Raw genomic sequence first — 46,047 nt, forward strand, 5'->3', positions numbered from 1 at the left:
ACCCTCTCGGGCTTTCCTCCGGGCGCTTCCCTTCGGTCTTGCGTTTCCGACTCTATCAGACCGTTTCACCGGCCGATTTCCTCGGGGTCTTGCTGATCTTACCTTTTCGCTTTCCGGCCTTTCAGCCTTCCTTCGGTGTTGACTCTATCAGATCCTTTCGGGCCTGATTCCCAGTCAACCGGGTTTGTCTTCCCGGCCGTTGGGCCGTTCCGACGTCCCAAACATTAGCGGATCCTCGCGGCAGTTCCTAATCGAGTCGATCAGGTCCTGCGCAACCCAATTTCGAATGGAATTCGGACACGCCGAAATCATTCCCGTTGGGAGATCGTGCTGGTGTGTGGGTGCCGCGTTCGCGGCGGAAGGTGCTGTCGCAGAACCGTTACGGCCCCGCGGCAACCCGGAGAACTTTACGGAGGGGGTAGGGGCGTGTCAACCCCCACCCGGTGAACACCCTGGCGGGTTCCGTGCGGGGCCTCAGTCCAGGTCGCTGAGGCGGCCGCCGGCGTCCGGCTGGGCGTGCTCGACGCGGCGGAGCAGGCGGGTGAGGACCTCGCCGAGGAGTCCGCGCTCCACAGAGGTGAGGTCCTGGAGGAGGTCCTCCTCGAAGACCGTGGCGAGGCGCATGGCCGCCAGCCACTTCTCGCGGCCCTCGGCCGTGAGCTCGACGATGACGCGCACGCGGTTGTTCTCGTCGCGGTCCCGGGTGACCAGGCCCTCCTGGACCATCCGGTCGATGCGGTGGGTCATCGCGGCGGGCGTGAGGCCGAGCCGCTTGGCGAGCTCGCCGGGGCCCATCCGGTACGGGGCGCCGGACAGGACTAGGGCCTTGAGGACCTCCCACTCGGCGTTGCTGATGCCGATCTCCGCGGTCTGCCGGCCGTACGCCACGTTCATGCGCCGGTTGAGCCTGCCGAGCGCCGAGACGATCTGCTCGACCTGGGGGTCGAGGTCCTGGAACTCGCGCTGGTACGCCGCGATCTGCTCGTCGAGGGTCGGCTCCGCTGTCGGTCCGTCGGGGTTGTCCGCCATGCCGCAAAGTATGGCACGGGGCCAGTTGGCGTTGAAGTCCTTGGAGGTGTACTGTTTAGCTTCTAACTTTAGGTTCGAAGTCTTCAGGGTGAAGGCTTCACGAAAGAGGCAGGTGAAAGTGACCAGGGCGATGGGCGCCACGATGCGGCGTGTACAGGTGGGTAGCGCGCTGAGTTCGTTCGGCGTGGGCTTCACGGTTCCGTTCCTCTATGTCTATGTGGCAGAGGTCCGGGAGCTGGGGGCCGGTGCGGCGGGCATCGTGCTGGCCGCGTTCGCGATGGCCGCCCTCGTCGTCCTGCCGTTCACCGGCCGCGCCATCGACCGGCGCGGCCCCATGCCCGTACTGCTCGTGGCGTCGGGTGTGGCGGCGGTTGGGGCCATCGGGCTCGGGCTCGCCGTCAGTGAGCCGGCGGCCATCGCGGCCGCCGCCGTGCTCGGCGCGGGTACGGCCGTGCTGCAGCCCGCGCTCGCCACGATGATCGTCTGGTGCTCCGCCCCGGAGACGCGGACGCGGTCCTTCGCCATGCAGTTCTTCCTGCAGAACCTGGGGCTCGGTATCGGTGGCCTGATCGGCGGCCAGATCGTCGACGTGAACCGGCCGGACAGCTTCCTGCTGCTCTTCGGCATCGAGGCCGTCATGTTCCTCGTGCTCGCGGGCATCGTGCTGACCGTGCGGATGCCGCAGGGGCAGCACCTTGGTGAGGCCGCGCCCAAGGGCGACTCCAAGGGCGGGCTGCGCACGCTGCTCGGGCACCGGGCGATGGTCCAGCTGTGCGTGCTGGGCTTCGTGCTGTTCTTCGCCTGCTACGGCCAGTTCGAGTCCGGGCTGAGCGCCTACGGGGTCGAGGCCGCCGGGATCTCCCCGTCCACCCTGGGCATCGCCCTCGCGGCGAACACGGCGATGATCGTGGTCGCCCAGTTCGCCGTCCTGAAGTTCGTGGAGCGCCGCAAGCGCTCGCGCGTGATCGCCGCGGTGGGCATCATCTGGGCCGTCGCGTGGGCGGCCGCCGGGTACGCGGGGCTCGGGCACGGCAGCCAGGCCATGGCCACCGCCGCGTTCATCTCGACGTACGCGCTGTTCGGGCTCGGTGAGGCGATGCTGTCGCCGACCGTGGCGCCGCTGGTCGCCGATCTGGCGCCGGAGGGCATGGTCGGGTCGTACAACTCGGCGTTCGCGCTGGTCAAGCAGCTCGCGCTGGCCGTCGGGCCGGCGGTGGGCGGGCCCATGGGTGCCGCGCTGCACGGTCCGTACATCGTGACGTTCATGCTGTTCTCGCTCGGCATCACCGTGCTCGGGCTGCGGCTCGGGAAGCGGCTGACGCCGGTGCAGGACCAGCCGTCGCTGGCCGGCAGCCGTGTCGTCATGAAGGGCACGCCCGAACCGGCGACCACGGTGTCGGCCGGCTGAAGCGCCTCTCAGCCCCTCTCAGCGCCTCTCAGGGGGTGCTGTCGGGGAGGACGAACTCGCACCAGACGGCCTTGCCGCCGCCTGGTGTGCGGCGTGATCCCCAGTTCGAGGCGATGGTCGCGACGATCGCGATGCCGCGGCCCGTCTCGTCCCCCGGTTCCGCGCGGCGGCGCCGGGGCAGATGGTCGTCGCCGTCGGTCACCTCGATGATCAGGCGGCGATCCGTACGGCGCAGACGCAGGCGCATGGGCGGGGTGCCGTGCTGGAGCGAGTTCGCGACGAGTTCGCTGGCCGCGAGGACGCCCAGGTCGTGCAGGTCCGTCGGGAAGCGCCAGCTGGTGAGGACGCCGGAGGCGAAGGCGCGGGCGCGGGGGGCCGCCTCGACGCCGCCGAGCAGTTCGAGCGCGGCGTTGCGGAAGAGTTCCCCGTCGGTGCCCTTGCGGGCCGGGTGCTGGAGGACCAGGACGGCGACGTCGTCGTCGTGGTCCGCGCTGACCCCGAGGGCGCGCAGCAGCCGGTCGCAGACGACCTGAGGGGTGCCGGTGGCACCGGCCAGCGCGCGCTCCAGGGCTGCGACGCCCTCGTCGATGTCCTCGTCCCTGCGCTCGACCAGGCCGTCCGTGTAGAGGACGGCGGTGGAGCCGGGGCCGAGCGGGACCGAGCCCGAGGCGTGCAGCCAGCCTCCGGTGCCGAGGGGCGGCCCGGTGGGTTCCTCGGCGCGGTGGATGGTGCCGGTCTCGTCGCGGACGAGGATCGGCAGGTGGCCCGCGGACGCGTAGACGAGGCGCCCCTCGTTGGGGTCGTGGACCGCGTAGACGCAGGTGGCGATCTGGTGCGGGTCGATCTCGGTGGCCAGGCCGTCGAGGAGCTGGAGCACCTCGTGCGGGGGCAGGTCGAGACGGGCGTAGGCGCGGACGGCGGTGCGCAGCTGGCCCATGACCGCGGCGGCGCGGACGCCGCGTCCCATGACGTCGCCGATGACGAGGGCGGTGCGGCCGCCGCCGAGGGTGATGACGTCGTACCAGTCGCCGCCGACCGCGGCCTCGGTGCCGCCCGGCTGGTAGGTGGCGGCGATGCGCAGGTCGTCGGGCTCTTCCAGTTCCTGCGGGAGCAGGGAGCGCTGGAGGGTGACGGCGGTCTCGCGCTGGCGGCGCTCGCTGGTGCGCAGTCGCTCGGCGGCCTCGGCGTGGTCGGTGACGTCGGCGGCGAAGATCAGGACGCCGGGGCCGCCGTCGGTCTCCAGCGGGGTGCAGGTGACGGTGTACGAGCGGCCGCCGGAGGTCTTGCGGGACTTGACCGTGCGGGGCTTGGAGCTGCGCAGCACCTGGTCGAGGAGGGGGAGCAGGCTCAGTTCGTCGAGCTCGGGGAGCGCGGTGCGGGCGGGTTCGCCGGCGGGGCGGTCGCCGAAGGCGGCGATGTAGGCGTCGTTGAGGTACGCGACGCGGTGCTCGGGGCCCTGGACTAGGGCGACGAGGCCGGGGATGCGGTCGAGGACGTCGCGGACGGGGAGGGTGTCGAGGCCGCCGTCGGGGCTCTCGTCGGGCCTGCGCTCGGCACGGGCGGCGGGGACGGCGCCCTCGCCTCGCTGGGGTGCTCCGTGGTCGGCTCGCGCTGCCGCGCGGCGCTGCGTTCCGGGGAGCCGGGCGCTCCAGCGGGTGAAGTTCACGGTGGGGAAAGCCTCGTGGGGTCGTGGTCGGGCGATGCGCCCGCCCATGGTCGGGGACCAGTCTGGCCGACCGTACTGACAAACGTCAGACGCCGGACCGCCTGCGGTAGTTCCGCGTTCCGTAGGTGGGGCCGTGTACGGGCCCGTGTGTGGGACCGCCGTCGGGCCGTGGGACGGGCGTCAACGGTGCGGTCAGGACGACCCTTTCGGGTCCGGGGAGGGATCGTCGGTGGGTCCGTTCGGCGGGTCGGCAGAAGGGTCCGCAGGAGGGACACCACCGGCCGCGAGTTCGAACTCGGCGCGCGGCCGCTCCAGAGAGCCCAGCGAGACGATCTCTCGCTTGAACAGGCCGGAGAGCGTCCATTCGGTCAGGACACGGGCCTTTCGGTTGACGGTCGGCACCCTGCTGAGGTGGTAGACGCGGTGCATGAACCAGGCAGGGTAGCCCTTCAGCTTGCGTCCGTAGACGTGTGCGACGCCTTTGTGGAGGCCGAGGGAGGCGACGGATCCCACGTACGCGTGGGCGTAGTCGGTGAGGGGCTCGCCGCGCAGGGAGGCCGCGATGTTGTCGCCGAGGGTCCTGGCCTGGCGGACGGCGTGCTGCGCGTTGGGCGCGCAGGTGCGGCCGGGCTCGTCGGCTGTGGTGTCGGGGACGGCGGCGGCGTCACCGGCGGCCCAGGCGTGCGGGGCGCCGTCGACGGCTAGGGCGGCGGTGCAGGTGAGGCGGCCGCGTTCGTCGCGGGGCAGGTCGGTGGCGGCGAGCAGCGGGCTGGGTTTGACTCCGGCGGTCCACACGACGGTGCGGGTGGGGAAGCGGGAGCCGTCGCTGAGGACGGCGACGCGGTTCTCGCAGGATTCGAGGCGGGTCTCGAGGCGTACGTCGATGTTGCGGCCGCGCAGTTCGCGGATCGTGTAGCGGCCCATCTCGGGGCCCACTTCGGGCAGGATCCGGTCGCTGGCCTCGACGAGGATCCACTTGAGGTCCTCGGGTTTGACGTTGTGGTAGTGCTTCGCGGCGAACCGGGCCATGTCCTCCAGCTCGCCGAGCGCCTCGACGCCCGCGTAGCCGCCGCCGACGAAGACGAAGGTGAGGGCGGCGTCGCGGATCGCGGGGTCGCGGGTGGAGGAGGCGATGTCGAGCTGCTCGATGACGTGGTTGCGCAGGCCGACGGCTTCCTCGACGGTCTTGAAGCCGATGCCGTGGTCGGCGAGTCCCGGCACGGGCAGGGTGCGGGAGACCGAACCGGGGGCGAGGACCAGTTCGTCGTAGGCGATCGAGGCGGGGCCCATGCCCTCGTCGGAGCTGGCGAGGGTGGTGTAGCGGGCGGTGCGCTTGGCGTGGTCGATGGACTCGACCTCGCCGACGATCACCTGGCAGTGCGGCAGGACGCGGCGCAGCGGGGCGACGACGTGGCGCGGCGAGATGGATCCGGCGGCGGCCTCGGGGAGGAACGGCTGGTACGTCATGTACGGGTCGGGGGTGATCACGACGATCTCCGCGTCCCCGTTCCGGAGCTCCCGTTTGAGCTTCTTCTGGAGGCGCAGGGCCGTGTACATCCCGACGTATCCGCCGCCGACGACGAGAATGCGCGCTGTGGGGGTCGTCCCCCGGTCGTTTGCTGCCCTCACCCTCCCATGACGCATCGGGCTCCTGCGTTTGTCCACAGCCCCGACAATTTGTGTGACGGAACGGAGTGCGCCGTACCGGTTGTGCCGGGGGGCGGGGTGCGCGGGAGGTGTGCAGGTCAGCGGGTGAGGGGGCGGGAGGTGGTGGGGGTGCATTCGGGGTGGAATCCCCGCGTACTCCGTTCGGGGGGCGCTCCGTGCGGAACCTGCCCCTTCTGAATTGACTCCCGGTCAACTATGTTCGTGTGCTGTCGGGGTGTCGGGGGACGCACTGACGGCGCCGCGGGGCGGCTGCCGGACTTCTCTGTCGGTTCCTCACGCTCCGGCTGACAAATGACGGGGAGTGTCTCCGGGGGGAGACGTCATTACCGGGGGAACACATATGCACATTCAGGATTCTCATTGGACCTCGGCGTCCACCGTGACGCCCACGAGTGTCCCCGGCGGGGCCAACGGGCGGGGAACGAGCGACAGTTCCCGCTCCGCTCCGCTGCGGGTGGACGCACAGCGCAACCTGGAGCACGTGCTGCGCGCGGCCCGGGAAGTCTTCGGCGAGCTGGGCTACGGCGCGCCCATGGAGGACGTGGCGCGCCGCGCTCGGGTCGGTGTGGGCACGGTCTACCGGCGCTTCCCCAGCAAGGACGTGCTGGTGCGGCGCATCGCCGAGGAGGAGACGGCCCGGCTGACCGACCAGGCGCGCACCGCCCTCGGCCAGGAGGACGAGCCGTGGTCGGCGCTGTCGCGCTTCCTGCGGACCTCGGTCGCCTCGGGCGCGGGCCGGCTGCTGCCGCCGCAGGTGCTGCGCGTGGGCGCGGCCGGGGCGCACGACGAGGCGCGGGTGCCGCAGCAGCGGGCCGCGGTCGACGGGGCCGAGCCGCGGCACGCGGACCAGCGGACGGCGCCGGCCGAGGTGCTCCCCGTGGACGACGCGGGGGCGGCCGCGCTGCTCGACGTCGTGGGCCGGCTCGTGGACCGGGCGCGGGAGGCGGGTGAGCTGCGCGTCGACGTGACCGTGGCGGACGTGCTCCTCGTGATCGCCACGGCTGCGCCCGCGCTGCCGGACGCCGCGCAGCAGGCCGCCGCGTCGGCCCGCCTGCTCGACATCCTCCTGGAGGGCCTGCGCTCGCGGCCTGCGTGAGCGGGGCGTTTGTTCGGCGGTGGGGCGCCTCTGAGCGGCTGTGTGTACCGGGGCGCCTCTGAGCACCTCTGAGCGGCTCTGTGTGGTGGGGCGCCTGCGAGTGGGCGGTGATTGGGCGGGGGCGGTTGGGAGCCTGTGAGCGGACCTGTGCGGCCGGGTGTCTCCGGTCGGGCGGGTGCGGTCGGGCGGGTGGTGCGGTTGGCCCCTCTGGTCGAACCCGCGTGGCCGGCCGCCTGCGATCGGGCAGGTGCGGCCGGGCGCTTGCGAGCGGCCCCGTGCCGTCGGGTGCCTGCGAGCAGTCGGGCGCCTCCGGTCAACCCCGCGCGGTCGGGCGTCTCCGATCGGGCCAATGTGGCCAGGCACCTGCGAGCGGCCCGTGCCATCGGACGCCTCCGGTCATTCCGCGGGCCGGCTGCCTGCGCGGGGCTTTCGTGGTCGGGCGCTTGCGAGCGGCCCGTGCCGTCGGACGCCTCCGATCAACCCCGCGCGGTCGGGTGTCTGCGGTTCACCGCGTGCGGGCGGGCGTCTGCGGGGGCTTTCGCGGTCGGGCACGGGTGTGCAGCCGTGCATATCAACTGCCTGTGACGGCCTGAACACCATGGGTCGATGTTCTCGGTCGTGACCGGCGCGTACGCGGGGTACGCGGTCAACTTGCTTTCTGCGTACGGCCGTTGAGTACTACCCCAACCGCCGAACACTAGTGCCCCGTGGCCGGAAAACTCCACGGATGAGTGGTTGCGGGGCAGTGACCGGCGCGGTGGGGCACGGGTGTGGCACTCTTTCCCGGTGGTTCGGGTCAGAGTGGGCGGTCGGGGGCTTCCGCGATGAGTGTTGACGGGCGGGACGAGCAGCAGCCCGACGGACAGGGAACGAGCGGCGAGGGCCGCTCCCCCAGCGATGCCGCACAACAGGTGCCGAGCCAGGGCGGACCGGGCCGGGCCCAGCCGCCCGTGCCTGCCGATCCCGAGGTGTCCGTACCGGCGCAGCGCGAGAGCCTCGGCCCGGACGTCGTGGGCGTTCCCGGAGCCGGCGGGGCCGACCTGCCGCCGTCCGACGCCGACCTCATCGCACAGATGCGCGCGGGCGACGACGGCGCCTATGAGCAGCTGTACCGCCGCCACGCGGCCGCCGTGCGCCGTTACGCCCGCACCTGCTGCCGCGACGGACACACCGCCGACGACCTCACCGCCGAGGTGTTCGCCCGCATGCTGCAGGCCGTACGCGGCGGCAGCGGGCCCGAGCACGCGGTGCGCGCGTACCTCCTGACCACGGTGCGCCGGGTCGCCGCGGGGTGGACGAAGTCCGCGAAGCGGGAGCAACTGGTCGACGACTTCGCCGTGTTCGCCCAGCAGTCCGCCCGCTCCAGCGAGGTCTCGGACGACGACACGCTCGAGCTCGGCGCCGACGTCCGCGCCATGCACGAGGCCGAGCAGTCGATGGCCATGCAGGCCTTCCGCTCGCTGCCCGAGCGCTGGCAGGCCGTCCTGTGGCACACCGAGGTGGAGGACGAGTCGCCCAGCGACGTCGCCACCCTCTTCGGCCTCGACGCCAACGGCACGCGCGTGCTCGCGAAGCGCGCCCGCGAGGGCCTCAAGGAGGCCTACCTCCAGGCGCACGTCTCGGCCACCCTCATCCAGTCCGAGGAGTGCTCCCGCTACGCGGACCGGCTCGGCGCCTACGCGCGCGGCAGTCTGCGCACACGCGCCGAGCGCGGGCTGCGCAAGCACCTGGACGAGTGCGCCAAGTGCCGTCTGGCCGCCGGCCAGATCAAGGAAGTCGCCGGCGGCATCCCGGGTGTCGTGCCGATCGCCGTCATCGGTTGGTTCGGTGCCGCCGGGTACGCGAAGGTCGCCGCGCTCGTCGGCGGCGGCGCCCTGGGTGCGGCGGGCGCCGGTGGTGCTGCCGCCGCGACCGGCGGGACCTCGGGCGGCGCGGCCGGTGGTGCCGCGTCCGAGGGGCTCGGCGCCCCGGCGAAGGCCGGTATCGCGGCCGGTGTCGTGGCGACCGGCATCGCCGTCGCCGTCGCCATGGCGCTCACCGGCGGCGACGTGAAGAAGCCCGAGCCGGAGGCCCGCCAGGAGAAGCCGCCGATCTCGCAGCCGATCGTGCCGCAGAAGCCGAAGCAGAACCCCAAGCCGCAGCCGGAGCCGCCCGCCGCGGCGCCGAAGCCGGCGCCGACTCCTCCGCCGTCCGAGAAGCCGAAGCCGACCCCCACGCCGACACCGACGCCAACACCCACGCCCACTCCCACCCCGAAGCCGACGCCCACCCCCACGCCGAAGCCGACTCCCACCCCGAAGCCGACGCCTCCTCCCCCGGCGCCCCCGGCCGTCTACCAGTGGAACCAGCTCTCGTACGGCGGCCTTGGTGACGGCACCGGGCCCGAGATGCGGTTCGGCAGCACCCCGGTCTGGCAGCGCACCGGTCTCTCGATCGCGGGGCAGCAGTACGCGCACGGCGTCTCGGTGGCGTCGACCTCCTCGGTCACCATCGACCTCAACCGCAGCTGCACCGCGTACGACGCGGTCGTCGGCGTCGACGACATGTCGCTCGGCATGGGCGCGGTCCGCTTCTCCGTCTACGTCGACGGGGCGCGGGCCTGGCAGTCGCCGGTCGTCCGGGGCAACCAGCCGGCGGTGCCCGTGCACGTCGGACTCTCCGGGGCCAAGGCGATCCGCCTCGTGGTCGAACCGCACGCCCCGTTCGGCGCCTCGGCGATCGCGGACTGGGCCAACTCCCGCTTCACCTGCTCCTAGACACTGCCTAGGGTCTTTCGGGTTCGAGCTCGGCGAGGATCTGGTCCGGGGTGAGGGACCGGCCCTGGGCGCGCAGCGTCTCGTGGCGCGCGGCGCCCAGCTCGTCGCGCGCCCGGGACTCGACGTCCTCGTACGCCTTCCGCTCCGGGTACGGGCGGGCCAGCTCGCCCCGCAGGGCGGCGGACGCGGCGAACAGACGCACCGCGCTCTCCAGGCCGCCCGCCCGCGCCTTCAGTTCGGCCCCGACGTCGATGAGGCCGCCCGTCACCGCCTCCGCACAGTGCTCCATCACCGCGTCCCGCAGCACCGGGACGAGGAGCGCCAGGGCCGCCTCCGGTCCCGACTCGGCCGCCGTGACGCGGGCGTCGAGCGCGCCCAGGACCGCGATGAACTGCGGCGGCGGAGTGCCGGCCTCCGCCAGGGCCCTGGCCTCGTCGCACTGCTCGCGCGCGGCGGCCACCTCGCCGTCCGCCAGCAGCAGCTGGCCCCGCAGCAGCCGCACGAACGCCGTCGTGTCCGTCACCCCGACCTGGGACGCCTCGGCATGCGCCACGTCGAGCGTCCGCCACGCCGACTCCTTGTCACCGGACCGGTACGACAGCTCCGCGAGCCGGGCCAGCAGGAACGGCGCCTCCGCGTACGCGCCGACCTCGTAGGCCAGCCGCAGCGACTCCTCGTACTCGGCGCGCGCCTCCTCCAGGAGGCCCCGCGCCATCGCCGCCTCGCCGGCCGCGCTGCATACCTGGGCCCGCATCCAGCGGTCGCCCACCCTGCGGCTGATGTCCCGCAGCTCGGCCAGGTCGCCGTCCACACCCCGCATGTTGCCCGGCATGTCGACCGCCACGTGGGTCCGGAACATCAGCGTCACGCCGATCTCCCAATCGCCGCCGTACCGGCGGCAGTTGGCGAGCGCCGCATCCAGACTCGCCCGTACGTCCCGGCGCTCCTCGTCCAGGAAGAACAGCGAGAACGGCCAGATGATCCCCGGGAAACGGGCGCCGCGCGGGTTGGGCGGCGCGAAGGCGGCCTGCACACGCGCGATGTACTCCCGGTCGGCGTCGTCGCGCACCGTCTCCTGCGGCTTGGTGTCCGCGAGGAGGAACAGGTCCAGCAGCCGCAGGTTCATCCGCGGCCAGTACAGCGGGTGCTCCGGGTCGTCCAGGGTGCGGCGGCCGGGCAGCAGCGCGGTGACGCGCTCCAGCCAGGCGACCGCCTCCGTACGGTAGTTGCGCAGCCACCAGAACCAGCCCATCAGCAGCGTCAGCGCGATCGCCGTCTCCTCGTCCGGGCCGTCAGGGAAGGTGGCACCGGACGAGGAGGCCGGCTGGGTCGCGCGGGCCAGGGCCGCCCTGATGTTGTCCAGCTCCGTCTCCAGGCGCTGGATCCACGGCAGTTGCTCCGCCGAACGGATCTTGGGGTCGGCCTCTTCGAGCAGTGCGCGCACCCACGCGGTGTGCCGGTGCCCGGCGTCCCGGCGCAGGCCGGGGAACTCGGCGGCGCGCTCCGTGGCGTACTCGTGGATCGTCTCCAGCATCCGGTAGCGCATCCCGGCCGTGGTGCCCGGCTGCGGAGTGGCGATGAGCAGGGACTTGTCGAGGAGGGAACCCAGGGCGTCCGCCGTCGTGGCGGGCGGCGCCGCGCAGACCGACTCGGCGGCCTCCAGGTCCCAGCCGCCGGCGAACACCGACAGCTCGCACAGCACCCTGCGCTCCTGCTCGTCCAGCAGGTCCCAGGACCAGTCGACGACCGCGCGCAGGGTCTGCTGGCGGGGCAGCACGGTGCGGCTCCCGCCGGTCAGGAGGCGGAAGCGGTCGTCGAGGCGGTCGGCGATCTGGCGCGGGGTGAGCAGCCGGAGCCGGGCCGCCGCCAGCTCGATGGCCAGCGGCAGACCGTCGAGGCGCCGGCAGATCTCCGCCACTGCCGCCCGATCCTGGGCTGGGTCGAAACCGGGGCGGACCGCGGCGGCCCGTTCGGCGAACAGGCGGGAGGCGGGGTCCGGCGGCAACGGCTCGACGGGGCGGACGGACTCCCCCGGGACTCCGAGGGGTTCGCGGCTGGTGGCGAGGATCGTCAGGGACGGGCAGTGCGTGAGCAGGGTCTCGGCGAGCTGGGCCGCCGCGTCGATCACATGCTCGCAGTTGTCAAGGATCAGGAGCAGGCCGCGCTGGGCGCAGTGCTCGATGAGGAGCCGTGTCGGGTCGTCCTGCGGCACGGTCGACATCTCGCTCGTCATCAGGACCGTCTCACGAAGGCCCAGAGCGCTGACGACCGCGCCGGGGACCGCCCTCGGGTCGTCCAGCGGCGCCAGCTCGACCAGCCAGGCCGGGGAGAAGGGCGTCGCTGCCTCTTCCGCCAGGCGGGTCTTGCCGGAGCCGCCCGGGCCCGTGAGCGTGACCAGGCGTGCACCTCGCAAGTCAGAACGGATGGCGTCCAGTTCGGGTTCCCGGCCCACGAAACTGTTGAGGCGGGGCCGGAGGTTGCCGCTCCTGACCGGGGTTCGCGGGGCGGGCGGCTCCACCGGTTCCGCTGTGTCGGCCCGTTCGGCCCGTTCGGCCGGGGCGGGGGCCGCCGAGAGGAGTTCCGCGTGGATGCGCCGGAGGTCAGGACCCGGGTCCGTGCCCAGGCCGTCGGCGAGGGTGCGGCGGGCCTGTTCGTACGCGGCGAGGGCGTCGGCGCCCCGGCCCGTGGCGCGCAGGGCCCGGATCAGCAGGGCGTGCAGCGGCTCGTCGTACGGGTGGGCCGTGGTCAGTTCCCGTAGCTCCGGTACGAGGTCGGCGGCGCGGCCCAGCAGCAGGTCGGCCTCGGCCCGGGCGCGGGTCGCCTCCAGACGCTGGGCCTCCAGACGGCGGGCCTCCGGACGGACGGCTCCGTCGGGGAGCGGAAGGTCGGTCAGGGCCGGACCGTGCCACAGGGCGAGGGCGTCGCGCAGGGTGCGGGCCGCGGTGTCCGGGGCGTTCTCGGCAAGGGCGCGGGTGCCGTCCCGGGTGAGGCGCGCGAAGACGTGGGCGTCGATGTCGTCACGCGCGGCGGCCAGGCGGTAGCCGCCGGTCTCCGAGGTGACGGCGTCCTTGCCGAGGGCTCTGCGCAGGCGGGCGACGAGGGCCTGGAGAGCGGCGGGGGCGTCGGCCGGCGGGGTGTCGGTGTCGGGCCAGACGTCGTCGATGAGGGTGTGGACGGGGGCGGGGTGGGGGGTGTGCAGGGCCAGGGAGGTGAGGAGGGCGCGGAGGCGGGGGCCGGCCAGGGGTACGGGTGTGTCGCCGTTCGCGTCGTCGATCGCCTGCGTGGCGCCCAGGATTCTGTACTGCACCCGGGCATTGTCGCCGCTCCGGGTGTGCGGGGCGCGGGGTTTACGGGGCTGGGCGGGTCTGTGGCGGCGCTGTGGCTGAGCCTCACCGAGGGAGGCCGGGGCAGGGGCGCGGGGAACTGCGCGACCAGCCCCCACCGGGGCGGCAGCCGCGTGACGGCGCCACCGGCCACGGCGACTGGGCGCCGACGCGGGGCGGGTCCCGCGCCGGGAGCGGAGCGGCCCCGCTAGGACAACCCCGAGCCCAAGGCTCGGGCCGGGGTGACCGTTCCGGAGGGGACCGCCCGGGCCCGCGCGGGGGTACCGGTCCAGCACGTGCCGCGCCGCGCCAGCAACCGCCGCAGCCACAGCTCCAGCGATACCAGCTCCGCGAGCCCGTCGACGGGCAGCGGCTCCCCGTCGGCCGCCGCGCGGAGCGCTTTGCGGACGACCCGGCCCTCGACGAGCCCGGTCTGCGCGAGCAGCGGCGTGTCGAAGAGGGCGATCAGCGTGTCCGCCGAGGCCCGCAGCCCGGTGCGGGCGGCCGCGGCCGAGGAGGCGTGGGAGGGCGCGCCCCAGCCCGGGGGCAGGTCCGTGACGCCGGCGCCCTCCAGGACCGTACGGAGAATGTCGGCGCGGGCCCCCGGCTGGACGCGGAGCGCCTCCGGCAGGGCGCGGCACGCGCGGACCACCTGGTTGTCGAGGAACGGCGCGTGCAGCCGCTGGAAGCGGATCTCGGCGGCCTGTTCGAGGATGCGCAGGTCCGCGGCGTGTCGGGCCAGTGCCGCGCGGGCCCGGAACTCGCCGGGCCGCTGTCCGGGCCCGGGGCCCGGACGCGTCGCCCCGACCTGTAGGCGAACCGATACTTCAGCAAGGGCCTCGCCGGTCAGCCAACGGGCGGCGGGCCCGGGTCTGGCCCAGGTGAGCGCTGCGAGCGAGGCCCCGACCGCCCCCGCGGCCCCGCCCGGATCGTCGAAGCGCCGCTGCCGCAGCAGCTCGGCCAGGCCGTCGAGTCCGGCCCGGTAGGGCGTGCGGGCGAGCTTGCGCGCGGCGCCGTACACGCGCGCGGGCACGGTGAACGAACCGTCCGCCTTCGTGAGCGCGGCGACGGGCCGCAGCATGTGGCGGCGCCGGCGGTCCATCAGGAGGTCGGTGAGCCGCGCCGGATGCGCGTCGAGCACCTGCCGTGCGCCGTACCCCGTGAAGTGGTCCGCGCTCCCGGAGGAGAGCCGCGCGCGATGCCGGGCGGCCGAGACGAGCAGGGGGCTCGGCTCGTCCGTGAGCGGGCCGTCCAACTCCGCGTAGGGGAGCGTCTCTTCGCCGCCGGTCACGACGACGTGGTGCAGGCGCGGATTCGCGGCCAGGGCCCCCGCGCGCTCCCGCTCGGCCTCGTGGTGGGTCGGCGCGGCCGACAGGTCGTTGAAGGTGACGGCGAGGAGCCGCTCGCCGGCGCCCGTGCCGTGCCCGAGGACGGTGCCGGGCAGTCCAGGCAGCCCGGCCGCGAGCAGCGCCAGCGTGCCGGAGGCGGGCCCGCCCGAGAGGTCCGCGCCGATGCCGGGCACGGGCATGCCGCGGGCGGCGCGCCGCTCGGCGGGCCCCATGCCGGGCACGGGCCCTGGGTCGAGGTCGGTGCCGGGCACGTGGCGCGGGGCGGCGAGCCGGGTGCGTACGGCGTCCACGAGGGCGTCCCGTACGCCGTCCACGGCGTCGGTGGGGTCGGTGGGGGTGGCGGCGACGGCGAGGGACGCGACGGGCTCGTAGCCGGCGATCTCGCGGGAGCCCGCGCGCAGCACGAGCGCGTGGCCGGGCGGGATGCGGTGGACGCCTTCGTAGGGCGTCGAGTCGTGCAGGGCCTCGGGGACGTCGGGGGCGGCGAGCAGCGCGGCGAGGTGTCCGACGTCGAGGTTGGCCTCGATGAGGTCGGCGAGCGGGAGGGCGGCGGTGGCGTACGCGGTGCCGCCGGCCCAGGGGGTGTGGAAGACGGGCCGGGCGCCCGCGAGGTCGCCGAGGACGGTGACGCGGCGGCCGGCCTGGACGACGGCCGTGTAGCTGCCGGGCCAGGCGGTGAGGTGGCGCAGGGCGCCGCCGCGGGCGGCGAACAGGCCGACGCGCAACTGCTCGTCGGAGGCGCCGCACACGCCGAGGACGGCGATGCGGGTCTGGTCGTCGACCTTCACGATGCGCACTTCGTCGGGGCGCCAGTCACCGACCGCCCACAGGGGATCCGGGTCTCCCCACAGGAGTTGGGACCCGACCGGGTGGACCGTCTCGCCGTCCGTACCGGTCGCTCCGGCGGAACCGGGGGTGACAGGTCCGGCGGCGGTACTGCTCCACCCCACCAACCACCGCATCGCCGCCTCCACAAGCTGTGGACATCCAAGGGGGACCCATGCTGCCACGAAGCCGGCGTCGGGGAGGATGCAAGTGGGCACGGGAAAATGGCGCGCGCTCCCCCTCGTGCGCCCCCGATACCGCCCTGATGCGCCCCATTTGAGCGATGGTTGAAGCCGGGCGGACCCGCGGCACTACCCACGCAGCGCGGGACGACAACGGAACAACAACGGCGAGATTCGGCCAAATCGGCGCGGGATGGCCGGAGCCGGCCGACCCGCTTCGGCCACAGCGCGCAACGCGCAGTCCGGGAGGCTCGGTCGGCCTCCCGGACCGTTCCGCCACCCGCGGGGATGAAGGCGGCGGTGTCCCCCAGCCCGCTGGATCCAGTACAGCGGGCCGACCCACGCAGGTCCCATGGAAGCCCGCTCCCCAGGGCCGGCCAAGAGCGCACGCGCAGGCGCACGGCACCACAGGTGGAGCACACGGTCACACGGCGTGGCCTGCGCCGTACTTCAGTACGGACAACAATCCCGCCAGATGGAACCGCCGCCCTTAACGCTTGGGATCCGGCGAACTACGCTGGGTGTACGAATGCCGCGCGGTTATGCCAGGCCGAGTCGGGCCGTCTTCTCGGCGTAGCCGCCAGGCGCGGCAGCCGTCTGTGTCGAGGGGTGACGCATGTCCAGGGAGCTACGCGGGCCGAACGAGAAGCTCGGCGCCGTTCTCGCCCTCGCGGGAATCAGCAACGCAGGACTGGCGCGCCGGGTCAACGACCTGGGGTCGCAGCGCGGACTGACGCTGCGCTACGACAAGACGTCGGTGGCCCGGTGGGTGTCGAAGGGCATGGTGCCGCAGGGCGCCGCCCCGCACCTGATCGCCGCCGCGATCGGCCAGAAGCTGGGCCGGCCTGTGCCGTTGCACGAGATCGGCCTCGCGGACGCGGACCCCGCGCCCGAGGTCGGCCTCGCCTTCCCGCGGGACGTGCGGGCGGCGGTGAAGTCGGCGACGGAGCTGTACCGGCTCGACCTCGCCGGCCGCCGCGCGGGCGGTGGCGGGATCTGGCAGTCCCTCGCGGGCTCCTTCGCGGTCAGCGCGTACGCCACGCCCGCCTCGCGGTGGCTGATAACCCCGGCCGACTCGTCGGTCGCGCGGGAGGCGCACAGCGCCGAGGAGGGCGCACCGCAGAAGGTCGGCCACAGTGATGTGCGCAAGCTGCGCGAGGCCGCGGAGGACGCGCGGCGCTGGGACTCCAAGTACGGGGGCGGGGACTGGCGTTCGTCGATGGTGCCGGAGTGTCTGCGGGTGGAGGCGGCGCCGCTGCTGCTCGGCTCGTACTCGGACGACGTGGGCCGCTCCCTGTTCGGCGCCTCGGCCGAACTGACGCGCCTGGCCGGGTGGATGGCGTTCGACACCGGGCAGCAGGAGGCGGCACAGCGGTACTACATCCAGGCTCTGCGGCTCGCGCGGGCCGCGGCGGACGTGCCGCTCGGCGGCTATGTGCTGGCCTCCATGTCGCTGCAGGCGACGTACCGGGGCTTCGGGGACGAGGGCGTGGACCTGGCACAGGCGGCCCTGGAGCGGAACAAGAGCCTGGCGACGGCGCGCACGATGAGCTTCTTCCGGCTCGTCGAGGCGCGCGCCCACGCGCGTACCGGTGACGCGCAGGCGGCCGGTGCCTCGCTGCGGGCGGCGGAGGGCTGGCTGGAGCGGGCCCGCGACGGGGACAACGATCCGTCCTGGCTCGGCTTCTACTCCTACGACCGTTTCGCGGCGGACGCGGCGGAGTGCTACCGGGACCTGAAGGCGCCCCGGCAGGTGCGCCGGTTCACGGAGCAGGCGCTGTCGAAGCCCACGGAGGAGTTCGTGCGCTCGCACGGGCTGCGTCTGGTGGTGTCGGCGGTTGCCGAGCTGGAATCGGGGAACCTGGACGCGGCGTGCGAGCAGGGCACGCGCGCGCTGGAGGTCGCGGGCCGTATCTCCTCGGCCCGCACCACCGAGTACGTCCGGGACCTGCTGCACCGCCTGGAGCCCTACGGCGACGAGCCGAGAGTGGTGGAATTACGAGAACGAGCGCGTCCCCTCCTGATGGCGCCGGCGTAGTCCCCTCCCGGGGTCGTGTCGTCCGTCGCCCGGGTCGGGCGCACCGCACACAGCGCGTTGTCAGTGGCGTCGGGCAAGATGCAGGGCGTGGAGGTGAGGCCTGGTGGGGACGGCTGCGTTCGACGGGGATGTGTTGGTGGTCGGCGGGGGGATCGTCGGTCTGTCCACCGCGTACGCCGTCTCGCGGGCCGCGCCGGGCACGCGGGTCGTCGTCCTGGAGAAGGAGCCGGGCCCGGCCCGGCACCAGACGGGGCGTAACAGCGGGGTGATCCACAGCGGGATCTACTATCGGCCGGACTCGCTGAAGGCGCGGTACGCGGTGCGCGGGGCGGCCGAGATGGTCAAGTTCTGCGCGGAGTACGGGATCCCGCACGAGGTCACCGGAAAGCTGATCGTCGCCACGGACCGGGACGAGCTGCCGCGCCTGCACGCCCTGGTCCAGCGCGGCAGGGAGAACGGGATCTCGGTGCGCGAGCTGGGCCCCGCCCAGATCCAGGAGTACGAGCCCGAGGTGCGGGGGCTCGCCGCGATCCATGTGGGGACGACGGGCATCGCGGACTACCGGGCGGTCGCCGAGCGGTTCGCGGAGGTGTCCGGGGCGGAGATCCGGTACGGGGCGGAGGTCGTACAGATCGACCGGCGGCCCGATCTCGGGGTCGCGGTGCGCACGCGCGCGGGGGACGTGGTGCGGGCGCGGGTGATGGTGAACTGCGCGGGGCTGCGGTGCGACGAGGTGGCGCGGCTCGCCGGGGACGACCCGGGGATGCGGATCGTGCCCTTCCGGGGGGAGTACTTCGAGCTGGCGCGGCCCGAGCTGGTGCGCGGGCTTGTCTATCCGGTGCCGGATCCGGCGTTCCCGTTCCTCGGGGTGCATCTGACGCGGGGCATCCACGGCGGCGTCCACGTGGGGCCGAACGCGGTGCCGGCGCTGGCCCGTGAGGGGTACGGGTGGGGCGTCGTGCGGCCCCGTGAGCTGGCCGGGACGCTCGGCTGGCCGGGGTCGTGGCACATAGCGCGGCAGCACTGGCGGTACGGGGCGGGCGAGATCGCGCGGTCCGTGTCGAAGGGGGCGTTCACGCGGGCCGTGCGCAGGCTCGTGCCGGCCGTGGAGCCGGGGGATCTGGTGGCGGCTCCGGCCGGGGTGCGGGCCCAGGCCGTACTCCGCGACGGGACCCTGGTAGACGACTTCCTGATCCGCGAGGGTCCCCGCACGGTCCATGTCCTGAACGCCCCGTCCCCGGCGGCGACGGCGTCCCTCCCCATCGGGCGGGAGATCGCCCGCCGGGTGCTGGCGGCGCTGTAGCCGAGGCCCGGCGAAAGGCGTACCCGGCGCCGCGTGAGCCGCCGGGTACGTAAAATCGGGGGCATTGTGTCTGAGTCGCCTGAGTTCACCAGCCCCGCCCGCCCCAACGAGCCGCGCTTCCCGGACGGGCCGCGGCCCGATCCCGCCGGGTCGCACTTCGAGCGGCGGATCCGGAGTTTCCAGCCGCGCCGCAGCCGGGTCACCACCGCGCAGGCGGACGCGCTGGAGCGGCTGTGGCCCAAGTGGGGGCTCGACATCGACGGGCAGCGGGTGCTGGATCTGCCGGGGATGTTCCCCGGGGTCGAGCGGATCGTGCTGGAGATCGGCTTCGGGATGGGCGAGGCCACCGCGCAGATGGCCGCGGAGGACCCGACGACCGGGATCCTCGCCGTCGACGTGCACACGCCGGGCCAGGGCAACCTGCTGAACCTGGCGGACCGCAACGGGCTGACGAACGTCCGCGTCGCCAACGGGGACGCGATCATCCTGCTGCGCTCCATGCTGCCGGACGACTGCCTCGACGGTCTGCGCGTCTACTTCCCGGACCCGTGGCCGAAGAAGCGGCACAACAAGCGCCGCCTGATCCAGCCCGAGTTCCTGTCCCTGGTCGCGGGCCCGCTGAAGCCGGGCGCGCTCGTGCACTGCGCGACGGACTGGGAGGACTACGCGGAGCAGATGCTCGAGGTCCTCACCGCGCACCCGGACTACGTGAACACCATTCCGGACGGCGGCTACGCCCCGCGCCCCGAGTTCCGCCCCCTGACCCGCTTCGAGGGCAAGGGCCTGGACAAGAGCCACGTGGTGCACGACCTGCTCTTCACGCGCCGCTGAGCCCGCGGGGAGCACGGGCCCCGTCGCGGCGCCCCGCATCCCTCGTTAGGGTCAATCCGTGGCCCCGTACCCCACCTATCCACCGCATCAGGACCACGCCCTCGGCACCCCGCCGAGCGGCGCGGTTCCGCATCCGCGCTGGTGGGAGCGGAAGGGCGTGCAGGCCACGGCGCTCGCCGCGCTGCTCGCGCTGTCCGGTGCGGTGATCCTGGCGCTGGTGCGGGAGCAGACCGGCACGGAGGGCTTCCTCGTCGGCCTCGGTCTGGCCGTGCTGCCGGTGCCGCTGCTGATATCCGCGTTCCGCTGGCTCGACCGGGTACGGCCGGGCCCCTGGCGGAACACGGTGTTCGCGTTCGCGTGGGGCGCCTGCGCGGCGGCCCTCATCGCGATCGTGGCGAACAGTTTCGCGACCCGCTGGATAGCGACCGCGACCGCCGACCCGACCAGCGCCGACACCCTCGGCGCCACCGTCATAGCCCCCGTCGTCGAGGAGTCGGCGAAGGCGGCGGCGGTCCTGCTCGTCTTCCTGTTCCGCAGACGCGACTTCGCCGGGGTCGTCGACGGCATCGTCATCGCCGGGGTCACCGCGACCGGCTTCGCGTTCACCGAGAACATCCTCTATCTGGGCAACGCGTTCGGCACCGACCAGATCAGTGGCACGGGCCCCGGACTCAGCTCGGTGACCGCCGCGACGTTCTTCGTCCGCGTCATCATGTCGCCGTTCGCGCATCCGCTGTTCACGGTGCTGACCGGCATCGGCTTCGGCATCGCCGCCGTCACCGCCCCCGACCGCGGCCAGGTCCGCCGCGTGCTGCTGCCGCTCGCCGGACTGCTCACCGCGATGGGCATGCACGCCTTCTGGAACGGCTCGTCGAACTTCGGCGAGTACGGCTTCTTCGCCGTCTACGCGACCTTCATGGTGCCGGTGTTCGGCCTGCTCACCTGGCTCGCCGTGTTCCTGCGCCAGCGCGAACTGCGCGCCGTGCGCGAGGAACTGCCCGCCTACGTGGCCGCGGGCTGGCTGGCCCTGCCCGAACCCTTCGCGCTCGGCTCGCTCAAGGCGCGCCGTCTGGCTCGCGAGTACGCGGCGCACTTCGGCGGCAAGGAGGCGCTGAGGGCGGTCACCGAGTACGAGGAGTACGCGACCTCGCTCGCCCTGCTGCGCCGGCGCGGCGCCCGCGGCCGGGCCGGCGCCGACTTCGTCGTACGGGAGCGGGAGCTGCTCGACGCGCTGTGGCAGCGTCAGGGCTACGCGCGGGCCGCCCTCGCGTACGCGGCCCGCGCCGTCGTGCCGGTGTGGCCGGTGTACGCGGGACCGCCGATGCAGGGGCCGCCCGTGCAAGGGCCGCCCTACAACCCGTACCGGTACTAGGCGCGTCCGGCGGAGGCGCGGCTGAGGCGCTGGAGTTCGGACTCGGTGAGCTCGAGGCCGGCGACGGCGAGCAGCGCCGGGAGCTGCTCCACGGTGCGCGCCGAGGCGATCGGGGCGGTCACGGTGGGCTGGGCGGCGAGCCAGGCCAGGGCGACGGTCGCGATCTCGGCGTCGCGCTCCTTGGCGATCTCGTCGAGTGCGGTGAGGACGGCCTGCCCGCGCGGGGTCTCCAGGTGGCGGGCCGCGCCCTGCGCCCGCGGGCTGTCGACGGTGACGCCGGTGCGGTACTTGCCGGTGAGGAAGCCGGAGGCGAGCGCGTAGTAGGGGACGGCGCCGAGGCCCGCGCGGGAGGCGACCTGCTCCAGTTCGCCCTCGTACGTGTCGCGCGAGACCAGGTTGTAGTGCGGCTGGAGGGCGACGTAGCGGGCGAGGCCCTCGCGGTCGGAGACGTCCAGGGACTCCTGGAGGCGGGCCGCGGTGATGTTCGACGCCGCGATGTAGCGGACCTTGCCCGCCCGCACCAGCTCGTCGAGCGCGCCGATGATCTCCTCGACGGGCACGTCGGGCTGGTCGAAGTGCGTGTAGTACAGGTCGATGTGATCGGTGCCCAGGCGCTGCAGCGAGGCGTCGGCGGCCGCCTTGATGTTGTCCGCGGACAGGCCCTGGTACCGCGGGTGCTGGCTCACCTTGGTGGCGATGACGACATCGTCGCGCCGGCCCCGCGCCGCCAGCCAGCGGCCGATCAGGGTCTCGGACTCGCCGCCCTCGTTGCCCTCCACCCACGCCGAGTAGGAGTCGGCGGTGTCGATGAAGTTGCCGCCGCCGGCGGTGTAGGCGTCGAGCACCGCGAAGGAGGCGGCCTCGTCCGCCGTCCAGCCGAAGACGTTGCCGCCGAGGGCGAGGGGGAAGACCTCGAGGTCCGAGGAGCCGAGAGAGCGCAGAGAAGTCATGAACGTTCTCAACGCCCGCGCAGAATCCGGTATTCCGACCGGAACCGAGCCGGTCCGGACCTGACGGCCCGTCGGCCTGCGGGCGCGCGCGGGCATGCACGCGGGCATGCGGAACCGGCAGCCCTGGCGTCGGGGGGTTGCCGCCAGGACCGCCGGGGCTGGGGGAAGGTCAGAGACCGAGGCCCTTGTCGCGCAGCCAGGCGGCCGGGTCGACGCCGGTGGCCTGGCCGTCGGGGTGGACCTCGAGGTGGAGGTGGGCGCCCGTCACGTTGCCGGTCGCGCCGACGCGGCCGATGACATCGCCGGTGCTGACCTTCTGGCCGACGCTGACGTTCATCGAGGACTGGTGGCAGAACCACAGCTCGGTGCCGTCGTCGAGGGTGAGGACGGTGCGGTACCCGTAGGCACCGGCCCAGCCCGCCTCGGTGACGGTGCCGGAGTGGATCGCGTAGATCGGCGTACCGGTGGAGGCCGCGAAGTCGAGGCCCGTGTGGTAGCCGGAGGACCACATGGAGCCGGGCTGACCGAAGGTGCCGGTGAGCGTGTAGGAGGCGACGGGGAGCTTGTAGCTCTTGGCCAGCTTGGCGAGGCGCTCGGCCTCGGCCTTGCGCTTGGCCTCCTCCTCGGCTGCCTTCTTCTCGGCGGCGGCCTTGGCCTCGGCGGCCTTCTGCTGCTCGGCGGCCTCTTCGGCGGCCTTCTGCGCGGCGGCCTCCTCGGCCGCCTTGCGCTCGGCCTCCTCGGCGGCGGACTGCTGCGTCTCGGCCTGGGCCATGATGCGGGCCCGCAGGGCCTCGCCCGCGTCGGACTGTCCCTGCGCGCCGTCGGTCACCGTGGTGAGCGGGGCGGCCTGGGCGGCCGGCGAGGAGTCGGACCCGGAGTCGGCGGAGTCGTCCGAGCCGGATATGAGCGCGCCCACGCCCGGCAGCGACTTGGCCTCGGGCAGCGAGTCCTTGACCGCGGACAGGTCGGGCATGGAGAGCGAGACGGCGGGCTTGCCGCCCTGCGCGGTCGCGATGCCGCCGGCTCCGACAGCGGCGATCACGCCGACGCCGAGAACCGTGGAGCTGCGCGCGAGTCCACCACGCTGACGGGCCACGCGGTGACGGCCGCGGACGGGTCGGACGGACTCCTCGGTGGGGTTCCACTCCTCCCAGTTCTCTCGCTCGACGCCGAAGTCGTCAGACGCTTCGGCGGAGCCGTAGGAGAACTCGGGGGCAGGACGGTTCGACGCCACGGGGGCGCTCTCCTTTCCTTCCTTCTCGCCTACCGGGTTAGCTGACGGGTTCGGAGCAGGAAGGTCTCCTACGGGCGTAGACGTACGCACATGCGTCGCTACGGTCCGATTCACCCCAAGTTGGTGGTTCCCCGGCTCCCTTGCGGGATTAAGCGCGTGCGCGCGGAGCCGACTCTTGTGACGGCTGGGACGACCGCGCTGCGTTATCGAACGTTAATAGACAGCCGACACGATTTCCAAGCCGTTCCCACTGATCGTTCACGTCTTTGGCCTGGACTTATCAGGGCACGAGCGGGCGGAATCGGGCGAGTTGACCCCTCGTCGGAGGGCACGGATCCGCCACGACTTTCTGACGCTGTATCAATTGTTATGCGCAGGGGTGCCGTTCGATCACCCCCCGTGATGTCGATCAAGGACGGCGTACGGCGAGCAGCGCCATGTCGTCCCGCGCGCCCCCTCCGGTGTGCGCGCGGACCTCCTCGGCGACCTCCGCGAGCAGCTCCTCCGGCCCGGCGAACCTCCGCCCCGCCAGCCGGTCCGCCGGGTCGTAGAAGACGCCGTGCACGTCGCGCGCCTCGGAGAGGCCGTCGGTGTAGAGCAGCAGCGTGGCACCGGCGGGGAACGTCTCCTCGGTCGCCCGGTCCGGCCAGGTGCCCAGCGCGCTCAGGCCGAGCGGCAGCGCGGCCTCACCCGGACCGAGCGTCCGCAGCGTGCCGTCGCCGTGCAGCAGCAACGGCTCGGGGTGCCCGCGGTTGAGCACCCGCACCAAGCCGGTGCCGTACGGGAACTCGGCGAGCACCGCCGTCGTGAACCCCTCGAAGTCGTCGACACCGCTGCGCCGCGTCCCCTCGCGGGCCAGCGCCCGCTCCAGGCGCCGGGCCACGTTCTCCAGGCTGCCCTCCTGCTCGGCGGCCTCGCGGAACGCGCCGATGACGACGGCCACCGCCGACACCGCGCCCATGCCCTTGCCCCGTACGTCGCCGACGACGACGCGCACCCCGTGCGGGGTGTCCTGCACCGCGTAGAGGTCCCCGCCGATGAACGCGCCCGCCTGCGCGGCCTCGTAGCGAACGGCGACGTCCAGGCCGCCGGTCCGGCCGGGCGGGGCGGGCAGGACGGCGCGCTGGGCCGCCTCCGCGATGTGCCGGGCGGAGGCGAGCTGTTCGCTGCTGTGCCGCACGATCCGGTTGATGAAGCAGGCGAGCAGGCAGACGGTGGCCACCGTGACCATCTCGGTCACGACGTCGGAGCCGAAGTCGTTCGTGAAGCGCAGATGGACGGCGACGATCGCCGCGATCGAGGCGACCCCGGCCAGGATCGTGGCGCGCATCGAGAAGAACGGGGCCGCCACCAGTGGCGCGGCGCTGAACAGGGGGGAACCGGCGAAGCCCGCCGGGGTGCCGTACTCGTAGACCGCGCCGCCGATGACGAGGAGTGCGGGGAGGACGCGCAGGACGGTGCGCAGACCACCGTTGCCCGGTGCGTGTGCGTGCCGCCCGCGTCGCTGCCCCACCGCTTCGTCTCCTGCCGCCTGCGCGCCCGAGTGTCCGGCGTCTCCCCAAGGTTTCCCGGGGCGGGCCGCGGCGGCGAGCAGTGCTGGGCCGTCCGGGTGCACGGTGGCAGCGGGATTTCGGCGAACAAGGCGAACAAGGCGAACAAGATGAACGAGGCGAACAAAAAAGAAGCGAGGCCGGAATCTTGGAAGATTCCGGCCTCGCTCTATCAGTAGCGGGGACAGGATTTGAACCTGCGACCTCTGGGTTATGAGCCCAGCGAGCTACCGAGCTGCTCCACCCCGCGCCGTTGAATGCAACAGTACGCCATCGGTGGAGGTAAACGCGAATCGGTTGCCGGGAGGCCCTCCTGGTCAGGCGGCCCGCGCGTGCGTGAGGGTCTCCCAGGCCACGAAGAGGTCGTCCGTTCCCTCGGGCCGTTCCTCGCGAGTGAGCCGGGTGGTCTGCGGCAGATCCATCCTCAGCCGCCCCCGCAGGTGCGCGAGGCCCACCTCGGTGTCCGGGCCCATGTCCCGCTGCACCTTGCCGCCGCACAGCCAGGCGGGGGCACTCGCGCCCAGCTGGTACTTGGAGTGGAACTCCAGCGCGGCCGCGAGCCGGTCCTTCACCTCGCCGTAGAGGTCGAGGCCCTGGTGCCAGGCGGTCTCGGCCATGTGCGAGGTGGCGGCCAGCGAGTAGCTGGCGTGCTTGAAGTTGCGGCAGGTCTCCTGGGCGAGCCCGTCCTTGAACGTGGTCTGGCCGAACCAGTACGTGTGGATCTTCTGCGGGGTGTCAATGTCGCTGCCCTCGGGCTTGACCGGCAGCTTCCCGTCGGAGGACAGATAGAAGTAGGCGGGGACGCGGGTGCGGAAGTGGTGCACCGCCTTGTCGAAGGACGGCTTGTCGTTCAGGTACACGGCGATGCTCATCGTGGCGTCGGCCATGACGAGGTCCCAGTTCCCGTTGAAGTCGGCGGACCCGCCCCGCACGACCGGCAGGTAGACCTCCCGCAGCATCCGCTGGAACTTGAGCTCCCGCCCGTCCGGCCAGCCGTCGTACGTGTACTGCATCAGCTCGGCGGCCTTGGCCCAGGAGGTCGCGGCCCAGGCGGTCTGCAGCCCGGCGTTGCCCTCCGTGTGCTTCTTCACCTTGTCCGACCAGGCGTCCATGATCTGCACGGCCTTCTCGGCGTGCGCCTTCTTGCCGGTCATGTTCCAGAGCAGGGCCTGGGTGTACGCGGCGATGGCGTCCTCGCGCTCCTCCACGCAGCCCTGCCCGGGGCGCGTGTCCGGCGGGCACTCCACCACCGCATACGGCTTCGCCTTGTAGGCGAGGTCCGCGTACTTGCTGCGGCTCATCTGCCGGTACGCGGACAGCCACGGCTCCTGCCGGTGCGCGACGTGCTGCCGAGCCGCCGTCAGCTGGGCCTTGCCGACCAGGACCCCGGGGTGGGCGAAGGTCTGGCCGGTGGGACGTTTCTCGGGACGGTCGGCGATCTGCGCACGGGTGGCGGCCGCGCCGCCGCATGCCGTGGCGCCGGCCATCAGGGCGGGAATCAGCAGTCCCAGAAGAACGGCTCGTGCCCGCGTGCCCGCTGCCATGCAACACCTCCGGTTCGGTCACTCGAAGCGTGACCCGTGGGGGCGGGCGGCGCAGGATCTGTTGAGCCGGTCGGGAGCGCACGGCGGGTCAAGATTCCCCCAAGCGGCATTTCCTGAGGTGGCGTCAGGGGCCGGGGCGGGGGCCCGGTGCCGGGCGCCCTTGTGCGGAACACTCCCGTCCATCGGGCTCCGGTGGGAAAATGGCGGGGTGAAGCGCCCGGATCTCGACGACCTCGTGCGGCTGCGGCGGGCCCGCGACCGCATGGACCGCGACTACGCCGAACCGCTCGACGTGGCGGCTCTGGCCCAGGACGCCCTGATGTCCGCGGGCCATTTCTCCCGCAGCTTCCGCGCCGCGTTCGGCGAGACGCCGTACAGCTATCTGATGACCCGGCGGATCGAGCGGGCGAAGGCGCTGCTGCGGCGCGGCGATCTGTCGGTGACCGAGGTGTGTTTCGCGGTCGGGTGCACGTCGCTCGGCACCTTCAGCACGCGGTTCACCGAGCTCGTCGGGGAGAGCCCGAGTGCGTACCGGGCGCGGGAGCACGGGGCGGACGCCTCGCTTCCGGCCTGCATGTCGAAGATCCACACGCGGCCGCTCAGGAACCCGTGACTCCTTCGGTGCCGGACGGGGCCCAGACTCCCGCGCGGGCCGCCTCGGCGACGGCGCGGGCGGCGCGGGCTGCCTCGGTGTCCGTCAGCGGGCGGCCGGTGTTGAGCAGGGCGTAGTAGAGCGGGGCCGAGACGGCGGCGACGACCGCGTCCGGGTCCGTCCCGGCCGGGATCTCCCCGCGGGCGACGGCGTCGGTGACGCAGCCGGCCCACTCCTCGATCCGCACGGCGTAGAAGCGGTGCAGTGCCTCGGCGGCCTGCTCGTTGCACAGGGACGCCGCGATCAGGGCCTTGAACAGGCGGCCCTGGCGGGGATCGGTGAGGGTCGTCACGACCAGGCGGGCGTTGGCCCGGAGGTCGCCCTCCAGGGTGCCGGTGTCGGCGCGGGGCAGTGACTGCTCCGCCATGTCCGCGAGCAGGTCGGCGGCGAGGGCGCCGGGGCTGCCCCAGCGCCGGTAGACGGTCGTCTTGCCGACGCCGGCGGTACGGGCGATCTCGCCGAGGTCCAGGGCGTCGAAGCCGTCGGCGGCAAGGGTGTCGCCCGCCGCCTGGAGCACGGCCTCGCGGACCCGGGCGGTGCGGCCGCCGGGGCGCTGGGTGCCGGGGGCTGCGGCGCTGCCGGGCATGGGGGCTCTCCTTCGTCGTTCGTGGGCGCTCGTCTCTCGACCGGCGCCCTCACAGAACTCAGCTTATCGGAACCACAGTTCCCTTACTAGCCCGAGGCGTGCTACGTTCCGGCGTAACGGAACCACAGACCCATTACTCCTCGGCGTTCACACGTCCACGCGTTCACGGAAGGGGCTGTACGCCCATGTCCACCACCGCACCCACAGACGCGCGGCAGCATGCACCGCAGGCCGCGCCCCCGGCGGAGCGACTGCCCGGCCGGATGAAGCTGGTCCTCGCCGTCCTCCTGGTCGCCCAGTTCATGCTGGCCGTCGACTTCTCGATCCTGAACGTCGCGCTGCCCGCGATCGGCGACAGCCTCGGCTTCTCGCTCTCCGACCTGCAGTGGATCGCCACGTCCTTCGCGCTCTCGGCGGCCGGCTTCACCCTCTTCTTCGGCCGGATCGGCGACCTGATCGGCCGGAAGAGGATCTTCATCGGCAGCCTCGCGCTGCTGGGCGCCGCCTCGCTCGCCGGTGGCCTCGCGACCAGCCCGGAGGTGCTGCTCGCCGCCCGGGTCGCCCAGGGCCTGGCGACGGCGGCCGCCACCCCGGCCGGCCTCGCCCTCCTGACGACCTCCTTCGCCGAGGGCCCGCTGCGCCAGAAGGCGCTGGGCATCAACGGCGCGCTCATGTCGGCCGGCTTCACCACCGGCGCGATCCTCGGCGGCGTCCTGACCGACCTCCTCTCCTGGCGCTGGGCGTTCTTCCTGAACGTGCCCGTCGCGCTGGCCGTCGTGGTGATCGCCCCGGCCGTCGTCAAGGAGTCCCGGCCCACCGACCGCCCGCGCCTCGACCTGCCCGGAGCGCTCACCGTCACCCTCGGGCTGCTCGGCCTCGTCTACGGGCTCACGCAGGCCGGCGAACGCGGCTGGACCCACCCGCACGCCCTGCTCGGACTCGGCGCGGGCGCGCTCCTGCTCGCCGCGTTCTTCCTGGTCGAGCGGCGGGCCTCCGCGCCCCTCGTGCCGCTGCGCACGCTCGGCCGCCGCACCGTGGCCTGGGGCAACGTGCTCGGCCTGCTCGCCTTCGTCACCGAGACGTCCCTCGTCTACCTGCTCACCCTGTACCTGCAGAAGACCCTGGGCTTCTCACCGCTCGCGGCCGGCGTCACCTTCGGCGTCCTGGGGCTCGGCACGGTGGCCGGCGGGCTGCTCGCCCCGCGCGTGATCGCCCGGACCTCGACCCTCACGGCCCTGGTGGCGGGCGGTCTCGTCCAGACGGTCTTCACCGCGGCGCTGCTCTTCCTCGGCACGTCGACCGGCGCCTCGCTCGCCCTGCTGCTGCCCGCGACCTTCTTCGGCGGCGTCGGCAACATGCTCGTCATCGTGGGCTTCATGGTCACCGCCACGAGCGGGCTCCCCGACGCCGAACAGGGCCTGGCCACCGGCCTCGCCTCCATGGCGCAGCAGGTCGGCATCACGCTCGGCACCCCGGTCATGTCCGCGGTGGTCACGGCGGCCACGGCGGGAGCGACCACGGCCTCGGCCGTCCACTCCGGCGTCACGACGGCCATCGCGGTGAACGCGGGTCTGGTCCTCCTCGGTGTCGTCCTCGCGGCGCTCTTCCTGCGACCCCGGACCTGAGCCCCCGCTCCCGGTCCGGGCGCTGAAGTTTTCTCCGGATCCCCTTCCCTGGATACCCCAGGGGGGTATATGTTTCTGATCGTCGCCCCGAGCGGGCGGCGCCCGAAGACGGATCAGAGCGAATCAGAGCCCAGGGAGTCGTCATGACGAACCACCACGCTGCTCACGCCGGCCACGCAGGTCACACCGACCACTCCGCCCATGCGGGTCACGCCGGTCACGGCGCTCAGGCCGGCGGCCTGTCGGTCTCCGAGAGCGGATACACGCTGGAGCTCGACGCGACGATCCTCGGCGCCGGCCCGCAGACGATCACCTTCCGCGTGACCGGCCCCGACGGGCGGGCCGTGACCGAGTTCGTGCCCGAGCACGAGAAGGAACTGCACTTCATCGCCGTACGGCGGGACACCTCCGGCTTCCAGCACGTGCACCCGGTGCGGGACGAGAAGGGCGTCTGGACCACGGAGCTGACCCTGACGCCGGGCGACTGGAGGTTCTTCACCGACATCCACCCGGCCGGCCACACCGGCACCCTGACGCTGGGCGCCGACGTCGCGGTCGCCGGCGCCTACGACCCGCAGCCCCTCCCCGAGGCCACCGGCATCGCGCGGCTCGGCGACTACGCGGTCACGCTCGACGGCTCGCTCCGGGCCGGCGAGACGAGCGAGCTGACCCTCACCGTCAGCCGCGACGGCCGGCCCGTCACCGACCTCGAGCCGTACCTGGCCGCCTACGGACACCTCGTGGCCCTGCGCGTCGGCGACCTGGGCTACCTCCACGTCCACCCGGAGGGCGCCCCCGGCGACGGCGTCACCGCGCCGGGTCCGGAGATCTCCTTCATGGCCGTCGCGCCCTCGGCCGGCACGTACCGCCTGTACCTGGACTTCCAGCACGAGGGCGTCGTCCGGACCGCCGAGTTCACCGTGCGCACGGCGCCGAAGACCGCCGACGCCGAGACGGGGCACGGCGACCACAGCCACGACGACGCCCACGCCCACCACGGCCACCACTGACGGGCCCGGCACACATACCCCCCTCCCCTACCCCCGTCCAAGAACCCCGAGAACTCCCAGGAAGGGAGCGCAAGCAATGCCCCGCCTCACCAGCCTCACCCCCGAGACGGCCGTCGGCGCCTCCCGCGACCTCCTCGCGGACCTGGTCGCCCGGCACGGGCAGATCGGCGACATGGTTTCCACGATGGCCCACTCACCGGCCGTCCTGGGCGGATACCTCCAGCTCAGCCGGGCCATGGGCCGCGCCAAGCTCGACCGCCGGATCAGCGAACGGATCTCCGTGGCCGTACAGGCCCAGCAGGGCTGCGGGCTCTGCCTGGAGGCCCACATCGCCGCCGCCCGCGCGCTCGGGGTGGACGAGGACGAGATCGAGCGAGCCCGGGCGGGCACCTCGGCCGATCCCGCGATCGCGGCGATCGTCGCCCTCGCCCTCCAGATCCACCGCGAGCCGACGTCGATCACCGACGACCAGGTCACCGCGCTGCGCGCGCACGGCTACAGCGACCGCGCGATCGCCGATGTCGTCGGCGTCGTCGCCCTGAACGTCCTCACCGGCGCCTTCAACCTCCTCGCCGGCCTCACCCCGGGAGGTGACGCCGATGCCTGACCGCGACACCCCCGCCTGTACCCGCGGGGCACGGCCCCCGCCCCGGGGCCGTGCCCCACCACATGCACACGGAAGGAACCCGTCATGCGACTGTTCGCGATCCGCGACTACCGCCACCTCTTCGGCGCCCAGGTCATCGCCCTCTTCGGCACCGGGCTCACCACGGTGGCCCTCGGCCTGCTCGCCTACGACCTCGCGGGCCCCCGCGCCGGCACGGCCCTCGGCACCGCCCTGACCATCAAGATGGTCATGTACGTGGTCATCGCCCCGCTGGCCGCCGCGTACATCGACCGGCTCCCCCGAAGAGCCGTCCTCGTCGCCCTCGACGTGCTCCGCGGCGCGGTCGTCCTCGCGCTCCCGCTGGTCAGCGAGGTCTGGCACATCTACGTCCTGATCGGCCTGCTCCAGGCCGGTTCCGCCGCCTTCACCCCCACCTTCCAGGCGGTCATCCCCGACATCGTCACCGACGAGTCCGCCTACACCCGGGCGCTGTCCGCCTCCCAGGTCGCCTCCACCATGGAGAGCCTGCTCAGCCCCGTCCTCGCGGCCGTCGCCCTGACCTTCATGAGCTTCGACCGGCTGTTCCTCGGCACGTCCGCCGGGTTCCTCGTCTCGGCCCTGCTCGTCCTGTCGGCCCGCGTCCCCGACGCCCGCCCCTCCGCCCACACCAGGGCCTGGGACAAGGCCGCGGCAGGCATCAGGACCTTCGTCACGACCCCGCGGCTGCGCGGCGTCATGGCGCTGAACCTCACGGTCGCGGCGGCCGGTTCGATCGTCGTCGTCAACACCGTCAACTACGTACGGGACGTCCTCGGCGGCTCCCAGTCGGACGTGGCCTGGATGCTCGCCGCCTCCGGCACCGGAACGCTCCTGGCCGCCCTCGCCCTCCCCCGCGTCCTCGACCGGATCGCCGCCCGCACCGTGATGCTCACCGGCGCCGCCGTCCTCGTGGCCGCGACCACCGCCGCCGTCACCGTCGTCACGACGGGCCTCACCACCTGGACCGGCACCGCGGTCGTCTGGGCCACGACCGGCATCGGCATGGCGCTGATCATCACCCCGACCGGCAAGGTCCTGCGCGCCTCAGCCGGCCGCGCCGCGATCCCCGAGATCTTCGCCGCCCAGTTCTCCCTGTCCCACCTCGCCTGGCTGATCACCTACCCGATCGCCGGCCGGCTCGGCACGACGGCCGGCTTCCCGCTCGCCTGGACCGTCCTGGCGGCCCTCGCGGCCGCAGGCGCCGTCGGAGCCCTCCTCCTGTGGCCGCGCCACGACACCGGTGAGACGGGCACGGCCCCGGCCCGTCTGGACCGCTCCACGCTGACCAAGGCCGCATGAGACACCGGCCGCACACGCGCCGGAACGCCGACGCCCGCCCGTCCCCGCACAGATCGCGGGGGCGGGCGTTCCGGCGTCGGTGACAGTGGCGCCGACGGCGGTCAGGAGTTGAGGACCCGGGCCTTCTCGGCCGCGAACTCCTCGTCGGTCAGGAGCCCCTGGGCCTTGAGGTCGGCGAGCGCGGTGAGCTGGGCGACCCGGTCCGTGGCCGCGGGCGGTCGCGGCGGCGCGGCGGGGGCCTCGGCCGGCGGCGGTGCCTGCCAGCCCGCCTGGGCCTCCTCCTGGCGGCGCATGTCCCGCTCGGCCATGCCGCGATTGACCCTGTTGGAGACCGCGGAGGCGGTGCCGGAGATCACCGCGGTGCGGGCGATGGTGCCGAGCAGTCCGGGCCGCCCGAAGCGTTGAGGCATGCCGAGTTCCCTTCCCATGGCGTTCAGGACTCACCTGTTCCGCGAGGTACGGGTCACGTGCCGAGGGCGGCGACCGCCTCGGCGACGCTGGTCCTGGGGATGCGCTCCAGCATCACGATCTCGCCGCCCGAACCGCGGATCGCGGCGCCGAGCCGGGCGGCCCAGGTGTTCTCCCAGGCCACGACCGCGGCCGAGGACTCCGGCGGGAGCCCTTCGGCGACGGTGCGCAGGTCCTCGTCGCTGAGCAGGTCGAACTGGGACCCGGCGACCTGGCCGAACGCCGCCGCCACCGCCGGGTCGGTGAGCTCGACGACGTCGACGGAGCCGTCACCGGTCTTCCGTACGAAGGTCAGGTCGAGGATGCGGACGGTTCCGTCCCGCTGCAGCTCCTGCAGGGCGGGCACGACCTCGCCGTTGAACCGGTTGCCCTCGAAGGCGATCACGGCGACGTCCACCGGGCCGACGGTGTCGGCGTTGAGTTCACTGAGCACGGAGATGCACCTTTCCAGCCCGGCGGTCAGGCGAGCAGCTTGGCTTTCGCCTTGCCGAACTCCTCGTCGCTCAGGGACCCGGATTCATGAAGCTCGGCGAGTTTCGCGAGTCTGGCGATGTCATCGCCCCCACCGGCGCCCGAATTCGCCTCGCCGGCCGTCTTGCGAATGTAGTCCTGGAAGGCCGATTCCCGGTCCTTCGCCTGTTTCACGTCCCGCTGCCCCATGCCCTTGCCGCGGGCGATCACGTAGACGAACACCCCGAGGAACGGCAGGACCAGGCAGAAGATGAGCCAGCCCGTCTTGCCCCAGCCGCTCATGTCGTCGTCCCGGAAGATGTCCATGATCACCCGGAAGAGCAGGAAGAACCACATGATCCAGAGGAAGAAGAACAGCATCGTGAGGAACAGGTCCAGCAGCGGGTAGTCGTCCATGAATGCCTCTCTTCCGCCCTGCGACAGGGTGGTTCTGAGAAGTATTCACGGCACTTTCGGGCCGCGCATTTCGAGATCCGCGCCGCCGTGGTCGCCCCGGAAACGCGGTCACCCGTCCGGCGTAATCCGGCGCGCCGACCCCGCTTTCCGCGGGTCCCCTGGCAGTAGCGGAATCGGCGCGGTGCGGGGTGCCGGGCCCGCCGCCCCGCACCCGTGGAAGGTTCCTGATCACATGGCTCATGCCGACGCGGGCACCGCACGCCGGATGACCGGAACGCTGTTCATCGAGCGGGACTTCAGGAGTCCGAGCTCGACCCGCTTCTGGGGACTGCTCGTGCTCGCCTCGGTCATCGCGAGCGCCGGCGTGGTGGGCGACTCCACCGCCACCGTGATCGGCGCCATGATCGTCGCCCCTCTCATGACACCGATCCTGGGCAGCGCCCTGGCCCTCGTCCTCGCCGACCGCGCGCAGGTGACGCGCTGCGCCCTGCTCGTGCTCGGGGGCGCGCTCGCCGTCGTCGCGGTCGGCATGCTGCTCGGCTGGATCGCGGCTCCCCCGGACGCCTTCGCCTCCAACAGCCAGGTCTCGTCACGGATCAGCCCGCGCCTCATCGACCTGCTCGCCGCCCTCGCCACCGGCACGGTCGGCGCGTTCGCGCTGGTCCGCGCGGACATCTCCGACACGCTGCCCGGCGTCGCCATCGCCATCTCGCTGGTGCCGCCCCTCGCCGTGACGGGCCTGCTCATCACGGTCGGCCGCTACCACGACGCGAGCGAGTCGGCGTTGCTGTTCGCGACCAACGTGGCCGCGATCGTGGCGACCGGGACCGTGGTGTTCCTGCTGTACGGAGTGCGGGGCGCGGCCCAGGAGTCCGGCATCGCCGTGGGGCGCTTCCACGGCCGCACGCTCGTGGTGGTCGCGGCCGTGGTGCTGCTGATCGCGGTGCCGCTCACCACCGGCACCGTGTCCGTGGCCCGGGACCGCGTACTCGCGGCCGACGCCCGCCCGGTCGCCGAGAAGTGGGCCGCCGGCCACCAATGGCAGATCGCCTCGGTCGAGGCCCGCAACGGCGTCGTCGTCATCGGTGTCCTCGGCCTGCCGCCCCAGCCCGCGCCGACCGCACTGCGCACCGCGCTCGACCGCAACGGCATGAGCGACGCGGACCTCGAACTCCATCTCGTCGGCGGCCGCACCCACTGGTGCCCGGCCGACGGCTCGACCTGCACGGTCAAGGACAGCTCCCTGAGCTGAGGGCCCGCCCACCGTCCGCGCTCGTAGGCCCTACCGGGCGTCGATCTCGGCGATGAGCCCCTCGATACGGGTCCTGATCTCGTCGCGAATGGGGCGCACGGAGTCGAGCCCCTTGCCTGCCGGGTCTTCCAGCGCCCAGTCGAGGTACTTCTTGCCCGGGAAGACCGGGCAGGCGTCGCCGCAGCCCATGGTGATGACGTAGTCGGACGCCTGAACGGCCTCGGTGGTGAGGATCTTCGGGGTGGCAGCGGAGATGTCGACGCCGGCTTCCTTCATGGCCTCGACGGCCGCCGGGTTGACCTGGTCGCCGGGGATCGAGCCCGCGGAGCGGACCTCGATGCGGTCACCGGCGAGGTGGTCGAGGAATCCCGCGGCCATCTGGGAGCGGCCGGCGTTGTGGACGCAGACGAACAGGACGGACGGCTTGTCGGCCATGGTGGGCGTTCCTTCTGGTCGCAGGGCGGGCCGGCCGCCACTACCGATGACTTCAGCCCCTGCTGATATCAGCAAGCAATGATGTGACAGTATCAGCGCATGCTGACTTCAGTCGACGCTGATGTGATCCGGGTACTGGGCGATCCGCTCCGCCTGAAGATCGTGACCTTGCTGGCGCGCGAGACGCTGTGCACGACGCACCTGGTCGAGGAGACCGGAGCCAAGCAGACCAACCTGTCCAACCACATGAAGGTGCTGCGCGAGGCCGGGCTCGTGGACACCGAACCGTGCGGGCGCTTCACCTACTACAAGCTCAGGCCCGAGGTCCTGGCCGGCCTGTCCGAACAGTTCGCCGCACTGGCCGAGTCCGCCCGCGCCGCCGCCGCGAACAAGAGGGCGTGCCCGTGACCGCCGCCGAGCCCACCACCGCCCCCGCTCCGTCCGATGCCGGTGACGACTCGATCGTCAGGAAACTCTCCACCCTCGACCGCTACCTCGCGGTGTGGATCCTGCTCGCCATGGCCGTCGGCCTGGGCCTGGGCCGCCTGATCCCGGGGATGAACGACGCGCTCGCGAAGATCGAGGTCGGTGGGATCTCCCTGCCGATCGCGCTCGGTCTGCTCGTGATGATGTACCCGGTCCTCGCGAAGGTCCGCTACGACCGGCTCGACCGCGTGACCGGCGACAAGAAACTGATGATCTCCTCGCTGGTCATCAACTGGATCGTCGGCCCAGCGGTGATGTTCGCCCTCGCCTGGATCTTCCTGCCGGACCTGCCCGAGTACCGCACCGGCCTGATCATCGTCGGGCTCGCCCGCTGCATCGCCATGGTCATCATCTGGAACGACCTGGCCTGCGGCGACCGTGAGGCAGCGGCTGTTCTCGTTGCCCTCAACTCGGTTTTCCAGGTACTGGCGTTCGGGCTGCTCGGCTGGTTCTACCTCGACCTGCTGCCCCGGTGGTTGAACCTCGGCGACGGCCAGGGTCTGGACGTCCCTGTCTGGCACATCGCGCTGAACGTCGTCATCTTCCTGGGCATCCCGCTCCTGGCCGGCTTCCTCACGCGCCGCATCGGCGAGCAGAAGCTGGGCCGCGGGCGCTACGAGACCGACTTCCTTCCGAAGATCGGCCCCTGGGCCCTGTACGGCCTGCTGTTCACGATCATCGTCCTCTTCGCCCTCCAAGGGAAGACGATCACCTCGCAGCCGGTCGACGTCATCCGCATCGCCCTGCCACTCCTCGTCTACTTCGCCGTGATGTTCTTCGGCACCTTCCTCCTCGGCAAGGGCCTCGGCCTCGCCTACGACCGCACGGCCACCCTCGCGTTCACGGCGGCGGGCAACAACTTCGAGCTGGCGATCGCGGTCGCCATCGCCACGTTCGGGGTGACCTCCGGGCAGGCGCTGTCCGGAGTCGTCGGCCCACTGATCGAGGTGCCGGTCCTGATCGGACTCGTCTACGTGGCCCTGGCCTGGCGCAGGAAGTTCGGCGCCGACGCGGTGACGACGGCCCCGTGACACGGCTCGCGGATGCGGTGGTGATCGGCGGGAAGGCACTCTGGAACCCAGGTCAGGCCGACGGACGCACAGCCAGCACCTGCCCCATCGCCGCGAGCACCGCCGGCTCGACCCGGTAGTAGACCCAGGTCCCGCGCCGCTCAGAGGTGAGCAGTCCGGCATCCTTCAGCTTCTTCAGATGGTGGGAGACCGTCGGCTGCGAGACGCCGACGTCGGAGATGTCGCACACGCACGCCTCCCCGCCCTCGTGCGAGGCGACCAGGGAGAAGAGCCGCAGCCGCACCGGGTCGCCGAGCGCCTTGAACATCCGGGCCGCGACCTCCGCCTCCTCCGCGGAGAAGGGCCGCTCCGTCAGCGGCGGGCAGCAGGGCGCCACTCCGTCAGCCTCAAGAACGGGCAGCTCCACAACCTCTGAATTCGACATACGTCTATGTTGACACTCGTCGATACAGGTGGCAAGCTCCAGCACATCGGCAGGCATCGACAAGTATCGAAACAAGAGCGGTCGTGACGACCGTCCTCCGCACCGCGCTCACCGCTTCCCGGGCCCGCCGCACCGCCTTCATCCACGGCCGCCGCCCCTTCGCCCCTCAAGGAGACCGAGCGTCATGAGCACCCAGCAGCTCCCCGTCGTCGTCATCGGAGCCGGCCCCGCCGGACTGGCCGCCGCGGCCCACCTGGCCGAACGCGGCATCGACACCCTCGTTCTGGAGGCGGGCACCAGTGCCGGCGCGGCCGTGCGGGAGTGGGGCCACGTGCGACTGTTCTCCACCTGGGGCGAGGTCGTCGACCCCGCCGCGGAGAAGCTGCTGACCCCCACCGGCTGGACCCGCCCCGACCCGGCGACGTACCCGTCCGGCGGCGACTGGGCCGCCCTCTACCTCCAGCCGCTCGCCGATGCGCTCGGCGACCGCGTACGCACCGGCGCACGGGTCACCGGCGTCTCCCGCGCCGGCCGGGACCGGATCGTGGACGCCGACCGCGACGAACAGCCCTTCGTCGTCCACATCACCCACGCGGACGGGCACGAGGAGCGCGTCCTCGCCCGCGCCGTCATCGACGCCTCCGGTACCTGGGCCACCCCGTCCCCGGCCGGCGGCAGCGGACTGCCCGCGCTGGGCGAGCGCGCCGCGTCCGACCGGATCTCGTACCGCGTCCCCGACTTCAACGACCCTGCCGTACGGGCCCGTTACGCGGGCAGACGCACCGCCGTCATCGGCTCCGGCGCCTCCGCCTTCACCGCCCTCGCCTACCTGGCCGACCTCGCGAAGGCCGCCGATGGCACCGGCACCAAGGGTGTGTGGATCCTGCGCCGCGGTATCAGCGGCTCCACGTTCGGCGGTGGCAGCGCCGACCAGCTCCCCGCCCGGGGTGCGCTCGGTCTGGCCGCGAAGGCAGCCGTCGACGAGGGCCACGCGGACGCCGTCACCGGCTTCCGTACCGAGGCGATCGAGCGGGACACCGAGGGCCGCCTGATCCTCGTCGCCGACGACGGCCGCCGGCTCGACCCGGTCGACGAGGTCATCGTGCTGACCGGCTTCCGCCCGGACCTGTCCTTCCTCTCCGAGATCCGGCTGCGCCTGGACGAGCGCCTCGAAGCCCCGGTCGAGCTGGCCCCGCTCATCGACCCCAACCAGCACTCCTGCGGCACCGTCTACCCCCACGGCCACCGCGAGCTGTCCCACCCGGAAGAGGGCGTCTACCTCGTCGGCATGAAGTCCTACGGCCGCGCCCCGACCTTCCTCGCCCTGACCGGCTACGAGCAGGTCCGCTCCGTCGTCGCCGCGATCGCCGGCGACACGGACTCGGCCGACCGCGTCGAACTCACCCTCCCCGAGACCGGTGTGTGCGGTGGTGCCGGCCTCTTCGACACCTCAGTCGCCGAGGAGGACTCGGCGGGCGGCTGCTGCGCACCGGCCCCGACCCTCATCGAGCTCGGCGCCGTCGGCACTCTGCGGGCCCCCACCTCCGGCGGCTGCTGACAGGCACCCGGTCAGCCGGCGGAATTGTTCTGTGTCGCCGCGCGTGCTGCGGTGAGGGCCCGCTGCCTGATGTCGCCGAACAGCTGCATCGTGGTGGCGGCCAAGACATCGTCCCTGCCGACGGTCCGCCCGTCCCCCTCACGGACGGCCAGGGACCGGAGGGAATCCTCGATGGCCGGGGGCGAGGCCGGCTCGCCCGGCAGCATCAGGGTGACCGAACCGAAGCGCTTGATCCCACCCTCACGGACGACCATGGCCGCGTCCCGGGCAAGGTTCGTCAGGAACACGCTCGCGGTTGCGTCCAGGTCGCGAACGACCGCCGGGACAGCCCTCACCCCCCGACTCCTCAGCAGCTTCCTGACCCCGCCCTCGAACCTGTGGGCGCCGACCACAGCACTGGATCTACGCGACCCGCGCCGGGGTGCAGGCACGACGACACCCTCGGCGTCGTACCGGACACCGTTCAGGCCCCGAAACGTCGGGCTCTGACCGAACCACTCACCCGCCACCTCCAACTCGACGTTCCGGTCGATCGCCGCGACAAAGTCCCCCGGGACCAGCTTCCTCCGCCCCTCCTCCGCCGCCGCCCTCCGCGCGCCGTCGACGATCCCCGTCAGCACGGTCCGCGCCACAGAGGCGGCGGCCAGCACGGCCGACCGGGAGACATGCAACGGCGTCACGTCCCGGAACACCGCTTTGACGAGAGGCGACTTGAACGGCACGAAGCTCGTGGTCGAAGAGGTCTCAGGATCGCCGCACTCGGGGCGGGCCGGCTCTGCGGTCATGGGAAGGAAGGGTCCCTACTGTCGGAGTCGAAGCGGTGCCTTACAAGGGCTGGCAGACAATCATGATCCGCATCACCATCACCATCACCATCACCATCACCCTCACCACCAGCAGAACCGCTGAGCCCCCCAGACAAACCGAAAGCCCAGCCAGACAACCGTCTGAGCTGGGCTTTCTCCGTAGACCCTGTGGGACTCGAACCCACAACCAATGGATTAAAAGTCCACTGCTCTGCCAATTGAGCTAAGGGTCCACCACGCCGGCACCGGCCGACGCAACCCCGAGCATAGCCCGAGCCGCCCGGGACGCCGATCGGGTATCGACATCCCGGGGTGTCAGACCGGCTGCGGGCGGGCCGGGTGTCTCAGATGTCCGTGGCTCCGCCGTTCAACTGCGCCACCTGAGTCTCGGTCAGCGCACCCGAGAATGTGTGCACCTCGTCCACGGCCCCGTTCAGGTATCCGCCCCACGCACCGTCGGTCAGGGTCCGCCCGAGCTGAAGTCCGCCCGTGGCCCGCCAAGTGGCCCGCAACGGCGCTCGCGCCGACAGTTGGCCATCGACGTACAGCCGCATCTCGTCGGCCTCCGCGTCGTAGACGAACGCGACGTGCTGGGCCGTGCCGGGCCAGACCGCCGCGTCGGCCGTGAGGGTCGTCGTGGTGCCCGCGCCGTCCGCGTCCCGCACCGTCGCCTCCCATCGGGCGTCCTGCGCCGAGTAGCCCACGGACACGAGCGCGTCATGCTCACCGGCCAGAGAGAACACCGTCGCCGAACGGTCCGCCGCCGACGCGTCGAGCTTCACGTACGACGCGACCGAGAAGCTGCCCGAGGTGTCGACCACAGGGCCTCCGGTCGCCGCGAAGTCGCCGTCCCCGTCCAGCAGGAGGTGCCCCGTGCCGGCGATCGGCTCCTCCGAGGGCGCGCAATCCGGGTCGAGCCCCGGGTCGCAGGAACTGTCGGCCCGGTACAGCGACGCGTCACCACCAAGTGCCAGCCCGGCACCGCCGTCCCGCTCCGGGCTGACGCCGTCCGCCACCTCGTCGAGCTCCCAGTAGCCGGTGCTCCGCGTCGCACGGCGCGCCGCGGCCGCGGCCTCGTCGGCCACGACGATCCGGTCCCAGACCCGCACGTCGGCAAGCGCCCCGTGCCAGTTCGCCGTCGGGCCGTCGGTCCCGAGCGCCCGGCCCAGGCTGAACTGCCCGGCGGTCTCCGCACCGGTGGCTCCCTCGGCCGTCGCGACCTCTCGCCCGTTCACGTAGAGCCGGGCCGTCCGGGCCACCGGGTCGTACACGCCGACGAGGTGGGCCCATTCACCCACCTGCGGGCTCCCGCCCTCGGCCAGTACCCGCGCCCCCGGGGCACCGAAGCCGAACGACCACACACGTGTGCCGTCGGCCCGTGCATGGGTGCCCAGACGGAACGCCTCGGACGACTCATCGCCCTGGCCGGCAGCGGCCATGTCCGTGGTGAGCGCGTCAGGACGCACCCAAGCGCTCACCGAGAACGCCTTGTCGGTGGCCACGGCCGGTGCGCCCGTCGACAGGTAGGCGCCATCGGTCCCGTCGAGCTCCACCGCGCCCGTCACATCGGTCCGGTCGGGCCCGGCGGCGCCGAACTCGACGCCCTCACCGGACGCGGCGGCGTGACCACCGGATTCGGCAGCCGCCTCGGTGCTGCCCGCGGCGTCGGCGAGCTTCCAGGAGGCGACCGGCGCACGGCCGCTGGTCACCCGGAAGCCGTAGTTCGCCGGTGCGCTCAGATTGCCCGCGCGGTCCACCGCCTGGACCTCTACGCTCTTCGGCCCGGCCGTCTCGGGCAACCAGTTCAGGGTCACCGGCCCGCCGGGAACGTCCGGCCGTACCGTCCGTGGCGTGCCGCCGAGGAAGGTGTACCGGTAGCCGACCGCGTCCTCGGACTCCGAGTCGGCGGTGAACAGCCCGTACCGTCCCACTCCGTCGTGCCACACGTCGTCGTCCGGATACTCCTCGGACGACACGACGGGCGGGGCAGGGGCCTCGTTGTCGTACTCGAACTCGCAAGGCCGCTGTCCGCCCGCCGAGCTCCACGGTCCCCACAGGTCTCCGTCGAACGCCCTTACACGCCAGCTCACTTCCGTGAAAGCAGGCACGTCGTCGGGCACGGGCATGCTGAAAGGGCTGCCGTCAGCCTTGAAAGTGGTCGGCCCGAGCGTTCGTACCTGCGACTCCCCCGCATCGTCCGTCCAGGACACCTCGAACTCGGCGCTGACCGACGTGCCGTCCGGGTCGTGCAACACGGCACTCATCGTCGGCCGGGTGCGGATGACAGGCCGCTCAGGGCCCGCCACACACTCCTGACCACCGGTACGCAGGTCGGAACGGGACGGCTGCGCGGGCTGTTGGTTCGCAGCGGCCATCGCGGTCCACGGGACGGCCACGACGGCGGACGAAGCCAGTACGGCAGCGACGGCCGACCGTACGAGGGCATGACGAGGCAACGGGTACTCCCCTCCCCGGGGCCGGCTCCCCACCGGCTCCCGAACATCAGCGGACCGCTGGGGTCCGGTTGCGGGACCTTAACAGCAGCCGCTGACAACAGGATCGTCATTTTCCACAGGCGGCCCGCGGGCCCCGGGGCGCCCGGGCGCCCCGGGGAGGGAACGCTCAGCGCTCCTCAGAGGCAGGGGAACGCAGGAACCAGTGCCGCGCCGACACCCCCCACCACGTCCCGGCGAAGCCGAGGACGACGAGGACCGCGATCGGGGCGTAGTTGAAGGTCTCCCAGGTGACCGGGGAGAGCTGGGGGAGCATGAAGAGGACCGTGATGACGGCGACCCAGGCGACCGCGACGATGCCGATCGGGCGGGACCAGCGGCCCAGGTGCCAGGGGCCGCGCTCGAACGCCTCGCCCTTGCGCAGCCGCAGCAGCGTCGGCACGACGTACGCGATGTAGAGGCCGATGACGGCGATCGAGGTCACGGCCGCGTACGCCGTGACGTTGATGAGGTACGGCAGGCCGAGGACGAGGGCGCCCGCCGCCGCGAGCCAGACGGCGGCGACGGGGGTGCGGGTGCGCGGGCTGACGGTGTGCCAGACGCGGGAGAACGGCAGGGCGCCGTCGCGCGAGAAGGCGTAGATCATACGGGAGTTGGCGGTGACGGAGGCCATGCCGCAGAAGAGCTGGGCGCCGATCACGACCAGGAGGAGGAGCTTGCCGCTGGTGGCGCCGAGCGCGTCGAGGAGGATCTGCGCGGGCGGCGCACCGGTCGGCGACTTCAGGGCGCCCTGGTACGACTGGATCGCGTAGGTGAAGCCGAGGAGAAGGACGAAGCCGGCGATCCAGGAGGTCCAGATCGAGCGGACGATGCCCTTCGGTCCGGCCGTGGACGCGTCGTGGGTCTCCTCGGTCATGTGCGCGGAGGCGTCGTAGCCGGTGAACGTGTACTGGGCCATGAGCAGGCCGATCAGGACGACGTAGAGGCTGTTGCCCCAGCCGGTGTTGTCGACGAAGTGCGTGAAGACGAAGGCCGTCGACTGGTGGTGGTCGGGGACGAGGGCGAGCGCGCCGACGATGACGACGACGCCGAGCACGTGCCACCACACGCTGACGCTGTTGAGGAACGCGACGATGCGGACGCCGAAGGTGTTCAGCAGGCCGTGCAGCAGCAGGATCGCGGCGAAGAGCAGGATCGTGCGGCCGGGCGTCACCTCGAAGCCGAACTGCAGGTTCAGGTACGCGCCGAGGAAGGACGCGGCGCCGAAGTCGATGCCGGCGGTCACGGCGACCTGCCCCAGCACGTTGAACCAGCCCGTGAACCAGGCCCAGGCCGCCGCCGACCGCTCCGGGGCGAGCCGGTGCGCCCAGAAGTACAGCCCCGCGGAGGTCGGATAGGCCGAACAGATCTCGGCCATCGCGAGCCCGACGAACAGCGTCATCAGGCCGACGCCGACCCAGCCCCAGGTGATGAGCACGGGGCCGCCGGTGTTCATGCCGAACAGATACAGCGTCAGGCAGCCGGACAGGACGGAGATGATGGTGAAGGAGACGGCGTAGTTGGAGAAGGCCGACATCCGGCGGGCCAGCACCTGGGTGTAGCCGAGCTGGGCGAGACGCTCCTCGTCCGAGCCGGCGCTCACCGCCGGGCCCTGCGGCCCCGGCGGTGGTTTCCGGTCGATCTCTTCGTTCGCTTCACTTGTCATGCCCCCAGCGATTCCCGTGCCGGGGGCCTGACATGCGGTCGATCAAGGACCGACCGGGCGGCTAGAAGACGCCCTTGTACGCCCACCCGGTCGCGATCTGCGTCCGCGCGGTGAACGACCCGTTCCCCTTGCCGTCGTTGCGGTACAGGTTCCCGCTCTTGTCCCGCACGACGAGGTCGTTACGGCCGTCACCCGTGATGTCGCCGGCCCCCACGATCGTCGTGTACGAGCCGCCCCAGTCGGTGAACACCGTGACCCGGTCCTTCAGGGTGCCGTCGCCCTTGCCGTCGTAGCGGTAGAGGGTGCCGTCCTTGCCACGGGCCAGCAGGTCCCCGAGCCCGTCACCGTTCAGGTCACCCGCGCCGACGATGTGGGTGTAGGTCCAGGCGGAGCGGATCTTCTTGCCCGCGAGCAGCTTGCCGTTGCCGTCGTTGGCGAACACGTAGATGTCACCCGTGGACGCCTTGCGGGCCAGCAGGTCCGTCCGCCCGTCACCGGTCAGGTCGCCGGGCGCGGTCAGCACGTTGTACGCGTTCCAGCCGGTGCCCAGCGAGGTGTGGCTGCTCCCGGGGACGTAGGCGCCGCTGCCGCACTTGCCCGCGTACCGGCGCAGCTCGCCGTCCGGCATCCGCACCAGCAGCTCGGAGCAGCGGTCGCTGCCCATGTCGCCGAACGGCACGGCCACGGTGCCCGCGGGCCAGCCGGATCCGGACTGCTTCCAGTCGAACGTGCCCTTGCCCTCGGTGTAGTGCAGCGTCAGGCCGCCGGAGGAGTTGAGGGTGACCATCTCGCCGAAGCGGAGGCCGCCCTGGTCGTGGTGGCCCTGCAGTCCGCCGGTCAGGTTGATGGTGCCCGTGGTGCCGAAGGTGCCGGTGCCGTCGGCACCGGTCGCGGACAGGGTCCACGTGTAGGCGGCGTTGTAGGCGTAGGCGCCCGCGTCCGTCCGGCCGTCCCACTCCACCTTCGCCGCGGCGTCACCCCCGCCGCGCAGGGTGCGCACCACCTTGCCGGAGCCGTCCTTCACCGTGAACGTCCAGGTGGCGGGCTTGTTGAACTGCCAGGTGCTGTTCCAGGCGGTCGAGGCGCCGTCGCGGCCCTTGGCGTCCAGGGTCTCGTCGTCGACATCCGACTCGATCTTCGTGAGGCTCTGCGCCGGCACGCCGCTCTGCACGACATGGACGGAACCGTCCTGTCCCACGTACGCGATGTCTCCGCCGAACTTGTCCACGGACCAGGTCAGCCGCCGCTGGTCCGCGGTGCCGCCCGCCGGCAGGTCGGCGACGGCGCGTGGGGCCTGCACCGTGCCGGTGTGGAAGTCGGTGAGCACCAGCTTCCCGGCGGTCCGGTCGTGCTGGACGAGATAGCCGTCGCCGACGAGCGCGGGCCCGGACGGCACGGTGATGTTCTTCTTCGCCGTGAGGTCGTAGACCCCGGCAGGGCCGCCGGAACCGCAGTTCCAGTACAGCCAACGCCCCATCACCTGAAGCTCCTTGACGGTGCACGGCGCCCCGGTGGACACGGTCGCCACCGTCTTCTTCGCCTTCAGGTCGTACGAGGTGACCACCCCCGCGCCGGATCCCGGAGTCCACAGCCGCGTGCCCCACAGCGACGCGGCGCTCGTGGTGCGGGTCAGCCGCACGTCCGCCGACCGGTAGGTCTGCGTGGCGTCGACGTACTGCTTGCCGGTGGAGGCGGCGGAGTAGGCGTAGAAGCGGCCGCTGACGTCGGTGAACCGGCCACCGGTGACGGAGGGCTCGTCGGCGGAGTGGTACGAGTCCGGGCCCAGCCAGATCTGCGCCCGCTCGGTGCCGTCGCTGTGGACGGAGAAGTAGCCGACGCTGCCGTCGCCGGTCGCCCGCAGCGGCACACAGCCGCCGGCCGCGTCGCACGGAACGCGTTCGGCGTGCTGACCGACCGCGAACGTCCCCGCGAACCCGCGCCGCGACACGGCCCCCACGGTGGCGCCGTCCGCCGAGACGGTCCGGTCGGTGACGTACTGCTCCCCGTTGGGAGCCCGCTCGACGGTGCTGAGATGACCGCCGGCGAAGTCGATGCCCCAGACGCCGTCCGTCGGGATGACGGTCTCGGCATCCGCCGCACCCACGGGCTGCGCGAAGGTGAGCGAGGCGGCGCCGAGCGCCATGAGCGCGGCCAGCGACACCGACAGAAGACGACCCCGACGAGGCAATGCCCCTCCTTGAACCATGGGTGAACCATGGAGGGTGTGGGGCCCCTCGGTACGAAAGTGAAGGCCCGTGACACGGGCCCCCGGAGCCTAGCAGCGCGCACACGACCGGTGGGCACAAAAAAGCGGGCCCACCTCGTGAAGAGATGGACCCGCTTCAGCACTCAGTGCCGGTCAGTGTCAGCCGTTGCGCTTCCAGCGCGGCTTGTCGTCGCGGCGGCCGAAGGACGAACCGGAGCCGGAGCCGGCGCCGCGGTGGTCGTCACGGCGGCCGTACGGGCGGTGGCCCGTGGCGGGACGGTCGTCGCGGCGGTCACGGTTGAACGGACGGTCGCTGCCCCGGTGCCCGGTCGACGGGCGGTCGTCACGGCGGAAGCCGCCACGGTCGCCGCCACGGTCGTCACGACGCTCGAAGGAACGGCCACCACGGTCGCC

The 46,047-nt window shown here is 72.4% G+C and carries 35 protein-coding genes, 2 tRNA genes, 1 pseudogene and 1 riboswitch; of the genes and pseudogenes, 16 read left to right on the forward strand and 22 right to left on the reverse strand.

The annotated features are described in order from the left end of the window. Positions 1–474 precede the first annotated feature (474 nt). Entirely contained in the window at positions 475–1,029 is a 555-nt protein-coding gene (locus tag ACIBTU_RS03490) for a MarR family winged helix-turn-helix transcriptional regulator (RefSeq protein WP_399124229.1), read from the reverse strand. Between the two features lie 130 nt (positions 1,030–1,159). Between ACIBTU_RS03490 and ACIBTU_RS03495 the strand changes: the two genes are divergently transcribed. After that, entirely contained in the window at positions 1,160–2,437 is a 1,278-nt protein-coding gene (locus tag ACIBTU_RS03495; protein WP_399124806.1) for an MFS transporter, read from the forward strand. Between the two features lie 28 nt (positions 2,438–2,465). Here the strand turns inward: ACIBTU_RS03495 and ACIBTU_RS03500 are convergent, their stop codons facing one another. After that, positions 2,466–4,103 (reverse strand): SpoIIE family protein phosphatase, encoded by a 1,638-nt coding sequence (locus ACIBTU_RS03500; RefSeq protein WP_399124230.1) that lies wholly within the window; start codon positions 4,101–4,103, stop codon positions 2,466–2,468. Between the two features lie 192 nt (positions 4,104–4,295). Beyond that, on the reverse strand, positions 4,296–5,747 hold the full coding sequence (locus tag ACIBTU_RS03505; RefSeq protein WP_399124231.1) for an NAD(P)/FAD-dependent oxidoreductase: 1,452 nt from the start codon (positions 5,745–5,747) through the stop codon (positions 4,296–4,298). A gap of 364 nt (positions 5,748–6,111) precedes the next feature. Here ACIBTU_RS03505 and ACIBTU_RS03510 point away from each other — a divergent pair, with 364 nt between their 5' ends. Both ACIBTU_RS03510 and ACIBTU_RS03515 read left to right on the forward strand, forming a co-directional pair. Continuing rightward, positions 6,112–6,867, forward strand: a complete 756-nt coding sequence (locus tag ACIBTU_RS03510; RefSeq protein WP_399124232.1) for a TetR/AcrR family transcriptional regulator — start codon at positions 6,112–6,114, stop codon at positions 6,865–6,867. An 824-nt stretch (positions 6,868–7,691) separates the two neighbouring features. Beyond that, positions 7,692–9,623, forward strand: a complete 1,932-nt coding sequence (locus ACIBTU_RS03515) for a sigma-70 family RNA polymerase sigma factor (protein ID WP_399124233.1) — start codon at positions 7,692–7,694, stop codon at positions 9,621–9,623. Between the two features lie 7 nt (positions 9,624–9,630). Here ACIBTU_RS03515 and ACIBTU_RS03520 read toward each other — a convergent pair whose 3' ends face one another. Both ACIBTU_RS03520 and ACIBTU_RS03525 read right to left on the reverse strand, forming a co-directional pair. After that, positions 9,631–12,930, reverse strand: coding sequence for a BTAD domain-containing putative transcriptional regulator (locus ACIBTU_RS03520; protein ID WP_399124234.1), 3,300 nt, complete (start codon positions 12,928–12,930; stop codon positions 9,631–9,633). 224 nt (positions 12,931–13,154) lie between these two features. Then, positions 13,155–15,257: an asparagine synthase-related protein gene (locus ACIBTU_RS03525; RefSeq protein WP_399124235.1), complete on the reverse strand. Its 2,103-nt coding sequence runs from the start codon at positions 15,255–15,257 to the stop codon at positions 13,155–13,157. 661 nt (positions 15,258–15,918) lie between these two features. Between ACIBTU_RS03525 and ACIBTU_RS03530 the strand changes: the two genes are divergently transcribed. The 4 genes from ACIBTU_RS03530 to ACIBTU_RS03545 all read left to right on the forward strand — a co-directional run bounded on the left by ACIBTU_RS03530 (position 15,919) and on the right by ACIBTU_RS03545 (position 20,846). Beyond that, positions 15,919–17,340 (forward strand): MFS transporter, encoded by a 1,422-nt coding sequence (locus ACIBTU_RS03530; protein ID WP_399124236.1) that lies wholly within the window; start codon positions 15,919–15,921, stop codon positions 17,338–17,340. 103 nt (positions 17,341–17,443) lie between these two features. Continuing rightward, positions 17,444–18,643 (forward strand): L-2-hydroxyglutarate oxidase, encoded by a 1,200-nt coding sequence (gene lhgO, locus ACIBTU_RS03535; RefSeq protein WP_399124237.1) that lies wholly within the window; start codon positions 17,444–17,446, stop codon positions 18,641–18,643. Between the two features lie 66 nt (positions 18,644–18,709). Further along, the gene (gene trmB, locus ACIBTU_RS03540; RefSeq protein ID WP_399124238.1) at positions 18,710–19,474 is read left to right on the forward strand and encodes a tRNA (guanosine(46)-N7)-methyltransferase TrmB; all 765 of its coding nucleotides are present in this window, start codon (positions 18,710–18,712) and stop codon (positions 19,472–19,474) included. 58 nt (positions 19,475–19,532) lie between these two features. Continuing rightward, positions 19,533–20,846 carry a PrsW family intramembrane metalloprotease gene (locus tag ACIBTU_RS03545; RefSeq protein ID WP_399124239.1) on the forward strand — a complete coding sequence of 438 codons (1,314 nt, stop codon included), beginning with the start codon at positions 19,533–19,535 and terminating at the stop codon, positions 20,844–20,846. Here the strand turns inward: ACIBTU_RS03545 and ACIBTU_RS03550 are convergent. The 5 genes from ACIBTU_RS03550 to ACIBTU_RS03570 all read right to left on the reverse strand — a co-directional run bounded on the left by ACIBTU_RS03550 (position 20,843) and on the right by ACIBTU_RS03570 (position 26,124). Further along, positions 20,843–21,796, reverse strand: a complete 954-nt coding sequence (locus ACIBTU_RS03550) for an aldo/keto reductase (protein WP_399124240.1) — start codon at positions 21,794–21,796, stop codon at positions 20,843–20,845. The two genes, ACIBTU_RS03545 and ACIBTU_RS03550, sit on opposite strands and share 4 nt — an antisense overlap. 169 nt (positions 21,797–21,965) lie before the next feature. Continuing rightward, positions 21,966–23,030: a M23 family metallopeptidase gene (locus ACIBTU_RS03555; RefSeq protein ID WP_399124241.1), complete on the reverse strand. Its 1,065-nt coding sequence runs from the start codon at positions 23,028–23,030 to the stop codon at positions 21,966–21,968. Between the two features lie 11 nt (positions 23,031–23,041). Further along, a riboswitch (cyclic di-AMP (ydaO/yuaA leader) is annotated at positions 23,042–23,195 on the reverse strand. Between the two features lie 244 nt (positions 23,196–23,439). After that, positions 23,440–24,543 carry a PP2C family protein-serine/threonine phosphatase gene (locus ACIBTU_RS03560; RefSeq protein WP_399124242.1) on the reverse strand — a complete coding sequence of 368 codons (1,104 nt, stop codon included), beginning with the start codon at positions 24,541–24,543 and terminating at the stop codon, positions 23,440–23,442. A 213-nt stretch (positions 24,544–24,756) separates the two neighbouring features. Further along, positions 24,757–24,830 (reverse strand) — tRNA-Met (locus ACIBTU_RS03565). Positions 24,831–24,897: 67 nt separating this feature from the next. Then, positions 24,898–26,124 (reverse strand): alginate lyase family protein, encoded by a 1,227-nt coding sequence (locus ACIBTU_RS03570; protein WP_399124243.1) that lies wholly within the window; start codon positions 26,122–26,124, stop codon positions 24,898–24,900. Positions 26,125–26,386: 262 nt separating this feature from the next. Between ACIBTU_RS03570 and ACIBTU_RS03575 the strand changes: the two genes are divergently transcribed. Next, the gene (locus tag ACIBTU_RS03575) at positions 26,387–26,737 is read left to right on the forward strand and encodes a helix-turn-helix transcriptional regulator (protein WP_399124807.1); all 351 of its coding nucleotides are present in this window, start codon (positions 26,387–26,389) and stop codon (positions 26,735–26,737) included. Here ACIBTU_RS03575 and ACIBTU_RS03580 read toward each other — a convergent pair. After that, entirely contained in the window at positions 26,724–27,362 is a 639-nt protein-coding gene (locus ACIBTU_RS03580) for a TetR/AcrR family transcriptional regulator (protein ID WP_399124244.1), read from the reverse strand. The genes ACIBTU_RS03575 and ACIBTU_RS03580 overlap by 14 nt on opposite strands. A gap of 185 nt (positions 27,363–27,547) precedes the next feature. On the opposite strand from ACIBTU_RS03580, the gene ACIBTU_RS03585 reads away from it, so the two are divergent. The 4 genes from ACIBTU_RS03585 (at position 27,548) to ACIBTU_RS03600 (ending at position 31,942) form a co-directional block, all read left to right on the forward strand. Continuing rightward, the gene (locus tag ACIBTU_RS03585; RefSeq protein ID WP_399124245.1) at positions 27,548–28,987 is read left to right on the forward strand and encodes an MFS transporter; all 1,440 of its coding nucleotides are present in this window, start codon (positions 27,548–27,550) and stop codon (positions 28,985–28,987) included. Positions 28,988–29,130: 143 nt separating this feature from the next. Next, complete coding sequence (locus tag ACIBTU_RS03590) at positions 29,131–29,997, forward strand: hypothetical protein (protein ID WP_399124246.1); 867 nt, start codon at positions 29,131–29,133, stop codon at positions 29,995–29,997. Between the two features lie 76 nt (positions 29,998–30,073). Next, the gene (locus ACIBTU_RS03595; protein ID WP_399124247.1) at positions 30,074–30,604 is read left to right on the forward strand and encodes a carboxymuconolactone decarboxylase family protein; all 531 of its coding nucleotides are present in this window, start codon (positions 30,074–30,076) and stop codon (positions 30,602–30,604) included. Positions 30,605–30,688: 84 nt separating this feature from the next. Further along, positions 30,689–31,942 carry an MFS transporter gene (locus ACIBTU_RS03600; protein ID WP_399124248.1) on the forward strand — a complete coding sequence of 418 codons (1,254 nt, stop codon included), beginning with the start codon at positions 30,689–30,691 and terminating at the stop codon, positions 31,940–31,942. 101 nt (positions 31,943–32,043) lie between these two features. On the opposite strand, the gene ACIBTU_RS03605 is transcribed toward ACIBTU_RS03600, so the two are convergent. The 3 genes from ACIBTU_RS03605 to ACIBTU_RS03615 are packed head-to-tail and all read right to left on the reverse strand — an operon-like array spanning position 32,044 to position 33,277. Then, the gene (locus ACIBTU_RS03605; RefSeq protein ID WP_399124249.1) at positions 32,044–32,352 is read right to left on the reverse strand and encodes an SHOCT domain-containing protein; all 309 of its coding nucleotides are present in this window, start codon (positions 32,350–32,352) and stop codon (positions 32,044–32,046) included. Positions 32,353–32,405: 53 nt separating this feature from the next. Beyond that, positions 32,406–32,843, reverse strand: coding sequence for a DUF6325 family protein (locus ACIBTU_RS03610; protein ID WP_399124250.1), 438 nt, complete (start codon positions 32,841–32,843; stop codon positions 32,406–32,408). A gap of 26 nt (positions 32,844–32,869) precedes the next feature. Next, complete coding sequence (locus ACIBTU_RS03615; protein ID WP_399124251.1) at positions 32,870–33,277, reverse strand: SHOCT domain-containing protein; 408 nt, start codon at positions 33,275–33,277, stop codon at positions 32,870–32,872. Positions 33,278–33,509: 232 nt separating this feature from the next. Here ACIBTU_RS03615 and ACIBTU_RS03620 point away from each other — a divergent pair, with 232 nt between their 5' ends. Beyond that, entirely contained in the window at positions 33,510–34,529 is a 1,020-nt protein-coding gene (locus tag ACIBTU_RS03620; protein WP_399124252.1) for a DUF389 domain-containing protein, read from the forward strand. Between the two features lie 30 nt (positions 34,530–34,559). Here the strand turns inward: ACIBTU_RS03620 and ACIBTU_RS03625 are convergent, their stop codons facing one another. Beyond that, positions 34,560–34,964, reverse strand: a complete 405-nt coding sequence (locus ACIBTU_RS03625; protein ID WP_399124253.1) for an arsenate reductase ArsC — start codon at positions 34,962–34,964, stop codon at positions 34,560–34,562. Positions 34,965–35,063: 99 nt separating this feature from the next. Here ACIBTU_RS03625 and ACIBTU_RS03630 point away from each other — a divergent pair, with 99 nt between their 5' ends. Both ACIBTU_RS03630 and arsB read left to right on the forward strand, forming a co-directional pair. Beyond that, on the forward strand, positions 35,064–35,372 hold the full coding sequence (locus ACIBTU_RS03630) for an ArsR/SmtB family transcription factor (protein WP_399124254.1): 309 nt from the start codon (positions 35,064–35,066) through the stop codon (positions 35,370–35,372). Then, entirely contained in the window at positions 35,369–36,481 is a 1,113-nt protein-coding gene (arsB, locus tag ACIBTU_RS03635) for an ACR3 family arsenite efflux transporter (protein WP_399124255.1), read from the forward strand. The genes ACIBTU_RS03630 and arsB overlap by 4 nt, the downstream gene beginning before the upstream one ends. Before the next feature lie 52 nt (positions 36,482–36,533). Here the strand turns inward: arsB and ACIBTU_RS03640 are convergent, their stop codons facing one another. Further along, positions 36,534–36,905, reverse strand: a complete 372-nt coding sequence (locus ACIBTU_RS03640; RefSeq protein WP_399124256.1) for an ArsR/SmtB family transcription factor — start codon at positions 36,903–36,905, stop codon at positions 36,534–36,536. Between the two features lie 184 nt (positions 36,906–37,089). On the opposite strand from ACIBTU_RS03640, the gene ACIBTU_RS03645 reads away from it, so the two are divergent. Next, positions 37,090–38,463 carry an FAD-dependent oxidoreductase gene (locus ACIBTU_RS03645; protein ID WP_399124257.1) on the forward strand — a complete coding sequence of 458 codons (1,374 nt, stop codon included), beginning with the start codon at positions 37,090–37,092 and terminating at the stop codon, positions 38,461–38,463. 11 nt (positions 38,464–38,474) lie between these two features. Here the strand turns inward: ACIBTU_RS03645 and ACIBTU_RS03650 are convergent, their stop codons facing one another. The 6 genes and pseudogenes from ACIBTU_RS03650 to ACIBTU_RS03675 all read right to left on the reverse strand — a co-directional run. Beyond that, on the reverse strand, positions 38,475–39,248 hold the full coding sequence (locus ACIBTU_RS03650) for a hypothetical protein (RefSeq protein ID WP_399124258.1): 774 nt from the start codon (positions 39,246–39,248) through the stop codon (positions 38,475–38,477). Between the two features lie 181 nt (positions 39,249–39,429). Next, positions 39,430–39,502, reverse strand: a tRNA-Lys gene (locus ACIBTU_RS03655). A 111-nt stretch (positions 39,503–39,613) separates the two neighbouring features. Next, positions 39,614–41,524, reverse strand: coding sequence for a LamG domain-containing protein (locus tag ACIBTU_RS03660; RefSeq protein WP_399124259.1), 1,911 nt, complete (start codon positions 41,522–41,524; stop codon positions 39,614–39,616). A gap of 367 nt (positions 41,525–41,891) precedes the next feature. Beyond that, positions 41,892–43,427: an amino acid permease gene (locus tag ACIBTU_RS03665; protein WP_399124260.1), complete on the reverse strand. Its 1,536-nt coding sequence runs from the start codon at positions 43,425–43,427 to the stop codon at positions 41,892–41,894. A 61-nt stretch (positions 43,428–43,488) separates the two neighbouring features. Beyond that, entirely contained in the window at positions 43,489–45,615 is a 2,127-nt protein-coding gene (locus ACIBTU_RS03670; RefSeq protein ID WP_399124261.1) for an FG-GAP repeat domain-containing protein, read from the reverse strand. 177 nt (positions 45,616–45,792) lie between these two features. Further along, a pseudogene (locus ACIBTU_RS03675) lies at positions 45,793–46,047 on the reverse strand (RNA helicase); the annotation flags it as partial.

The sequence above is a fragment of the Streptomyces sp. NPDC050145 genome (assembly GCF_044460245.1).
Taxonomy (GTDB): Bacteria; Actinomycetota; Actinomycetes; order Streptomycetales; family Streptomycetaceae; genus Streptomyces.

Bases quoted from the DNA above. Each gene is read 5' to 3' on its own strand.
- ACIBTU_RS03665 (WP_399124260.1), bottom strand. From the start codon at position 43,427: ATGACAAGTGAAGCGAACGAAGAGATCGACCGGAAACCACCGCCGGGG.
- ACIBTU_RS03590 (WP_399124246.1), top strand. From the start codon at position 29,131: ATGACGAACCACCACGCTGCTCACGCCGGCCACGCAGGTCACACCGAC.
- ACIBTU_RS03605 (WP_399124249.1), bottom strand. From the start codon at position 32,352: ATGCCTCAACGCTTCGGGCGGCCCGGACTGCTCGGCACCATCGCCCGC.
- ACIBTU_RS03490 (WP_399124229.1), bottom strand. From the start codon at position 1,029: ATGGCGGACAACCCCGACGGACCGACAGCGGAGCCGACCCTCGACGAG.
- ACIBTU_RS03645 (WP_399124257.1), top strand. From the start codon at position 37,090: ATGAGCACCCAGCAGCTCCCCGTCGTCGTCATCGGAGCCGGCCCCGCC.
- ACIBTU_RS03615 (WP_399124251.1), bottom strand. From the start codon at position 33,277: ATGGACGACTACCCGCTGCTGGACCTGTTCCTCACGATGCTGTTCTTC.
- ACIBTU_RS03630 (WP_399124254.1), top strand. From the start codon at position 35,064: ATGCTGACTTCAGTCGACGCTGATGTGATCCGGGTACTGGGCGATCCG.
- ACIBTU_RS03515 (WP_399124233.1), top strand. From the start codon at position 7,692: ATGAGTGTTGACGGGCGGGACGAGCAGCAGCCCGACGGACAGGGAACG.
- ACIBTU_RS03550 (WP_399124240.1), bottom strand. From the start codon at position 21,796: ATGACTTCTCTGCGCTCTCTCGGCTCCTCGGACCTCGAGGTCTTCCCC.
- ACIBTU_RS03595 (WP_399124247.1), top strand. From the start codon at position 30,074: ATGCCCCGCCTCACCAGCCTCACCCCCGAGACGGCCGTCGGCGCCTCC.
- ACIBTU_RS03495 (WP_399124806.1), top strand. From the start codon at position 1,160: ATGGGCGCCACGATGCGGCGTGTACAGGTGGGTAGCGCGCTGAGTTCG.
- ACIBTU_RS03505 (WP_399124231.1), bottom strand. From the start codon at position 5,747: ATGCGTCATGGGAGGGTGAGGGCAGCAAACGACCGGGGGACGACCCCC.
- ACIBTU_RS03625 (WP_399124253.1), bottom strand. From the start codon at position 34,964: ATGGCCGACAAGCCGTCCGTCCTGTTCGTCTGCGTCCACAACGCCGGC.
- ACIBTU_RS03570 (WP_399124243.1), bottom strand. From the start codon at position 26,124: ATGGCAGCGGGCACGCGGGCACGAGCCGTTCTTCTGGGACTGCTGATT.
- ACIBTU_RS03525 (WP_399124235.1), bottom strand. From the start codon at position 15,257: ATGCGGTGGTTGGTGGGGTGGAGCAGTACCGCCGCCGGACCTGTCACC.
- ACIBTU_RS03530 (WP_399124236.1), top strand. From the start codon at position 15,919: ATGTCCAGGGAGCTACGCGGGCCGAACGAGAAGCTCGGCGCCGTTCTC.
- ACIBTU_RS03640 (WP_399124256.1), bottom strand. From the start codon at position 36,905: ATGTCGAATTCAGAGGTTGTGGAGCTGCCCGTTCTTGAGGCTGACGGA.
- ACIBTU_RS03620 (WP_399124252.1), top strand. From the start codon at position 33,510: ATGGCTCATGCCGACGCGGGCACCGCACGCCGGATGACCGGAACGCTG.
- ACIBTU_RS03600 (WP_399124248.1), top strand. From the start codon at position 30,689: ATGCGACTGTTCGCGATCCGCGACTACCGCCACCTCTTCGGCGCCCAG.
- ACIBTU_RS03580 (WP_399124244.1), bottom strand. From the start codon at position 27,362: ATGCCCGGCAGCGCCGCAGCCCCCGGCACCCAGCGCCCCGGCGGCCGC.
- ACIBTU_RS03585 (WP_399124245.1), top strand. From the start codon at position 27,548: ATGTCCACCACCGCACCCACAGACGCGCGGCAGCATGCACCGCAGGCC.
- ACIBTU_RS03510 (WP_399124232.1), top strand. From the start codon at position 6,112: ATGCACATTCAGGATTCTCATTGGACCTCGGCGTCCACCGTGACGCCC.
- ACIBTU_RS03575 (WP_399124807.1), top strand. From the start codon at position 26,387: ATGGACCGCGACTACGCCGAACCGCTCGACGTGGCGGCTCTGGCCCAG.
- ACIBTU_RS03650 (WP_399124258.1), bottom strand. From the start codon at position 39,248: ATGACCGCAGAGCCGGCCCGCCCCGAGTGCGGCGATCCTGAGACCTCT.